This is a genomic window from Leptolyngbya sp. FACHB-60, assembly GCF_014695775.1.
In the GTDB taxonomy this organism is placed as follows: Bacteria; Cyanobacteriota; Cyanobacteriia; order Phormidesmidales; family Phormidesmidaceae; genus Nodosilinea.
This window is the reverse complement of the sequence record NZ_JACJOX010000018.1, coordinates 1-57,671: the sequence shown is the minus strand read 5'-3', so window position 1 is coordinate 57,671 and position 57,671 is coordinate 1. Positions and strand designations below refer to the sequence as shown.

At 54.3% G+C, this 57,671-nt stretch carries 46 protein-coding genes, 1 tRNA gene and 2 pseudogenes (1 of these 49 running past the window's edge); 28 read left to right on the top strand and 21 right to left on the bottom strand.

What is annotated here, in order from left to right; translation table 11 throughout:
* The 4 genes from H6F57_RS06675 to H6F57_RS06660 form a co-directional block, all read left to right on the top strand.
* Positions 1-3,226, top strand: the 3' portion of a protein-coding gene (locus H6F57_RS06675) for an EAL domain-containing protein (RefSeq protein ID WP_190625211.1). Its footprint begins 746 nt before the window's first position; the window shows 3,226 of its 3,972 coding nt (coding positions 747-3,972); its start codon lies off the left edge, out of view; the stop codon is at positions 3,224-3,226.
* Positions 3,227-3,486: 260 nt separating this feature from the next.
* Positions 3,487-3,648 carry a hypothetical protein gene (locus H6F57_RS27130; protein WP_199289525.1) on the top strand — a complete coding sequence of 54 codons (162 nt, stop codon included), beginning with the start codon at positions 3,487-3,489 and terminating at the stop codon, positions 3,646-3,648.
* Between the two features lie 594 nt (positions 3,649-4,242).
* Positions 4,243-4,767 (top strand): Crp/Fnr family transcriptional regulator, encoded by a 525-nt coding sequence (locus H6F57_RS06665; RefSeq protein WP_242024770.1) that lies wholly within the window; start codon positions 4,243-4,245, stop codon positions 4,765-4,767.
* 121 nt (positions 4,768-4,888) lie between these two features.
* Positions 4,889-5,524, top strand: a complete 636-nt coding sequence (locus H6F57_RS06660) for a response regulator (protein ID WP_190625209.1) — start codon at positions 4,889-4,891, stop codon at positions 5,522-5,524.
* Between the two features lie 164 nt (positions 5,525-5,688).
* Here the strand turns inward: H6F57_RS06660 and H6F57_RS06655 are convergent, their stop codons facing one another.
* From H6F57_RS06655 to H6F57_RS06635, 5 genes are all read right to left on the bottom strand, one after another.
* Positions 5,689-6,195 (bottom strand): 2'-5' RNA ligase family protein, encoded by a 507-nt coding sequence (locus tag H6F57_RS06655; RefSeq protein ID WP_190625208.1) that lies wholly within the window; start codon positions 6,193-6,195, stop codon positions 5,689-5,691.
* Positions 6,196-6,328: 133 nt separating this feature from the next.
* Positions 6,329-6,490: a hypothetical protein gene (locus H6F57_RS06650; protein WP_190996087.1), complete on the bottom strand. Its 162-nt coding sequence runs from the start codon at positions 6,488-6,490 to the stop codon at positions 6,329-6,331.
* A gap of 422 nt (positions 6,491-6,912) precedes the next feature.
* Complete coding sequence (locus H6F57_RS06645; protein ID WP_190625206.1) at positions 6,913-7,740, bottom strand: oxidoreductase; 828 nt, start codon at positions 7,738-7,740, stop codon at positions 6,913-6,915.
* Positions 7,741-8,032: 292 nt separating this feature from the next.
* Complete coding sequence (locus tag H6F57_RS06640) at positions 8,033-10,054, bottom strand: FAD-binding protein (RefSeq protein WP_190625205.1); 2,022 nt, start codon at positions 10,052-10,054, stop codon at positions 8,033-8,035.
* A gap of 193 nt (positions 10,055-10,247) precedes the next feature.
* Positions 10,248-10,436, bottom strand: coding sequence for a hypothetical protein (locus H6F57_RS06635; protein ID WP_190625204.1), 189 nt, complete (start codon positions 10,434-10,436; stop codon positions 10,248-10,250).
* 211 nt (positions 10,437-10,647) lie between these two features.
* On the opposite strand from H6F57_RS06635, the gene H6F57_RS06630 reads away from it, so the two are divergent.
* A complete protein-coding gene (locus H6F57_RS06630) occupies positions 10,648-11,568 on the top strand; it encodes an AraC family transcriptional regulator (protein ID WP_190625203.1) in 921 nt (306 codons plus the stop codon).
* A 182-nt stretch (positions 11,569-11,750) separates the two neighbouring features.
* On the opposite strand, the gene H6F57_RS06625 is transcribed toward H6F57_RS06630, so the two are convergent.
* The gene (locus tag H6F57_RS06625) at positions 11,751-12,551 is read right to left on the bottom strand and encodes a tetratricopeptide repeat protein (RefSeq protein ID WP_190794989.1); all 801 of its coding nucleotides are present in this window, start codon (positions 12,549-12,551) and stop codon (positions 11,751-11,753) included.
* 350 nt (positions 12,552-12,901) lie between these two features.
* On the opposite strand from H6F57_RS06625, the gene H6F57_RS06620 reads away from it, so the two are divergent.
* Both H6F57_RS06620 and H6F57_RS06615 read left to right on the top strand, forming a co-directional pair.
* A complete protein-coding gene (locus H6F57_RS06620) occupies positions 12,902-13,231 on the top strand; it encodes a hypothetical protein (protein WP_190625201.1) in 330 nt (109 codons plus the stop codon).
* A gap of 717 nt (positions 13,232-13,948) precedes the next feature.
* Positions 13,949-15,652 (top strand): hypothetical protein, encoded by a 1,704-nt coding sequence (locus H6F57_RS06615; RefSeq protein WP_190625200.1) that lies wholly within the window; start codon positions 13,949-13,951, stop codon positions 15,650-15,652.
* Between the two features lie 234 nt (positions 15,653-15,886).
* Here the strand turns inward: H6F57_RS06615 and H6F57_RS06610 are convergent.
* Positions 15,887-16,081, bottom strand: a pseudogene (locus H6F57_RS06610) (hypothetical protein); the annotation flags it as partial.
* A 408-nt stretch (positions 16,082-16,489) separates the two neighbouring features.
* On the opposite strand from H6F57_RS06610, the gene H6F57_RS06605 reads away from it, so the two are divergent.
* From H6F57_RS06605 to H6F57_RS06580, 6 genes and pseudogenes are all read left to right on the top strand, one after another.
* The gene (locus tag H6F57_RS06605) at positions 16,490-16,867 is read left to right on the top strand and encodes a response regulator (RefSeq protein WP_190625199.1); all 378 of its coding nucleotides are present in this window, start codon (positions 16,490-16,492) and stop codon (positions 16,865-16,867) included.
* 85 nt (positions 16,868-16,952) lie between these two features.
* Positions 16,953-17,195 carry a hypothetical protein gene (locus tag H6F57_RS06600; protein WP_190625198.1) on the top strand — a complete coding sequence of 81 codons (243 nt, stop codon included), beginning with the start codon at positions 16,953-16,955 and terminating at the stop codon, positions 17,193-17,195.
* An 83-nt stretch (positions 17,196-17,278) separates the two neighbouring features.
* Positions 17,279-18,379 carry an EAL domain-containing protein gene (locus H6F57_RS06595; protein ID WP_190625197.1) on the top strand — a complete coding sequence of 367 codons (1,101 nt, stop codon included), beginning with the start codon at positions 17,279-17,281 and terminating at the stop codon, positions 18,377-18,379.
* A 64-nt stretch (positions 18,380-18,443) separates the two neighbouring features.
* Positions 18,444-19,724, top strand: coding sequence for a GGDEF domain-containing protein (locus H6F57_RS06590; protein WP_190625196.1), 1,281 nt, complete (start codon positions 18,444-18,446; stop codon positions 19,722-19,724).
* A gap of 387 nt (positions 19,725-20,111) precedes the next feature.
* A pseudogene (locus tag H6F57_RS06585) lies at positions 20,112-20,318 on the top strand (aldo/keto reductase); the annotation flags it as partial.
* A 100-nt stretch (positions 20,319-20,418) separates the two neighbouring features.
* Positions 20,419-21,474, top strand: a complete 1,056-nt coding sequence (locus tag H6F57_RS06580) for an NAD(P)-dependent alcohol dehydrogenase (RefSeq protein ID WP_190625195.1) — start codon at positions 20,419-20,421, stop codon at positions 21,472-21,474.
* Between the two features lie 390 nt (positions 21,475-21,864).
* On the opposite strand, the gene smc is transcribed toward H6F57_RS06580, so the two are convergent.
* Entirely contained in the window at positions 21,865-25,551 is a 3,687-nt protein-coding gene (gene smc / locus H6F57_RS06575; protein WP_190625194.1) for a chromosome segregation protein SMC, read from the bottom strand.
* A 308-nt stretch (positions 25,552-25,859) separates the two neighbouring features.
* Between smc and H6F57_RS06570 the strand changes: the two genes are divergently transcribed.
* On the top strand, positions 25,860-26,261 hold the full coding sequence (locus H6F57_RS06570) for a Holliday junction resolvase RuvX (RefSeq protein ID WP_073607756.1): 402 nt from the start codon (positions 25,860-25,862) through the stop codon (positions 26,259-26,261).
* Between the two features lie 20 nt (positions 26,262-26,281).
* Here the strand turns inward: H6F57_RS06570 and H6F57_RS06565 are convergent, their stop codons facing one another.
* On the bottom strand, positions 26,282-26,542 hold the full coding sequence (locus H6F57_RS06565; protein ID WP_190521372.1) for a DUF3146 family protein: 261 nt from the start codon (positions 26,540-26,542) through the stop codon (positions 26,282-26,284).
* A 306-nt stretch (positions 26,543-26,848) separates the two neighbouring features.
* On the opposite strand from H6F57_RS06565, the gene H6F57_RS06560 reads away from it, so the two are divergent.
* From H6F57_RS06560 to H6F57_RS06550, 3 genes are all read left to right on the top strand, one after another.
* Positions 26,849-27,766 (top strand): NAD(+) kinase, encoded by a 918-nt coding sequence (locus H6F57_RS06560; protein ID WP_190625193.1) that lies wholly within the window; start codon positions 26,849-26,851, stop codon positions 27,764-27,766.
* A gap of 150 nt (positions 27,767-27,916) precedes the next feature.
* The gene (gene hpsN / locus H6F57_RS06555; protein ID WP_190625192.1) at positions 27,917-28,882 is read left to right on the top strand and encodes a hormogonium polysaccharide biosynthesis glycosyltransferase HpsN; all 966 of its coding nucleotides are present in this window, start codon (positions 27,917-27,919) and stop codon (positions 28,880-28,882) included.
* Positions 28,883-28,970: 88 nt separating this feature from the next.
* Positions 28,971-32,915: a hypothetical protein gene (locus H6F57_RS06550; protein WP_190625191.1), complete on the top strand. Its 3,945-nt coding sequence runs from the start codon at positions 28,971-28,973 to the stop codon at positions 32,913-32,915.
* A gap of 105 nt (positions 32,916-33,020) precedes the next feature.
* Here H6F57_RS06550 and H6F57_RS06545 read toward each other — a convergent pair whose 3' ends face one another.
* From H6F57_RS06545 to H6F57_RS06535, 3 genes are all read right to left on the bottom strand, one after another.
* Positions 33,021-33,899 carry an inositol monophosphatase family protein gene (locus tag H6F57_RS06545; RefSeq protein WP_190625190.1) on the bottom strand — a complete coding sequence of 293 codons (879 nt, stop codon included), beginning with the start codon at positions 33,897-33,899 and terminating at the stop codon, positions 33,021-33,023.
* A gap of 189 nt (positions 33,900-34,088) precedes the next feature.
* Entirely contained in the window at positions 34,089-35,168 is a 1,080-nt protein-coding gene (gene fba, locus H6F57_RS06540) for a class II fructose-bisphosphate aldolase (protein ID WP_190625189.1), read from the bottom strand.
* Positions 35,169-35,415: 247 nt separating this feature from the next.
* Positions 35,416-35,487: transfer RNA gene (locus H6F57_RS06535), tRNA-Lys, on the bottom strand.
* Positions 35,488-35,873: 386 nt separating this feature from the next.
* Between H6F57_RS06535 and hemB the strand changes: the two genes are divergently transcribed.
* Both hemB and surE read left to right on the top strand, forming a co-directional pair.
* Positions 35,874-36,854 carry a porphobilinogen synthase gene (gene hemB / locus H6F57_RS06530; protein WP_190625188.1) on the top strand — a complete coding sequence of 327 codons (981 nt, stop codon included), beginning with the start codon at positions 35,874-35,876 and terminating at the stop codon, positions 36,852-36,854.
* 171 nt (positions 36,855-37,025) lie between these two features.
* The gene (surE, locus tag H6F57_RS06525) at positions 37,026-37,709 is read left to right on the top strand and encodes a 5'/3'-nucleotidase SurE (RefSeq protein ID WP_190625187.1); all 684 of its coding nucleotides are present in this window, start codon (positions 37,026-37,028) and stop codon (positions 37,707-37,709) included.
* A 3-nt stretch (positions 37,710-37,712) separates the two neighbouring features.
* On the opposite strand, the gene H6F57_RS06520 is transcribed toward surE, so the two are convergent.
* The 4 genes from H6F57_RS06520 to H6F57_RS06505 all read right to left on the bottom strand — a co-directional run bounded on the left by H6F57_RS06520 (position 37,713) and on the right by H6F57_RS06505 (position 40,934).
* Positions 37,713-38,450 carry an endonuclease/exonuclease/phosphatase family protein gene (locus tag H6F57_RS06520; protein WP_190625186.1) on the bottom strand — a complete coding sequence of 246 codons (738 nt, stop codon included), beginning with the start codon at positions 38,448-38,450 and terminating at the stop codon, positions 37,713-37,715.
* Between the two features lie 142 nt (positions 38,451-38,592).
* Positions 38,593-39,336 (bottom strand): phosphonate ABC transporter ATP-binding protein, encoded by a 744-nt coding sequence (locus tag H6F57_RS06515; RefSeq protein ID WP_190625185.1) that lies wholly within the window; start codon positions 39,334-39,336, stop codon positions 38,593-38,595.
* A gap of 11 nt (positions 39,337-39,347) precedes the next feature.
* Positions 39,348-40,298, bottom strand: a complete 951-nt coding sequence (locus tag H6F57_RS06510) for a putative selenate ABC transporter substrate-binding protein (protein ID WP_190625184.1) — start codon at positions 40,296-40,298, stop codon at positions 39,348-39,350.
* A gap of 105 nt (positions 40,299-40,403) precedes the next feature.
* Entirely contained in the window at positions 40,404-40,934 is a 531-nt protein-coding gene (locus H6F57_RS06505) for a tetratricopeptide repeat protein (RefSeq protein ID WP_190625183.1), read from the bottom strand.
* 195 nt (positions 40,935-41,129) lie between these two features.
* On the opposite strand from H6F57_RS06505, the gene pruA reads away from it, so the two are divergent.
* Together pruA and H6F57_RS06495 are read left to right on the top strand one after the other, a co-directional pair.
* On the top strand, positions 41,130-44,126 hold the full coding sequence (gene pruA, locus H6F57_RS06500; RefSeq protein ID WP_190625182.1) for an L-glutamate gamma-semialdehyde dehydrogenase: 2,997 nt from the start codon (positions 41,130-41,132) through the stop codon (positions 44,124-44,126).
* Positions 44,127-44,255: 129 nt separating this feature from the next.
* Complete coding sequence (locus H6F57_RS06495) at positions 44,256-44,780, top strand: peptidylprolyl isomerase (RefSeq protein ID WP_190625181.1); 525 nt, start codon at positions 44,256-44,258, stop codon at positions 44,778-44,780.
* 7 nt (positions 44,781-44,787) lie between these two features.
* Here the strand turns inward: H6F57_RS06495 and H6F57_RS06490 are convergent, their stop codons facing one another.
* Positions 44,788-45,597, bottom strand: a complete 810-nt coding sequence (locus H6F57_RS06490) for a hypothetical protein (protein WP_199289521.1) — start codon at positions 45,595-45,597, stop codon at positions 44,788-44,790.
* Between the two features lie 434 nt (positions 45,598-46,031).
* Between H6F57_RS06490 and H6F57_RS06485 the strand changes: the two genes are divergently transcribed.
* Positions 46,032-46,571 (top strand): type IV pilin-like G/H family protein, encoded by a 540-nt coding sequence (locus H6F57_RS06485; RefSeq protein ID WP_190625180.1) that lies wholly within the window; start codon positions 46,032-46,034, stop codon positions 46,569-46,571.
* 408 nt (positions 46,572-46,979) lie between these two features.
* Here H6F57_RS06485 and H6F57_RS06480 read toward each other — a convergent pair whose 3' ends face one another.
* Together H6F57_RS06480 and thrC are read right to left on the bottom strand one after the other, a co-directional pair.
* Positions 46,980-47,255 (bottom strand): MoaD/ThiS family protein, encoded by a 276-nt coding sequence (locus H6F57_RS06480; RefSeq protein WP_073607741.1) that lies wholly within the window; start codon positions 47,253-47,255, stop codon positions 46,980-46,982.
* 118 nt (positions 47,256-47,373) lie between these two features.
* Positions 47,374-48,678: a threonine synthase gene (gene thrC / locus H6F57_RS06475; protein ID WP_190625179.1), complete on the bottom strand. Its 1,305-nt coding sequence runs from the start codon at positions 48,676-48,678 to the stop codon at positions 47,374-47,376.
* 497 nt (positions 48,679-49,175) lie between these two features.
* Here thrC and ntcA point away from each other — a divergent pair, with 497 nt between their 5' ends.
* From ntcA to H6F57_RS06455, 4 genes are all read left to right on the top strand, one after another.
* Positions 49,176-49,847 (top strand): global nitrogen regulator NtcA, encoded by a 672-nt coding sequence (gene ntcA, locus H6F57_RS06470; protein ID WP_073607508.1) that lies wholly within the window; start codon positions 49,176-49,178, stop codon positions 49,845-49,847.
* A 117-nt stretch (positions 49,848-49,964) separates the two neighbouring features.
* Positions 49,965-51,374 carry a DUF3084 domain-containing protein gene (locus H6F57_RS06465; protein ID WP_190625178.1) on the top strand — a complete coding sequence of 470 codons (1,410 nt, stop codon included), beginning with the start codon at positions 49,965-49,967 and terminating at the stop codon, positions 51,372-51,374.
* Positions 51,375-51,611: 237 nt separating this feature from the next.
* On the top strand, positions 51,612-52,001 hold the full coding sequence (locus H6F57_RS06460; RefSeq protein WP_190625177.1) for a PadR family transcriptional regulator: 390 nt from the start codon (positions 51,612-51,614) through the stop codon (positions 51,999-52,001).
* 72 nt (positions 52,002-52,073) lie between these two features.
* Positions 52,074-52,604, top strand: coding sequence for a cofactor assembly of complex C subunit B (locus H6F57_RS06455; RefSeq protein WP_190625176.1), 531 nt, complete (start codon positions 52,074-52,076; stop codon positions 52,602-52,604).
* Positions 52,605-52,703: 99 nt separating this feature from the next.
* Here H6F57_RS06455 and H6F57_RS06450 read toward each other — a convergent pair whose 3' ends face one another.
* On the bottom strand, positions 52,704-53,033 hold the full coding sequence (locus H6F57_RS06450; protein WP_073607504.1) for a DUF3155 domain-containing protein: 330 nt from the start codon (positions 53,031-53,033) through the stop codon (positions 52,704-52,706).
* Positions 53,034-53,276: 243 nt separating this feature from the next.
* Between H6F57_RS06450 and H6F57_RS06445 the strand changes: the two genes are divergently transcribed.
* Together H6F57_RS06445 and H6F57_RS06440 are read left to right on the top strand one after the other, a co-directional pair.
* Positions 53,277-54,812 carry a HAMP domain-containing sensor histidine kinase gene (locus H6F57_RS06445; RefSeq protein WP_190625175.1) on the top strand — a complete coding sequence of 512 codons (1,536 nt, stop codon included), beginning with the start codon at positions 53,277-53,279 and terminating at the stop codon, positions 54,810-54,812.
* Between the two features lie 118 nt (positions 54,813-54,930).
* Complete coding sequence (locus tag H6F57_RS06440) at positions 54,931-56,097, top strand: alanine--glyoxylate aminotransferase family protein (protein WP_190625174.1); 1,167 nt, start codon at positions 54,931-54,933, stop codon at positions 56,095-56,097.
* An 83-nt stretch (positions 56,098-56,180) separates the two neighbouring features.
* Here the strand turns inward: H6F57_RS06440 and glyQ are convergent, their stop codons facing one another.
* Positions 56,181-57,068 (bottom strand): glycine--tRNA ligase subunit alpha, encoded by an 888-nt coding sequence (gene glyQ / locus H6F57_RS06435; protein WP_190625173.1) that lies wholly within the window; start codon positions 57,066-57,068, stop codon positions 56,181-56,183.
* Positions 57,069-57,671: the final 603 nt, after the last annotated feature.

The following is a 57,671-nucleotide window of genomic DNA, read 5'->3' as shown; positions in this document are numbered from 1 at the left end:
CCTCAATTGTGGGCAGGTATGGCGAGGAGAAATCCAAAAACGCGCTCAAGATGGTAGCTCGTATTGGGCTAATACTACTATCGTCCCCTTTCTTGACGGTGATAACACACCCTATCAATACATCGCAATTTGTCACGATGTTACGGCTCAAAAGCAGCTAGAGGCGAAACTGCGGCGACAATCCGCTCAAGAAAGCCTGGTTAGACAAATGGCTGAGCGCATTCATGTTCAAGGTTCGCTAGATCTGACCGCGATTTTGCAAACCACCGTCACCGAAGTGCGTCATCTATTAGAATCTGACCGAGTTTTAATATACCAACTTAACGCTGACCATAGTGGCTCGGTCGTAGTGGAATCGGTGGATGCTCAGTGGCGCACAATTACGGGCACCCAGATTCACGACGGCCATTTTGCCCGACACTACTTACAGCTATATGCACAGGGGCGGGTGCAGGCAATCTCAGATATTGAGACAGCCGATTTGACCCCCTGCCACCGTGACTTGCTAGCCGATTTTCAAGTGCGGGCTAATTTAGTCGTGCCCATTGTCGATGCGGTCAACCTCTGGGGCTTGCTGGTGGTGCAACAATGTTCTGGCACGCGGGTATGGCAAGCGGATGAGATTGATTTGCTCAAGCAACTCACCACCCAAACGGCGATCGCGATTCATCAGTCAGAGCTGTATCAGCAGTCTCAAGCTGAATTGGAGAAACGCCAACAGGCTGAGAATTTGTTGCGGCAGCAATTTGAGCGGGAGCGTTTAATTACGGCGGTAGCGCACCGCATTCGTGAGTCATTAGACCTCAATCAGATTTTGAACACGACGGTGGCTGAGGTCAGGCAACTGTTGCAGGCTGATCGAGTACTGACCTATCGCGTTAATCCTGACGGTACCGGTTCAGTGACGAATGAAGCCGTTGCTCCGGGATGTTTCCCGTTAATGGATCAACCGCTACCAGAGGAGATTTTCCCGGTTGAAAGTCACCGCATTTACCAACAGGGCCGGGTTCGTGCCATTGCTGATATTAGGCAAGACGATATCTCACCCTGTTTGGCAGAAACCCTCCATCAACTTGGTGTGAAGTCAAAGCTAGTGGTCCCAATTCTCCACAATCAAGAACTTTGGGGGCTGTTAATTGCTCACCAGTGCGATCGCTATCGTGAATGGCAATCTTGGGAACTGGACTTTCTCAAAGAACTTTCGACCCATGTCGGCATTGCGATCGCTCAAGCAACCCTGTTAAAACAAGCGTCTCAGCAAGCCCAGGCGGAAGCCACCATCAATCGCCTCACCCGCCTGTTGCATACTCCTGGAGATGCCATCCGAGTAATGCAGCAAGTCATTGATGCTACCGTTACCGGATTTGGTTGCATTGGTGGACAACTCTATATCTCTGCCGATACCGAAGATCAGAGTGACCAGCTTTACCGTTCAGGAGTGCAACCCGCCTTAACCCTGGAGGTTGAACGATATCTTTGGCCTCGTTTGGCCCAGAGCGCGAATGATAGAAGGCCTCAGACAACGAGTAGTGAAGAAGAGCCAACTTACCATCTCTATACCCTGCAAGACTTTAGGCAAGATCCACACCTGCGGACGTTAGGAGCGGCTTTCGAAGCGGTCGCTATTCATTCTGTACTGATTGTGCCCCTGCAATATCAGCAACAGGCCATTGGGTGGTTCAGCCTGTTTCGTCGCGAACTGGATGTGAGCCTGTTTGCGACCGGTGGGTTTCCAAACCGCCAACAGGCTATTGCCGATGCCAATCCATCCTCTCAAGACTTAGTAAATACCCCGTTTGCCTTAGGTTGGAACGCAGAAGACATCAAACTGTCGCAAACCCTTGCCACCCATTTATACATCACCGTGATGCAGCGGCGGATTGAGGCAACGATTCGCCATCAAGCTTGTCATGACCGGCTCACTGGATTGCCCAACCGACTGCTGTTTGAAGAAAAATTGGTCAAGGCATTAGAACAACTTAAACCCATTAATAAAAGACTAGATAGTAGGATGCTAGCGGTCTGCTTTGTGGATCTCGACCATTTCAAGGCGATTAATGACACGCTGGGCCATCCAGTAGGAGATCAGCTATTGCAGCAGGTGGCACAACGAATTTCGGGCTGTCTAAAAGAGGGCGATATTGTGGCGCGGTGGGGTGGGGATGAATTTACCCTGTTGCTCCAAAATATTAAGTCCACCAAAGATGTTACGAAAGTGGCTCAACGGGTTCTTAATAACCTGCGTGAGCCATTTGTGTTCAATCGCCAAGCTTTTCGGATTACGACGAGCATTGGTATTGCTCTTGCCCCCAGTCATGGTCAAGATGCTGAGACCCTGCTAAAAAAGGCGGACACAGCCATGTATGATGCCAAGCATCAGGGGCGCAATAATTACAAACTCTACTCCTCTGTCACGATAGGGAAGTCTCTAGATCAACTGATTTTGACCAATGATCTTCATAAGGCTGTAGATCAAAATGAGTTTGTGCTGCACTATCAGCCCCAGTTAGATTTGCAAACAGGTCGGTTGACTGGCGCTGAGGCTTTAATTCGTTGGCAGCATCCTCACAAAGGGTTGCTGATGCCGGCAGAGTTTATAGAAATAGCCGAAGTGACAGGACAAATAAGCGCGATCGATGAGTGGGTAATTCGTGCCGTCTGTGCTCAGATTCGCTCCTGGCAAAACCTCGGCAACCCACTACTGCGTATTGCTGTTAATCTTTCCGCTCAAACGATTCAGCAAAAAACCTTGCCCAAAAAGATTGCTCAAATCTTGTTAGATCATCGGCTTGATCCCAGCCAGCTAGAGATCGAAATCACGGAAAGAGTGGTGGTGCAGGATATTCCTACCGCAATCTCTACCTTACAAGAACTGAAAGATATGGGGATTTATATCTCAATGGATGATTTTGGCACAGGGCACTCTTCCCTTGCTGCCTTGAAACAATTTCCGCTCCATTCCCTCAAAATTGCCCGCGAGTTTATTCAAGATCTGTCCTTTGAATCGAGGGAGATTGCTGTTGTGCAAGCGGTGATCGCTCTGGGCCACGGCCTAAATCTAGAAACGGTTGCTGAAGGGGTCGAAAAAGTAGAACAGTTGCAGATATTGCGAGCTCTAGGCTGCAGTAGTGTTCAAGGTTACTTACTGAGTAAACCGCTCACGGCCCAGCAATTTCAGCAATTTATTCAGACTCACGATACCCAGAGGAGTTGTGTAATGCTGTGACAAAAATTTAGTGTGCAACCACAATCGTTAAAGAACCAGTCAATCGTACCCAGAGAGGCCTAAAGGCACTGCGTCAATTGGCTTTGTTAATGCTCTAAGTAGCGAAGTCGCGATTTGAGTCCATTTAATTCTAATGAACTGTAGCAGACCTGCAAGAAGCAAACTCGTTCGTACTTGTCTCAAAATAAGTCTCATCCTCAAAAGCTTTGGCTTGGATATAACCTCAATTGAGATTTTGTAGTACGACTGCAAAGCACCCAATGCCGAAGCTTGTCGCAATCACGTCCATGTCGCTCGATGGCTACGTCGCCGACCTCAACGATGGTGGCTCCAACGTTCGATTCGACCACCTCGCTGAGACGCCAGCCGTCCTCGGCAACCCGACGGTGATCCCAGGCGTCGGCTTTACGCACCTGCGCTGACCCTACACCCTGTCTCGTCCGCCGGTGAATTTCGTCTCGGTGAGACATTTATGCGCGAAAGCCGCCCGAGTTTTGCTGTTCCTGAGTTGAGGGCTGCGATCGCGTCTACTGAGGTCAGCTGATGAAAGCAGCTCAAAGCTAAAGAACCTAACAACAGGGCACTACAGCCATCGCCTCCTATTCCAGGTGGAGATGCTGTGCTCAATGCCCTCCCATAACTTTTTCAGGATAGCGTTCCTCGTCATCCACAGTCATCCATTTATTGTTATTGTGCAAATAGGCAGCGCTAAAAGGTTTGCCAGCCTAGATTAATTTCCTTGGACATTGTGAATGGGATTTAAGCCTTTTTCCTAGTGCCAGTAGTTGTTATTCGCAACATGGCTCGTCCCCACGAGAGAGATTATGTCTAACATTGGGAATTTCGCCCCCCCTGAAAATCATTTGCTTGCGGTTTTGCCAGCGGAAGTATATGAACGGCTCGCTCCCCATTTAAAACGGGTCTCACTGACAAACTATCAGTCTATTTATGACGTTGATGAGCCTGTTTCCTACGTTTACTTTCCGCACGACTCACTAATTTCCTTGGTTAACTCAATGGAAGATGGCTCTACCATTGAGGTTAGCCTAGTAGGGCGGGAAGGAATGGCAGGTATTTTGGCCATTTTGGGCGGTACGACCAAATCCCATCGAGCCTATGTGCAGATTCCAGGCCAGGCTATGCGCATGAGTGCCGTAACCTTAAAGGCTGAGTTCGATCGCGGTGGACCGCTACAAAGCATTCTACTTCGCTACTGTCAGGCTCTTTTCAGCCAAGCGGCTCAGGCTATCGCCTGTAATCGATTTCACTCAACTGAGCAGCGACTGGCTCGCTGGCTCTTGCTGGTACGAGACTGTGTGCAAAGCGATACATTTTTGTTGACTCAAGAGTTTATCGGAGAAATGTTAGGCGTTCCCCGTTCGAGTGTCACGGTAGCCGCTGGCAATTTGAGCCAGGCTGGTATAATTCACTACGCTCGTGGTCAGGTCACGATTTTGGACGGTGAGGCTTTAGAAACCTGTTCCTGTGAATGCTATAACGCCATTCGCAGCGAGTTTGCTCATTTGCTGGGTACCCTGTAGGTAGAAAATTCTGTCCTATGTTTAAAATCCGACCGACTTGACCGTTTAGATCGGCTTAGGATAGCTTTGGCTTAGAAAATCTGACTGGCTTGTCTAGGTCAGAGTCTCATCGTGGGTGATTATGCAGCCAGAATATCGTCAATGTGGATACGACGACATAACGAACTGTGCTGACTGGCTAACTCTAGATTATTTGCTGCATTTAGCTAGCCCTCAAGCACTGCAAACGGATTCAGACCATGCCAGTTTGCCAGTAGAAGGGTGTCAAAACAACCACATTAGTTTCGATAGCAATCTATCTTCGCTAAAGGGCCTACGGGTTTTGATCGTTGATGGAGATGTCGATACTATAGACATCTTTAGTTTTGTGCTGCAAAAAGAAGAAGCAGAGGTCTTCGGAACCACTTCGACTGTCGAAGCAATTGATAAGGCAACTACCTGGTATCCAGATGTTTTAATCTGTGATATCAGCCTTCCAGGCCAAGATGGCTATGCCCTGGTTCACGAACTAAGAAGTTTGCAGACCAATCCAGACAAATTTTTGTATGCTATTGCGGTGACAACGCTACTTAGGCAACAAGACTGTCTAAAACTTTCATCACAGAATTTTCGAGCGGATAGTTTTCAGAAGTATCTTTCCAAGCCAACTGATGTTTATGAACTCGTTGCTGTTGTAGCGGAGTTGGCAAGACCACAAACCCAAATCAATGGAGCTAACAATGGGTTAGATCCCAGAACCATACATCCACTAGCCTGAAAATAGAGTCGGTCTTGGCGCGCAACGCTCACCAGTGTAGCTACCGTTCGCACATAGTTCTGAGGCGTCCAAACGGAGTGCATTCTATCGCTTTTGATCGAGCACCGTTTCAGCAGTTGCCGTACTGCAACATCCGCTACGCCTTCTAGAATCTAGGGCATGAGCTATTGAGAAAAGCAAAATTCTCTAGCTAACTCCCACGGTCCTTTTTGGTAGTACCACAGCAACAAGCCTTCTCCCCATCCCGTCGTAGATTGCCATTGCGCTTCCAGTTCTTCATATAGCTGGCGGGCTGTTTTGGAGTCTACTTTGTTTTGAATCGTGATATGCGGGCGGTAGCCCTGGCGATCTTGGGGAATGAGCCATTCGTCCCAGGTCGCTGCCAAGGTTTTGTGTAATTGCATCAGCTCAGGGGCATTGACGTTGATGGCGACACCGTTGCCAAAAAACTGGAGCGAGGGCAAGGAAAAAGGAAAGTGCTTTATCTGAGCGCACAAGGTTTTTAATCTGTCGGAAATAGCCGGCTCTTGCTCCCCCGGTAATTGATGAAACAGAATTACGTGGGCAGGAACGACATTACGCTCCGGGGGAAAGTACCGCTGACGTAACGTGTTTACTCGCTCGAAAGTAGCTTGGTCTAACTTCAGTGTCAAAATCAGGGAAGTACCCATCAGGAAAGGAACTCAGAGAACGATGTATGGAGAAGTGAGGAGTAATGCTCATTAATCGTAGATACATCCTGAGAACTAACCCCCACTGGCACCGTTGGCCCATGGGGGTTTTTGTTTGACCTCTGTGTAGGCATTACTCTACAGTGCATCCCTTAGTTTTTTCTGCATTCACGCGATCGTATTGGGTGATGACTATGCCATCTAGTTCTCTCAGCAACGCTTCAGCCGTACCCGTGTCCCCATCATTTGAAGCCTGGGTATAAGCCTCTAGCAAAATGCGAAATTCGTTGTTCACCACTTGCCACCCCTTTTGGTATTGCGTCAGGTTGATTTCCCTGTTTACGAGTTAACACTCGTAATGATTGAGGAGCTACGACCGAACGGCAGATTTCTTAAGAAGTCCTACTATTTGGTGCGGCCTGATGTAGTGCGATCGCACTACATCAGGCTCAATTGCTGCACCCTGGGTTGCCCCGCTGCATCAGGTATCGCTGGCCTTAGCTCTCCCAGGTAGCCTTTCCAATCAGCCGCAGAATCAGCATCGACGTGGCCGTATTTATAGCCAACCATAGCTCGACCTGATTGGGCTCCTCTCAATCGCTGGAGCTTCAGCTTTCCTGGGCAATAAACACTTCACCGAGATATGCCTCAAGTTCTCGGAGCGTAATGTCGCCACCGAGAACTTGAAAGCATTCATTCGTTATCCTTCTGCGCCTGCTATCTGTAATCAGTAGATTCAGCTAGCGCGCGCCATTGTGCGGTTTCTTGCTCGACGTAAGCGTTCTTCTTAGCAATAGCTTGAAGGGTGTCTGTACCGAGCGGTAACCGTAGCGGTGGCGTATCAGCATTGGCGAGCTGAAGCATCGCTTGGGCCAGCTTGGTGGGGTCTCCCGGCTGTTGATAGCTCAGTTCAGAGGCGAGTTTACGAACTTTGCCGACCGTCTCCGCGTAATCCGAAATCTCTGCTGTGTGCTGGAGTGAGCTACCATCGAGAAAACCGGTCCGGAAGTATCCCGGTTCAACCACAGTCGCATGGATGCCTAGAGGTGCTAATTCATCATGCAGCGCTTCGGTAATGCCCTCAACGGCAAACTTGGTTGAGGAATAGACGCCCCACCCTGGAGTCGAGCGATAGCCTCCAATCGACGAGAGGTTAATGATGTGCCCAGAGCGACGCTGACGCATGCTGGGTAATACGGCACGGGTCATATTCAACAGGCCGAAGACATTGGTGCGATAGACCCGCTCAACCTCTTCTGCACTGGTTTCCTCAATGCCGCCTAGTATGCCAAATCCAGCATTGTTGACTAACACATCAATCTGCCCAAAGCGTTCCAGTCCTGCTGCCACGGCTGCCTGTACTTGAGCCTCATCGGTAATATCTAGGCTGAGCGTCAAGGCATTGGGGTGCGACTCGAATTGATCTAGGTCAGACTTTTTGCGAGCGGTTGCAATTAGTTGGTCTCCTGCGGCCAAAACGGCTTTCGCGATTTCGGCCCCAATTCCACGGGAAGCACCGGTAATGAACCATGTTTTTTGAGTCATCGGTCTATCTCCTTTATTGCCTTATTCTTTCATTGCCTTTTGGGCATGGGTTCATAGTAGGGTTTGGGCAAAAGGTTCTAAATACACAGACCTTGCAGATCATTGCCTAATTTTCTCAAGCAGGAAAACGGCGCTCAGAAGAATCTTTCCAAATAGGCGCGGCAAGACGATGAGAGTTATCTCTCATCGTCTTGCCGCGTCGCTAAACGTCTACAAAGACCCAGGATGGCAAATGAGTTCTCAAAGCACATCCTGCTCAATCACGTTATTCAAGTGTTCGATTTGTCATGGCTCAGCGCAGGTCAGCAGCAGCGTTGGCAGCTGGAGCTTGAACAGATAGGGGCGCTCCAACGATCCAAGTGTCGTGTTGGCGGGCAAGATCTGTCCAACCTTCGGGCAGCGTTTGACCGATTAGGGGGAAGAATTCATCGATGCCACCGGGGACAAAAGTGCCGAGCAACCGAGCCCTTCCAGGTCCAAGATTCACCCATCCATGCACAGTGTTACGGGGCACAACAACCGAGGTTCCGGGGCCGGCCTCAAACTCTTCGCCCGCGCAGTGAAAGCGAAATCTGCCTTCAAGGACTTCAAAGATCTCTTCCCTATCTTCGTGATAGTGGAGCGGAGGACCTGAGAACGGTGGAACATCCACTTCAATAATGGTGAAAGCCCCGTTAACGTCTTTGCTGTGTACGCGGATAGCCATCTGCTCGCCGGCCATTGTATCGAACCAATCGAGGTTCTCACTTTGTCCGACAATTGCAACGTTGCTTTGATTAGATTGAATACTCATTGTGTTTTGGGGGTAAAGGTTAGGGCTATGAACTTGCTGAATCAGCAAATCTGCTGGGGCAACAGTGGGTTTGATGTTCTGATTACGATGAAACAGATTGGCCGGGTCATATTGGTTCTTGAGCGCTACGAGTCGTGCATAGGTAGCAGGCGGGTAGACCTCACGAATCCGCTGCTCTCCCTCGTCTGCCAGGAAACCCACATAAGCCCCGTTAGCGTAAGGTAAGAGCGCCCGAAAGACTCGTTGGGTGCGGGCATCGAGACTGGCAGCATCAGCCGATAGCGGTGCGAAATGACTGACTAGAACCATGCCCTGTTTGTCACGGTGAGCAAAGGCTGTTGCATCGGGTGCGACCCGACTCATAGCGCCACCTAGCACCCGCAGGGAAATCAACGTTTCGGGAGACACAACTGACTGGGATGCTGCGACTAAGGTGTGGATCATCTCGTCGGAGAAGGTCTCGAAGAATTGCGATCGCGAATGATGCTGAAAGCCAGGGATCTCACCAACCGCCGTGAGCGCAAAAATAGCCGAATAGGGCATGGGCGCAATCAGGTCGGCGATCGGGGTGGCAAGCTGACGTAGGGGAGCCACAACCCCCTCACCCTCGCTGATGTCCCCGGTGTAGCAGACCATAATCCCGACGACTGGGGTTCCCTGTTTGTCAGGGGGAATGAAGGGGGCAGGGGGTGCCAGCATGAACAAAACTTCGGTGGAAAGTTCATCGGGTGCGGCGGCGGCTAGGCGGGTATATTCCCGCAGAATGCGCTCTGCCTCGGTTGCCTCATAAAATACGGCACCGCCCAGGATAGTTCCACCTGGATGCAGGTTTACTTCGAAAGCGGTCGCAACGCCGAAGTTACCACCGCCACCGCGCAGTCCCCAAAACAGTTCGGGATTTTCGTCAGCACTGGCACGCAGCAGTTGTCCGTCCGCTGTAACTAGTTCCACTGCTTGCAGGCGATCGATGGTTAGACCATAGGCGCGGACCATCCAACCGATGCCGCCGCCGAGCAGCAAGCCACCCACACCCACAGAGGCAACATCGCCTGCTGTCAATGCCAATCCAAAGGGCTGGAGCTTTTCGGCAACTTCACCCCAGGTCAGACCAGGTTCCAGACGGGCCGTGTGGCCTACCGGGTCAATCGTCATCGTCTTCATCTGGGAAAGATCGATCACTAGGCCACCGGTATTAGTGCCATGCCCGGCTGCGCTATGTCCGCCACTACGCACAGAGAGCGTCATCGCATGCTCACGGGCAACATTGACGGCAGTTCTGACATCTTCCGCATTCATGCAGCGCACGATCGCAGCAGGATAGCCATCAGCAAGACCGTTCCAGACCTTTCGTTCTGCTTCATAAGCAGGGTTGCCAGGAAGGATCAGTTCACCTCGGATCTTTGATGCAAGTATCTCGATCGCTTCTTTGTAGTCATGCTGTCTCTCTCGTGGAGAGATTGTTTGAACACCAGTTTGTCCATCTTGCTCGTATTGAGCAGTTTCTTGATATTGTTCTGACATTAGTTAATTCCTTGCATTTTTTATAGATAGTACGAACACTCCTGTTAATCAATCAGCTGTGTGATGAACAGCCATTGATTCACACCAGAAAACCCGCTATTCACCATCCGTTTTGATGGTGTGGCTAACTCGCTATCAATAGCGATTGACTGCTCAAAAAAACTAGAAGTGCCGAAAAAATCCGCAGTGCCGCTTACAGCTGAGCCTTAATGGTGATATCCAGGCTAAGCATCGGTACGTTGAGGTTTGACTCAAATCGATGCAGATTATTCTGTTCGTAGGCAGTCGCCGTTAACCAATTCGCTACTGCTAAAATGGCGGTTATGATTCCGGCTTCAATTCCACGAGGAGCACCTCTAATGAACCCTGTTTCCTGAGCCATCGGTCGCCCTCCTTTATTGCCTTATCCTTGCATTGCCTCTCTGGCATGAATTCATCATAGGCCTCGAGAAAAAGGTTCTGAGTACACAAACTTTGCAGATCATTGCCTAATTTTCTCAAGCAGGAGAGTGCTGCTCAAAAGAATTCTCTATAATAGGCTCAGCAAAGCGATGGGAGGAATGTCCGATATGCTGCTAAGCAGAGAGCCCGGTATGGTAGATGAATCCTTAAATCGCGCGGCCACAATTGAGGCTTGTCAAGAGCTGGCGCAGTTAGTGGCCCGCCACACGGATGGCAGGGAGAATGGCATCCATCCGACGGCGATCGCTCAGCTAGAATTGATGCGGGAATCTGCAGCTCCTACAACACTCTGCTCTGTCTATGAGCCGACGCTGTGCATTATTCTTCAGGGTAAAAAAGAAACCTTGCTGGGTAAGGAAACCTACCACTATGGTGCGGCTCAATACATTGTGGTCACAGTCGATCTGCCACTTAGTGGAACTATTGTCGAAGCGGCACCGGGCAAGCCGTATCTATGCTTTAAGCTCAGCTTGGACGCGACTCAGCTTTGGGATATTATCGATCAGATTCAGCGCAGTTCGGATAAACAAGAAAGTTCGGTGAGGGGCTTGTTCGTCAGCCATGCAAGTGCCCCATTGATTGATTGTGCTACCCGGCTTACCCGGCTTTTAGATACGCCTGAGGATATTCCATTCTTGGCCCCGATGATGATTCGCGAAATTTATTACCGTCTTCTAATGGGCGACCAGAGCGAAGCGGTTTGGCAGATTGCGACCTCCGGTAGCCACATGCAGCGCATTGCAGCGGTGATTAAACAGATTAAGGCTGAGTTTACAAAGTCATTGCGCGTTGATGAGTTGGCCGAGCAAGCGAGTATGTCTTCTGCATCATTTCATCGGCACTTCAAGGCCGTGACCTCAATGAGTCCATTGCAATATCAAAAGCAGTTGAGGTTATTGGAAGCCCGGCGTTTGATGCTGGCTGAAGATGCGGATGCAACCTACGCGGCGTATCAGGTGGGTTATGAGAGCCCTTCTCAGTTCAGTCGCGAATATTCCCGCATGTTTGGTACCCCGCCGAAGAAGGATATTGAGCGTTTACGAGTGGCTTGAGTATTACTGGTTCAGCGATCGCTGGAGTTTAACTACAGTGATGACTCTAAAACTATCCCTCGGTGAAATCCTAGCTGCGCGGGCAGCTAACCTATCTGCTATTGCCGGAACTAGTCAACGAGAGAATGCGGGCTCCCCTTACACACTTAAGGTAATGTCATCAAACTCGATCGCGGCTATCTTTATTCCACTTCCCTGATCAAATCAAGCACCTGTTGCGCTTCTTGAGGGCGATTTTGCTGTCTTAGCCGCTCGGCGTAACGGTGGTAAGGCTCTTTGAGTAACTTAAAATCAGAAGGTATGTATACATCCTGAGCTATCTGTTCAGCACGAATTGCCGCAAACACTTCAACAGACTGCCCAAAATAGTCAATTGCCAAGTCAGTTTGATTCTGTGTAATCAGCGCCTCCGCAATCAATACAAGCGACATCATCTCCCTGTAGCGATCGTCCGTTTCTCGGTAAAGTGGTAGGGCTTGCTGGTAGTATTCAATAGCTTGCTGAGGCTGATTTATGAAGGCATAAACAGTGCCAAGATTGTTCAGTGCAGCCGCTTCTAGATCAAGAGCACTAATTGCTTGCCCGATTGACAGTGCTTGCTGATGGTGCTCAATGGCTTGCTGAGGCTGACCCATAGAACCGTAAACAACGCCAAGAATGTTTAGTGCAGCCGCTTCGTAGTAGCGATCGCCATTCTGACGAAAACGTTCTAAAGCCGCTTGAAACGATTGCAAGGCTTCCTGATATTGATCGGCATCGAACTGATCCATGCCCTGATCTAGGAGGCGATTAGCTTCTTCATTGAGCTGAATGCTGGTCGGGGCAATTTCTATCGGGGGTTCTTGCGCTTGTGTAAGCGGCACAGCAGCAGGCATCAAAAGAGTTAGCGGTAGGGCGATCGACAACAGTAACGGTTGTTTGAAGCGCAGAGAGGGTAGAAGCATTTGCTTTCCAAGGGTGAGAGGGAGAAGATTATCGCTCACGTTTCAACCGTACTGTAGGGTTACCCAGGAAAACAAGGCTAGAAAAGGCACTTTAAGTAAACAAGTTGATCGGGCACTGGTTCATTAAGAGCGGTTGAGCCATTACTACAACGTGGAGCTATATGTGAGATCAAGACGACCACTTTGAATGGGTGGAATAACACTGCTCTTGTTTATATGAATGATTCTGATTACTAAGTTATCTAAGGAGCGGTATTGGTAGACTGCCTTAAGGCAGGATATGAATTCAATTATGAAAATTTGATATGAGCTTATCTGTAGAGGAACAATGCCTTTCACGGCTTGTCTACAGTATCGGTAGTCTATAGGCTTGGAGGAGAATATTGTTTATGCAAACTACTCTTCGGCTTCGAAAATTAGGCTTAATGACTGTGCTTACATCGTTTGCACTCGTAGCTTACGTCCTTGTAGTTAGCGTTGCTCCACAACCCACGGTTAACAATACTGATGTAGTTTCTGATCGAGTAAGTAACGTTATGGGTGGCGGTGTCAATGATGTAGTTATCACTCTCGAAGGTGATGACCGTATCTACTACATCAACCGTGGACAAGAGCGTGGTGTCACTCTTAATCGCCTTGCTCAGCAGCTTGAAGGAGAGCAAATCGAGTTACATGTGGCACGGGTCATGTGGTCTCTCTCAACCCCTCCCGCCGTGTAGTACCCATTGGGCGTGTGACACTTGGGCAAAAGGTTTTGTTTACAGACTTTTAGGGAGTGTCCGCGTAGGGTAGCAACCCCAACACAGCGGTGCAGCAGAAACTCATAAGCTTCTAGGTTTGAGCTTAGAGGTTTGGCGGCAAGTGCATTATGGCAGGGAGAAGCGGTTAGAGTTCCTAGAGAGGGGAAATGGGAACTGATGCATGCCGCTGTCGTCAATGTTTCTATCCCTTGCTCGGCAAAACTTCTTGAATTAATCATCCAAAATAAAAACTCATCCAGAGTTGAGGTTAAATCAGGTTTGCTTAGGTTTCGTAGCTCTAAGCTATCTATATCGGGATCGCATCCTCAGTCAGTTCCTAATAACAAGCAGTAACCCTTTAGCTGCTTATTGTGAAACACTTTGCATGGATGCTCAATCCTGCCAAATTGGACAGTGCATGTTTGGTCAGCAAAGAGCAGGCTTTCCCCTGCCCTTTGTTCAAGATGCGGAAGCTAACTCCTCCACAGCTGGGCGCGGTAAGGTCGGACCGGAGGATTATTTCTATGGGAGTCTTAGGGCATTCGGCCTTAATGTTGTCTTTTGCAGTCTCATCCTAGGGCTGCTTTAAAGGTTGCTTAGATGGCTTTTTTCTGCGTTTCAAGCCTAATTTCGAATCAGGGTTGCATTGCTGGATAATACTTCCTTACTCAAATTTCCTGTCTTTATAGAGTCACTATGAAATCCAACGTGCTTTGTGCCAAATTTCTCCTCCTAGCAACCCTGCCCGTTCTTGGGCTGCTGACCCCGAAACAAGCGATCGCCATATCTGTTCCCGAGGTGCAAGCCAGATTGCTGTCAGACATCGCCTTTCAATATGCAAAGCTGGGTGATTCGCGGCAGGCCGTCGCTATTTCCGAGCAGGCCCTGGAGGCAACAGCGGAAACAGAACCCTGCTTCAAAGCCGATACTCTAGCAAGGGTAGCGGGTAGCTATTGGCTAATTGGGCAGGAGGCAGAGGGCCAGCGACGAGTTACAGAGGCGATTGAAACCGCCGAGGCTCAAGCGGCAACCGGATGTAGCAGCAGCACGTCCTCTCCGACCGAATCGTTGATGTATCGGGCTAGGGAATTTGCCGATGAGGGACAGTTTGAGTTAGCGATCGCGCTAGCTAGTGGGATGGGAGACCCACTTGCCCTGTCGGAAATTGCAGCTGATTTGTTGAACGTAGGACAATTCCAGCGAGCCGATCAGTTACTAGAAGAAGCGATCGCCCAGGCGCAAAAGATTGACGATGCCTACTACCAAACGTATACGTTGAACAGCATGGGCATGAATCTGACTTTAGCGGGGCACCCTGAACCGGCAAAGGCGGTACTAGAACAGGCGATTCTGAGCGCGGCAGCTTTGGATACCGAAGACCCCGAAAGGGATTCATTGCAGGGAAGTGCTCTCCTCTGGACGGCACGACAGTTTACGGAGTTAGGCGCAAATGACCGGGCGATCGCGCTTCTCGATCAAACCGTTCCCAAAATTCGCAATCGTTCCACAGAGCCGCTCTCCCTCGACAAAGTGTTTCAATTGGTCGATGCAGCCCTCCTCTACCAGCAGGTCGGTTTGGACGACAAAGCCGTGGCGACCTTGGCAGAAGCCTACCAGGTTGGTAACGCCATCGTCCCCGATGCCAACCATAGTCAAGCCGATGCGGATGCGCTGGGTCGAGTAGCCGTTGGCTATGCCAAAATTGGCGACTTCGAGCGGGCCATGCAGATTGTCGAGGAAGTTCAACCAGCTAGCTATCGGCAGGGGGCACTGGGAGATATTGCGATCGCCTATGCCGCGGCAGGCAATTTAGAAGCGGCAGTCGAGCTAGCTCAGTCCAACCCCAACCGTGACGGTGCGATGATCGGCATCGTCAGACACTACTTGCAAGAAAAGCAGCCGGATCAGGCGTGGCAGGTTGTCCAGGCACAGCAGGTCAAAGGCATTTTGTCGGAGGTAGCAGTCGGGTATCTCGACGTAGAGCAACCGGAGCAGGCATTGCAACTCGCTCAAACCGGCAAGCTAGAGGGATTTACGCCAGGTATCGTGCAGAGCTACGCTGCGTCTGGGCAACCGGAGCAGGCAATGGAGCGGGCTCAAAGTGAGGAATTCCTTTGGCTTCTGCCCGCAGTAGTGCAAGGATTTGCTCAGCAAGGGCAGTTTGATGCCGCTTTGCAAACGGCGCAGTCGATTGCCGATCCGGTCGACCGCGCACAGGCATTCCTTACGATCGCCCTTGCTTATACTGAGCCACAGGCTGAGGCACAAGGAATACGGCGGTTCGTGACTCGGACGCAGGATAGGATTGTTGGGCTGTTTGGCACCTCCGATCGTGAACGAGCAGATGAGGTGTTGGTGCAAGCTCTACAAGCGACCCAGTCTATCTCCTCAGTGGAATAAGAGTTACAGAACGCAATCAACATTTTGCGTTCTAAAACCGTTGTATCACTGTTGTATGTTATCGGAGGCATTGTCGATAACGTGCAACAGTGATGAATCTTGTACAGGGACGCATTAATTGTCAGCAGGCACACAATGATGTCGTCAGAGTCATATTGCTGTCATCGGGCTGCAATCGTGCCATCAAACTGATCAGTGACACATTTTTGTCGTCTCAGATTGGTTACCCTCCTACTGGCCGCGATCGAGGTTGAAATTAGAGAAGTTGGACAGCACTCGCTGCATAAACTGGGGTTTGGGAATGTGATCGGCATCTAGAGTGAGCACACAGTTGCCCTGGGTTTCGCCAGAAAACAGCGCGTAATTGATGTTGCCGGCTTTGGTATGATGGGGGTGACCCTTGGGCTTTTCGCGGGCAATGTAGCTCCTTATTCGAGAATTGGTATTACCTCCACTCGTCGCCACCCCACCATCGGTTATTGAATCTCCTATTTACACAAAAGCTATATGCATAAAAAAATAATTACACAGTTAAATAATTGTGTAATGAGCTTGACTACATTTTGAGCTTTTGCATTTGGCTATAGATTTGGCGTAGTTTGCCCGCTGCTTTACGTTCAGCCAGCCTTTCTGAAGCTTCAGAGACAACCCGAGCTTGCAGTTTTATGAAACCTTATAGGCGCTAAACTTTCGAAAATATATTCATCCTAAGAATCAATAATGCCTCAGTTCTACTGCACGCTTGTTCAACGGCTTCAATCAATACACCTCTTTTCTTATGCTTAAAGTGATAAAAGAGGGGTATTTTGTAACCGGCATGCACCGGCATCTATAATTATGGCCGCTAAACGCATTTTGATTATTGATGACGAAGCCGACGTACGCGAGATCGCCAAGGTTAGCCTAGAAATCACCAAAAACTGGGAGGTCACAACCGCTGCCTCAGGGGAGGAGGGAGCGGCTTTGGCAGCTACCTACCATCCCGATGCCATTTTGCTCGATGTAATCATGCCTAAGGTTGACGGTCTCGCCACCCTGCGCAAACTCAATGAGAATATTGAGACCCGGCATATTCCGGTGATTTTACTGACGGCCACCCTGCGGTTGGCTACGCAGCAGTCCTTTGTGGCGGCGGGGGCGAGGGCAGTACTAATCAAGCCCTTTGACCCGGGCTTACTGGGCGGTCAAATTGAGTCTGTTCTGGGCTGGCAGTAGATCCACAGGAATAAATCTGGGGTGTTCACATAGCTGTCACTTTTGTTTCCTATTCTAAAGAGGACGTCTTGCCAGCAGCCCCGCTATGCTCCCCATGATTGTGGTCGAGGAGTTTATCTCGTCCTTTAAATTTTGGAATCAGGGCATCCACGACGGTATGCTCTACCGGAATGACTTTTACATTAGCTTGCAGCAGTTTCCCCTAGCTGACCGGCTCCAGGCCTATCGCCAAGCTACTCAAGAAAGTAATAAAGGCTTTAAGGTATGCATCACCGTGTCAAAAACCCATTACACGATCTGGGTTGAGATGCGATCGCGGCTTGCCTAACCCCTGCCCCGTCCTGTTTGCTCTACCGACCCCGCCCCCAATGCCCCATCCCACTAACCTTTCTAAAGCGTTAAGCATCTTCCATGGCGTACTCCAATTCGGCCCGGCCCAGTGAGGATTTGTGTTCGATTGCCGACTGCTCAACCCACCCCTTTGACGACATTTCGCTGCTAATTTGTCACGAGCTGCGCACTCCCCTCGCCTCAATTCAGGGGGCGCTCAAGCTCTTGGGATATCAGCAGTCGGGGTCGCTCTCCGACGATGGGCAACGGCTGCTGGCGATCGCCATCAACAACGCCGACCGCCTCAACCGGTTAGCCAACGCTCTGGAAAACCAGCCCACCCCTCTGCTGACGCTGCTCTCCAGTGCCCAACTAGAGCTGCTTCAGCTCGAAAACGACCTGCACCAGGCGGTGGAGCAGCAGGCTATTCACCTGGCCTATCAGCCAATTGTGTCAATTGAGCATAACCAGATCATTGGCTTTGAGGCTCTGGCTCGCTGGCAGCACAGCCAGCGGGGCATCATCTCGCCAGAGGTCTTCATTCCCCTGGCCGAAAAGGCTGGACTGATCGACACCCTAGGGTTATTTTTGCTCGACCAGGCCTGCTGCCAGCTGCGCCAGTGGCAGATCCAGTTTCCAGCGGTAACGCCCCTCAGCGTCAGTGTCAATCTCTCGGCGGTGCAGCTGCGCCATCCCCAGCTGGTGGAAAACATTCGCCAAATCATCGAGCGCCACCACATTGCCCCCCACAGCCTCAAGCTCGAAGTCACCGAGAGCGCGCTGATTGAGAATAAAGACCTGGCCCTCAAGGCCCTAGTTGAACTGCATCAGCTAGGCATACAGCTCTACATCGACGATTTTGGCACTGGCTATTCGTCCTTGGGGCGGCTGCAAGACCTGCCTTTCGACACCCTCAAGATCGATCGATCGTTTATTCGTAACAAAAACTGGGCCATGAGCGAGGCCATCTTTATGCTGGCCGAGCGGCTGCGGCTCGATGTGATTGTCGAAGGGGTTGAGACCCTCGACGACCTGATAGTGCTCAAAGAGCTGGGCTACAAAAAAATGCAAGGCTACTACTTCTCAGAGCCGCTCGACAGCGCGGGGGTTGCCTGCCTGCTGATGCGCCAGATGCTAGACGGCCAGCTGTTGTTTACCCCGGAGCTATCGTCGGTGGCCTAGAGCCAGCCAGATCTCCTCAACTCAACCGGCCGGGAAACGCAGTCTATCACTGGTGCCCTAATTCATGATGACCTATACCCATGAGCCTCAATGCCAGGGGCGGGAGACGGATTCTCCTCACCTGGCCCTGTTAATTCAAGACGGTAAGCGCCGACAGATCATGCCACTGGGCAAGCCGTTTTATTCAATTGGCCGCGATCGCACCAAAGATATTCGCCTGGTATCTGAGGGCGTCTCTGGCCACCACGCCAGCCTGGTGTGGCTCGACCACGGCTACATCATTCACAGCGACGACGCTACCGACGGCCCCAGCTGTCAGCAGTTGACGATTAACGGCACCCCGGTGCAAGATAGCCCCCTCCGCCCCGGCGACGCCATTGGCTTTTGCCAGGGGGTACGCGCCCGACTCATCACCGTGCGATCGGTTGCTGGGGCGGATCCGTCCCGCTGTCTGCTACCGCCAGCCCTAGCGCTTACTCCTGGCATCAGTCTGCTGAAGCACTTCCCCGATCTCATGCTTCAATTTGACGCCGATGGCTCTATTCTCGATGTCAAGCCCTCTGTGGATACTGACTTGAGCCAGCTGTCCATTGGTGCAGCGGGTCAGTCGATTGTGGACTGCTTTGGGTCAAGCTTTGCTGCCAAGCTGTTTAGCTACGGCCAGATGGCCAGCCGCACCCAGTCGCTGCAATGCTTCGAGGCTGAGTTAACCGCGGGGCAGCGGCAGATTTTTTGCGAAGCTCGGCTGCTGCCCGCTGAGCAAGGTCACTCGATCGCCATTATTCGCAACGTCACTGAGCGCAAGCAGCTGGAGTTGGAGCTGCGATCGGGGGCGATTCACGATCCTCTGACCAGCCTGCCCAACCGCCGCTTTTTTATGGAGAAGGCGGCCCAGGCGATCGCTCTCAAACGCACCAGCGTTGCCTATAGTTTTGCGGTGCTATTCATTGACCTAGACGACTTTAAGGTGGTCAACGACAGCCTGGGCCACCAGGTGGGGGACCAGCTGTTGGTGGAAATTGCCCTCCAGCTCAAAGACTGCCTGCGCCCCCAAGACACCGTGGCCCGTTTGGGGGGCGACGAATTTGCCATTTTGCTGCACGAGATGGCGTCGGTTGAAGCTGCCGTTGCAGTGGCCAACCGAATTCAGCAAGCCCTAGCTCTGCCGCTGCTGCCCGGCCACCCCGAGATGTGTTCGAGCGCCAGCATTGGCATCACTCTGGGTACTGAGGGCGATGACAGCGTAGAGACTCTGCTCAATCACGCCGATAGGGCGATGTATCGAGCCAAATCTCTGGGCGGGTCGCGGTACACGGTGTTTGAGCCGGCCGTTGATCCTGCTTGACAGCGGCCAGTCGCAGCCTTAGCAAAAGAAAGAAAATAAGAAGAGCGAAAAACGAAAAAATGCCCGGTAGGCTTGAATCGTGGCAGTTTAGGCTGTCCTAACCCGGTCTCTGTCAACATGAGACGTCTGGGGCAGATTAGACCGAACGAGCCATCTCTTGAACCCCCCTGCGCAACCGCTCCACACTGCACATGGGGGTCCTAAAAGAGCCGCTTACGCCGCATCAAAGTTCGCGGCTGAGAGCCTTTTGCTGGCGATCGCACCCAAGGTTGAGTGCTTTAGCGTCAAGCCCACCCTTGTCAAACCGGGATTTTTCCGCACAGAACTGCTAGACGCTCAAAACGCCTATGAGGTGCTGTCTAAGTCTACGGATGGCTCGTTCTAGCGATCGCGATCGCCCGACTGCTGGCCCAGAAGCCCTAGATTGTGCTGATTTTAGGCACCACGAAGCTGCATCGCTTAGACGAAAATATTGGGGCCACCGCCGTTGAACTCACGCCTGACAATCTACGAATCATTGACACTGCCGCTGCCAAGATCACGGTGCAAGGGGCTCAGTATCTCGAAAAAACAGAGCAAATGACCGGTCGCTAAACGGCAAAAATGGTTCCTTAGATGCTTTTTTGAAACCCGCTAATGCCGTATTAAAAATAAAGAAACCTCATCGACACACAAGCAACAGTAGAGACAAAACATGACCACAAACGTACTTGGCTATGCCGCAAAGTCTGCTACAGATGATCTGGTTCCCTATCACTTTACCCGTCGCGAGCCTCGCGCAGACGATGTAGAGATCGAAATTCTCTACTGTGGGGTCTGTCACTCAGATTTGCATACGGCCCGCAATGACTGGGGGGGGACGACATACCCAGTCGTGCCTGGTCATGAAATTATCGGTCGCGTGGTCGGTGTGGGCGCAGAGGTGACGCGCTTCAAAACTGGTGATCAGGTGGGTGTTGGCTGTATGGTCGATTCTTGCCAGCACTGCGCGCCTTGCGAACAGGGCTCAGAACAATACTGCGAAGGACCCGCAACCTTTACCTACAACGACAGCGATCGCCAGGATCACACGCCGACTTTTGGCGGTTATTCCGAAAAAATTGTCGTGTCAGATAAGTTTGTGCTAAAAATTCCTGACGGGTTAGACCTTAAAGGGGCCGCGCCGCTGCTGTGCGCCGGGATCACCACTTGGTCGCCCCTGCGTCACTGGCAGGTGGGTCAGGGCAGTTATGTAGCCGTTGTCGGTCTCGGCGGTTTGGGGCATATGGCGCTAAAACTGGCCAAGGGGTTGGGTGCCAACGTCACGCTGTTTACCCGTTCCCCTGGCAAGGAGGAGGATGCCCGGCGTCTCGGCGCAGACAACATCGTGATCTCTACCGACAACGCGCAAATGGAAGCCGTGAAGGGACAGTTTGACTTGATCATCGATACTGTACCCATCGAGCACGATCTCAACCCCTATCTGCCCACGCTGTTGCTGGACGGCACGTTGGTGCTGGTCGGGTTCCTCGGGAATCTGATGCCCACGCTGAATACGGTGCCGCTGATTATGGGGCGTAAATTGGTGGCGGGGTCGCTGATTGGCGGCATTGCCGAAACCCAAGAGATGCTCGATTTTTGTAATGAACAGGGCATCACGTCAGATGTTGAGGTGATCAACATTCAGAATATCAATGAAGCCTATGAACGCATGCAAAAAAGCGATGTGAAATACCGCTTTGTGATCGATATGGCTTCGCTGAAGGACTGATAGCGCCGCCGGTCAATCTAGATTGGATTGCCGTAGTTTATCCCTCGCTAGCCTAGCCCCCAGCCAAAAACCACCTGCCATACTTCCTAAAAATAAAGACATGATATTAACGGCAGCCACCGGATTGAATTGGGGCTTGCGTTTGGCAATTAAGGTGCGTGAGGGATGCTCTGGGTCGTACCAAACGGTGACGGTTTGACCTCGCCAGAAGGTAGAGTTTAGCTCATTTTATTTCTGCGGCGATCGCTCAGGTGGAAGCCATGTACCTGACTAGTTTGGACTTTCATTTTACTGATCACCTGCTGCCGAGCTTGGCCACGGGCAAGGGCGATGTGGTGCTGGCCGATAGAGTTGCTTATACCGATTCTCTAAATTTCAGCTACGCACCTCCTACAGCGTGGCGCTCTGGGTCTCTAGGTCGATGCCGAGCACCTGGGTATAGGCTCCGCGAGCCTGGGTGACGCCGATGGTGCGCTGGGCGGCTTCGATCATGGGGCGACGCAGGCTGACCACAATGAACTGGGCCTGCTCGGTCTGGTGCTTGATCATGCGCGACAGCCGCTCCACATTGGCCCCGTCGAGGAACATGTCAACCTCGTCGAAGGCGTAGAAGGGGGAGGGGCGGTAGCGCTGGAGGGCAAAGATAAAGCTCAGGGCCGTGAGGGATTTTTCGCCCCCGGACATGGAGGCCAAGCGGCGCACGGGCTTGCCCTTGGGGTGAGCGACTAGGTTAAGGCCACCGTTGAAGGGGTCTGCGGGGTCTTCGAGCTGGAGGTGGCCGTCGCCGTCGGAGAGTTCGGCAAAAATCGATTGAAAGTTGAGGTTGACGGCGTCGTAGGCTTCGGTGAAGGCTTGGCGGCGTAGGGTGGTGAAGGTCTCGATACGCAGTAGCAACTCGGTGCGTTCTTCTTCAAGGGTGGTGAGTTTGTGGGTTAGCTCAGTGAGACGCTCTTCGGTGCGGTTGTATTCTTCGAGGGCCAGCATGTTGACCGGCTCCATAGCCTCCATACGGCGCTGGAGCGATCGCAGCTCTTTCCTTAGTTCCTCCAAATCCGTTTCGGCAGGAATCTCAGGCAGTGGGTCGGGTAGCTCTGCCGCCTGAGCTGCGAGCAATTCCTGGGCTTCTGCCAGCTGCTGACGGCGCTCCTGCTGGGTTTCGAGCAGCTTTTGGCGCTCCCACTCCTGCTGCTGGGTCTGGGTACGCCGGGTGCGCAGCCGTCCCTCTAGTTCGTCGCGGACGGCTTTTTCGGCGGCTAGGGTTTGGTCGAGGGCGGCCATCTGCTGGCGCAGCTGGGCGATTTCACCATTTAGCCCGGCCTGCTGCTGCTGGAGCTGAGTGAGCTGCTGGTCGCGCTCAGCCTGCTGCTGGGCCTGGGTAGTGAGAGTTTGCTGGGCTTGGGTAAGGGCCAGCTCAAGCTGCTGGCGTTGGTTGTGCAGCGCTTGCAGTTGGCGCTCAGCCTCTTGGACAGCCCGCTGGCGATCGCTCAACTGACTCTCCAGTTGCCCCACGGCTGCCTGAGCTGTCTGCCACTCGCTGTGGGCCTGGGACTGCTCTATCTCACTGAGAGCCTGCTGCTGCCGGACAATTTCGGCTTCCTGGGTGGGCAGGGAGGCTGAAAGTTCTTGCAGGCGAGCCTGGGTGCTAGTCAATTCTTGCTGGTGCTGACTGAGCTGGGCTTCGAGCTGGGCTTGCTGTTGGGCCTGCTGCTGCTGCTGGTTCTGCTGCTGTTCGCTCGCCAGCTGAAGTTCGCGGTATTGCTGGCGCTGGGCAATTAAGTTTTGGGAGAGGGTTTGCAGGGTTTCTGAGGTGGTGTTGAGATCGCGATCGCAGCGTTCTAGCATCACCTCAATATCTCCCAGCCGCTGGCGTAGAGCCTGGGCTTCGGTCGATTCTGCTGGTTCTACGGTGCCAAAGTGCAGGCCGCCAGAGCGCGATGACACGTTACCCCCGGTCATTGCCCCACTGGTTTCGAGAATTTCCCCTTCCAGCGTGACGATGCGGTAGTCGCCCAGATACTGCCGAGCCGAAGTGAGGCTGTCGAAGACCACGGTGCTGCCGAAGGTGTAGCCAAAAATATCGCGGTAGCGGGGGTCGCAATCGATCAGGTTGACGGCGTAGTCGAGGAATCCATCGGGGCGCTTCCAGTCGGGTACGGGGGTGAATCGAGGCGCACGAATTTTGTTGAGGGGCAAAAAGGTGGCCCGTCCGGCCCGGCGCTGCTTGAGAAATTCGATCCCCTTGGCAGCCACCTGGTCGCTCTCCACCACCAAGTAGCCGAGGCGGGCCCCGGCAGCGATTTCTAGGGCCAGCTGATATTTGGGGTCTACTTTGCCTAGCTGAGCGACCAGCCCACTGATGCCTGCCAGACCGCTGTCGAGCAGCAGTTTGGTGGCGTGGGTGCCCTGGCTCTCTTGCAGAGCTTGGGTTTGGGCTTCGAGCTTGTCAAGTTCGCGCTGCTTGTCGCGCTGTTCTTTGAGCAAACGGGTTTGGGTGTCGCGCTGAACAGAGAGTTCTGCCTCAGCGGCGGCAATCTTGGCGGCGATCGCCTGAATCTCTTTTTCCGATGCCGCCAACCGCTGGGCGAACCCGGCATCGGCATCAGGCTCTGCTGGCGCAGGCCCTAGGGTGTTGCGCTGCTCGGTCAACGTCTCGATCTGCTGTTCGAGTTGGCGCAGGCGCTCTTGCAGACGAATCTGCTCGGCCCGCTGGGGCTCGACATCGCTCCGCAGAGTTTCGATCGCCTGACGCAGCTGGGTCTGCTGCTGAATGCTGGCTTGGGACTCAGAGGCGATCGCCAACGTCGCCTGACGGCGTTCTTCTAGAGCCTGCTGCACCTGGTTTTTGGCCTCGGTAAGGGCAACGAGCTCTCCCGTGGTTAATGACTCAATGGATTGCCCCACCTGCTCTAAATCGCGCTGCTGCTGCTGGCGGGCGATCTCAGTGTCGCGGCGCAGGGCAGCGCCCTGGTTGGTGGCGTTGCGGTTTTCCTGTTCCTGGCGCTGGAGCTGGCGTAGCTCAGCCTCATGGGTGGCTACCTGGGATTGCAGGGCCAGGTGCTCGTCTTCGCCCATGGCCCGAATGTGGGCATTGAGGGTGGCGAGTTCGGCTTCGAGGGCGGCGATCGCCCCCTGCCCCTGGGCGATCGCCGCGGCTAGCTGGGTAGATTTGACCTCGCCCTGCTCTAAGGTTTGCTGTAGGGCTGCGATCGTCCGCTGTTGGCTTTGCCACAGCAGCACGGCCTCCCACTGGCTTTTGGTCTGGAAGGTTTCCTTGAGACGCTGGTACTTCTCGGCCTTTTGTCGGTCTTGGGCCAGGCGCTCTAGCTGAGCCTGCAGCTCACGCTCGACAATGCGAAAGCGTTCTTCGTGGTCGCGCACGGCCTCTAGCTTGCCCCTGGCCTGGTCAATTTTGCGATCGAAGGCGGCGACCCCGGCCAGCTCGTCAATAATTTCCCGGCGCTCGCGGGAGTTCATTGAAATAATACTGGTGACATCCCCCTGAAGCACCACGTTGTAGCCTTCGGGATAAACATGAAACCGCTGCAGCTGCTCATGGAGCTGGTTGAGGGTGCAGGGTTCGCCGTTGATGTAGTAATTAGAGGTGTAGGTGCCCTGACTCGTGACCCGCAGTCGCCGGGTCACACTCCACTCGCGGCCCATGGGTAGTGTGACCACATTGGCGGTGTCTGGCTGAGAAATTTCGAGGGTGGGAGAATTGCCGTTGTGGCCGTTGGTGCTGGCGATCGCACCATTCCCATTGACATTGTTTCCCTGCACTTCCCCGTCGCCATCGATCATCAGGTCGGCGGCCACGTCGCTGAGGTCAAAGGTCACAGTGACGCTGGCTTCGGAGGTGGCGCGACGGCTCATCTGGTTTTGGTTTACCAGGTCGGGCAGGCGATCGGCCCGCATGCCCTTAGAGCTGGCCAACCCCAATCCAAACAGCAGCGCGTCTAAAATATTCGATTTACCTGAGCCGTTAGGCCCAGATATGACAGTAAACCCAGGCAACAATGGAACCTGGGTCGTACCCCCAAACGATTTAAAGTGGGACAGCTCAACACGCTTGATGTGCACTGGCCAGCGTTACCTCAGACTTGAAACAAGTGTACTAGAGAGCAGGGATTTTGGCTAACCCGACTTGAGCGGCTAGGATCCATACCTCTAGCTAGGCTGATGCCGCCTAAGTTTAGTGCAAAGAAAAGGATTTGTACGCTAGATAGCGGAGAAGTTATCCACATTCTGGGCAAGCCACCTCGCAGTTCTTGGCTTTGCAGCAAGAACTGCACCTTCCCAAGAAATCCAATCCAGGATGGCACAATGGAGGGGAAAATCTACCCCCAGCCCCCGTGAGCCAGCCCACTCCCCCACCTCTGTCTCAGCCGATGATTTTAGGCTTTGACCCCGGACGGCAAAAATGCGGCTTGGCCGTCATGGGGCTAGACCGACTGCTGTGCTATCAACAGGTGGTTGCCGCCGATGCGGTGATCAATGAGATTGCTACCCTACGCCAGCGATTTCCAATTTCGACCATTGTGCTGGGCGATCAAACCGCATCGAGGAACTGGAAAGACACCCTCAGTCAGCTCCCCGACCCACCCCGGATCATGCTGGTGGATGAACGATATACCACGCTGGAAGCGCGCGATCGCTACTGGCAAATGTATCCCCCATCGGGACTGGCAGGGATAATTCCCCAATCGCTGCGCAAAATTTCTCGCCCCATAGACGACATCGTGGCCATTCTGCTGATCGAGCGCTATTTGAATCGCCTGACCGGCGAGTAGGGCATGGTCTTTCTTTTTGCCTATAGCTTTGCCCGAATGGTAAACGAGTAGTCACCGCCGGGTTCAAGCTGATAGTCAAAGCGTTCGAGAAAGCGGCTGAGGGGTTCGCAGATCAGCGCTCGCCCCAGGGATGGCTCGACCCGGAGGTTACCCTGACGAAAGCGCCACTGAAATTGCCATTCGTAGGTGCTGGCCCGCACTTCGCCTTCGATGCGGCCCTGGCTCCACGACTGGTGGGTAATGCGAACGTAGGCGGTGGTTTCAGAGGGGCGACGGGTCACGGCGGCAAAAGCAACGCGATACAAAACAATCGTGATCGAGGTCAGGGCTAGGCAAAACCCCCAGAGGTAAGATAACCGTAGCGTAGGCTGTGGTCTACCCCGACGTTGTGGGCAACGATACGACTCAGCACCTCAAATGGGTAGGGTTGCTAGGCGATTCGGTAGTGGGCTGTTTTACCCTAGACGAAAAAACGGTAGCCTAGGAAGAAATAAACTATGATCCCCACCAGCGTGTTCGGCATCTTAGCGGGTGTAGAGCACGTTTTGCTTGCCTCATTTCACCGATTGTAAGGTTGGACCCTGCCTGTGCCCAAGGTTGGCATTATCTACAACGACGTTAAGCCTGTGGCTTGCCAGGCCGCTCTCGAATGGGAGGAAAAACTGACTCGCCGAGGCTACACCGTCAGCCTAGCCACCGGCATGGGCGGCATTTTGGGCTATTCTCAGCCTGAGCGCCCCGTTTGCCACACTCCCCTTGACAGTCTGGTGCCGCCCAATTTCGATGCCGATATGAGTTTCGCGGTGGTGCTGGGGGGTGATGGCACGGTGCTGTCAGCCTTTCGGCAGCTGGCCCCCATTGGGGTGCCTCTGCTGACGATAAATACAGGCCACATGGGCTTTTTGACTGAGGCTTATCTGAACCAGTTGCCCCAGGCTATCGACCAGGTACTGGCAGGTGACTACGAAGTCGAAGAGCGGGGCATGCTAGCGGTGCGCCTTTTCCACGAGTCTAGCCTCGTATGGGAAGCTCTCTGTCTAAACGAGATGGTGCTGCACCGTGAGCCCCTGACCAGCATGTGTCATTTTGAAGTGGCGATCGGCTCTCACTCCCCAGTCGATATTGCGGCTGACGGCATTATCGTATCGACCCCCACAGGGTCTACGGCCTATTCGCTCTCGGCCGGTGGGCCGGTGATCACCCCTGGGGTGTCCGTTACTCAGCTCATCCCCATTTGCCCGCACTCGCTGGCGTCCCGAGGGCTGGTGTTTCCTGACCACGAGCAGGTGGTAATTCGCTCGGCCAACCCCGACCCTCTGGTGCTGATTGTGGACGGCAACGCGGGCTGCTACGTCATGACTAAAGACGAGGTGAGTACCTGCCGCGCCCCTTACTCAGCGCGGTTCATTCGGCTAAAACCGCCAGAATTTTTTACCGTGCTCCGCGAAAAGCTGGGCTGGGGACTGCCTCATATTGCTAAGCCAACGTCGGTGGAGTTGCCATAAGGAGTGGGTCGGCCAATCGTGAGCAAAGCTCGTTTGTCCTGGCGGGCAGGCTTACCCAGGCGGAGTGCTCCCAAGGGCGAAGGAGTGGCCTCGGCTAAGTCGTAGTGGATCGGTGGGAATACTGATCTGAGCCCTACATTCCCTGTTGCTATGGATTGGCCCACCATTGCTGTCATCGTTCCTACCTACCAGCGGGAGACAGTGTTGTGCGACACGCTGCGCAGCGTGCTGGCTCAAGACTATCCGGCCTACCAGGTGGTGGTGGTAGACCAAACTCAAGCCCCCCAGGCGGAAACTCAGCAGCAGCTTCAGGCTTGGCAGAATGCGGGGGAGATCACCTGGTACTCGGTACCCTGGGCGAGCTTGCCGGCGGCTCGAAATTTGGGCATAGAGCGATCGCATTCCGATCTAGTCCTCTTTATCGACGACGATGTGGTGCTGCCCCCAGGCTATCTCTACGCCCACGCCCGCACCTTTCTGGAACGGCCGGATGTCGGGGCGGTGGCAGGGCGCGTGTTTGACCGCATGAAGCTCGCGGAGCAAACGGATCTAGAAATCGACTACCTGCCTCCGCAGGCGATGGATCCAGGAATTGCCTGGTACCACATCGACCTGGTACACACCACGCAACCCCAGCGGGTGCTGACGGCCCGGGGGTGCAACATGTCATTTCGGCGAGAACTGTTTGACAAGCACGGACTACGCTTTGATGAGCGTTTCTATGGCAGTGCCGTGCGGGAAGAGTCTGACTTTTGCCTCCACATTCGTTCCACCGGCTACATCATTTGGTACAACCCAACGGCGCACCTGGTGCACCTGGGAGAAGAAACGGGCGGCTGCCACGACATTACGACGCGATCGCTCAGCTACCAGATGAATTTTTACCACAACCATTTTCTGCTGGCGCTGAAAAACCTTACCCTGGGGCAAAACCTACGCCTCTACGGCCGCCTGTTCGACTGTCATGTGCTGGGGCACCCCCCCTGCAATAAAAGCGGCCATCCGCTGAAGATTCTGAGCCGAGGGGTGTTTTTTGGGTTGGGCTGGTTCTACACGGTTTACACACTGGCCACTACTCTGGGCAAGCATGGGCGACTTCATGCCGATATGGAGTAAACCCGACCTGAGGTTAAGAATCTCAGGCTTGAGAATCTACCTGCTGTGGCAACGCCCATAATTCTAAAACCGTTCCTCAAGGCAGAGCATGGCTGACGATCGAGACCCCATCATTCGATTACAGCTAGACCTGTCGCCCGACCAGCCGGGGCTGTTAGAAGGGCTGGATACTTGGCTGCGGCTGGGCCTGATCACTGACCAGCAGGTGCGTGACCTGGGGCGGGCCAATCTTAGTTGTGACTGGCTGCCAGCGACCGTTCCAAAATTAGATTTGGCCGATGCGGTCAATCCTTTTCTGGAGCCTGAAGGTGCTCCAGCGGCAGGCGAAATGCCCACCACTGATGCCGTCCCCGCTGGAGACGCGCCAATTACGGATTTTGTCCCCGTTGAACCGGCTGTTCGCCCTAGACGTCAGCGATCGCCCCGTTTCCGAAACATCCGTCCATCTACCCCGAGACAAACTCGGGGCACTGCTCAGCCATCCGCTCCAACAAACCTCTGGCTCGGCCGCTTGATGAGCGAACTGAGCGTGGTGTGGCTGCTGGGGCTGGGGGTGTTTTTAGTCGTGCTGTCGTCGGCGGTGCTGGCGGCGACCCAATGGGCTAGGTTTAACGCGGTGGGCCAGTACCTGGTGCTACTGGCCTACACCCTGGTGTTTTGGGCAGCGGGGCTGTGGTGCCATCGCCGCCCAAATTTGCAGCTGACGGCTAAGACCCTGCAAATGATTACCCTACTGCTGGTGCCGCTGAATTTTTGGGCGCTGGATGGGCTGGGAGTGTGGCGTGGGGGCGGGGTGTTGGTGGGAGCGATCGCCGCCATTCTGCTAACCTTCGCGGCTCTGCAAGTGCTACGCCAGCAAAACAGCACCCCCCTAGAGCAGGCCAATGCTTTGGGCTTAGCCTATCTCCATACCGGCTGGGGCCTTAGCGGCGAGTGGGGCGGGGTGCCTCTGCTGGCGGTCTATGCCGGGGTTTTGGGCACTGCCGCGGCCACGGTCTACGGCCAGCGGCAACAGCCCGCCGCGCTTGGCCTGCGCTGGCCTACAGTGGTGATTACCGCTGCCCTCGGTCTTTTGTTAGCGCGGGGACTATCTCCAGGGGAGTCGATTCAGGCGGGGCAGTTTGGCCTGGCCTTTGGCCTCTACGGAGCCACCTTGGTGTGGCTGGGTCAGCGACGGCTGGCGCTCAAACCCGAGGTCGAGCCTACTGCAGAAGCCAATTCACAACTGGGAATTGCCACAGACCGGCCCTTTCGCGGCGGAATTGCGCTGGGGCGGGGGCTGCTGTGGTGGGGTTGGCTGCTGGCGATCGCCGATTGGCTCATCCAGGCGTTAGGCATCGGGCTGCTCGGGCTGGCGCTGCGTATTCAGGCGTTAGGCAAATTGGGCAAGCGGCGGGATTTGCTGATCGCCTACGCGATCGCCGTCCAGCTCGGCTTCGTCGGCTGGGAGATGCTGCCCCTATCGTTGCGGCAGCCCCTGCTTGTCCCCCTGGCTAAGTTGGATGAATTTGCGGCTGGCACCTGGCCACTGCTAGGAATTTCGCTATTTCCCTACGTGGTGGGGATGGTGGCCCTAGCCGACTGGTACCGGCGGCGAGACAAGCTGAAGCTGAGCCACTTTAGTGATGGCATTGCCCTGGGCAGCAATCTTGTATTGACGTTGATCAGCCTGGCCAGCGGCCCGGTGCTGGTGGTGAATTTGATCGCCTCTACGATCACGGCGCTGGTGGTAACGCTGCGGCGCTTTTCCCCCGCTCAGTGGCGCATTGTCGTCACCTACGGCTTGGCCTTGGGGAGTATTGTGGTAGCCATTGGCGATCGCTGGCCAAACCTGCCATTGGCCCACTGGGTCGTGGTTATGGTGGCTCTGGCTACGGTGGCTCTGGTGCTGAGCAAGGGTCTTCGTGACCTTTGGGGCCGTACGGCCTGGCTCTATGGGATCGGTCTGTCTACTCTCAGCTACGCGCTGCTGTGGGCAGACCTGGTCGATAGCGGCTGGCGTGCCAGCACAAGCTGGGTGGGTCTGGTAATACCGCTGGTGTTGATGCTGATCGGTCGTCACCGCGCTAGCGTGCTGACTACAGGCATTGCGCTGCCCTTTACCCTGGGCTTACCTTGGACACGGCTGGTGGGCCTGGGTTCGACAACGGCCCTGACGGGGGTGAATAGCACTTTCTACCGGCGACCGGGGGTAGCATTTCTGGCGGTGGGCTTTGCCACGGGCTGGGTCTATAGCAGTCTGGCAGACTGGATTACGGGCTTTCCTCGCCATTTGGCCGACTGGGGACTGGTGACAGTGGGGCTGACGGCAGCCCTATGGCTTGCCTGGCGATTGCTGCCCATGCACCAAGATGCTGAAACGCCGTCGCTGTCAGGGTTGTATCGGGTGGCTTGCGATCGCTGGGGTCACATCCTGGCCATTGGCTTACTGACCCTGTCTACTTTTGCAGTTTCCTTCTACTACCTCGGCTGGCGTGAACCTCGCCCCTTGATCATTGCTGTTCTGGCTGCATTCTTGGCGTCTCTGGTCCTCCGCTATTGGGGAACTGTGAGGCCTCTCACTATTTACCTGGCAGGTTGGGGGATAGAACTGCTGGTAGCCGGGATCGTAATTGAGCGCTATCCCGCAGTGGTTTCTTTGGCGGTGCCGACTTTGGGGCTGGGGGCGATCGCCCTAGCTTTGGCAGCTATTGTCGGACGTTCTCGCCCGGCCTTGGTCCCCCCCTTGCAAACCCTGACGCTGCTCTATGCCGGGTTAGCCTTAGCTCTACGCGCCTATACGGCCACGGCCTGGACGGGCTGGCTCGTCGTAGTCGCGGCCCTGCTGGTGCTAGAAGTGGGGCGACGTTCCCAAACCGCCTTGGCTCGCTGGCTCGCCTTGGGGCTGCTGTCGGTAGGGTGGTATGAGCTGGTGATTTACCAGATGCTGCAAGGTTCTGGTGGCGAAGCGGCCGATGCTCTGCTGGTGCTAGCGGGAGTTGCAGCGCTGATCATGACCTTGTATCGACTGGCGGCAGGGCAGCTCGATCGCACCCTGGGAATTCCCCAGGTAGAACTGGTTTGGGCGGCTCACCTACATTGGTTTATCGGCAGTCTGCTGATGCTGGGGGGCGGCATTGGCTTCGAGTTTGTCGAGGCTACCTTGTGGTGGTTGGGGTTAGCGATCGCCACTGCCCTAGTGCTCTACGCCCTCAGCCAGGGACGGCTGGGAGCTTCTAGCGCAGTCAAGACTGCCTGGGTCTACGCTGGCTTAGGTGAGCTGGTGGGCTGGTTTGCCCTGGGGCGATCGCTGTTCCCAACGCTAGGATTCCTCGATAACTGGTGGGGCGTAGTGGCCTGTGCCGTGGCCGTGCCCGTGTATTGGCTACCCTGGGCTACCTGGGGCTGGCCCCAGCGTCCCTGGCGGGTGATGGCCGTAGTTCTCCCGCTGTTGATTACTCTGCTCACGGGAGGGTTTGATCACATTCCCACCCTGTGGGTGCTGACCGGGTTCTATGGCTGGCTGGCCTGGCACAGCGGCAAGATTCGCCTGTCTTACCTCTCAGTCCTCTGTGCGGCCTGGGCGATCTGGGTCTGGCTTGAGACTCGATCCATTGACGACAGCCTTGCCTGGGTACTGCCCCTGGGGCTGGCCCTGCTCTACATCGCTCAGGTCGACCCAGCGCTGAAACGGCCTGGGGGTAAAGAACAACGCCACTGGCTGCGGCTGATTGCCCTGGCGATGATTTTGCTCACGGCGCTTTTAACCGAACGCTGGGCGGGGCTGCCGGTGGGGGCGATGGCTTTAGGGGCGATCGCTGCCGGGCTCCTGCTGCGCATTCGCGCCCTGCTCTACGCGGGCACCGTTGTTTTTGCCCTCAACGCCCTCAATCAGCTGGTGGTGCTTAACGCCGCCTTTCCCTTCATCAAGTGGGTAGTCGGCATTTTAGTCGGCGTTGCCCTGATCTGGATTGCCGCCGATGTGGAGCGCCGCCGCGGTCAGTGGCTCCAGCTCACTCAAAGCTGGGGCCAAGACTTAGATGCCTGGCAGTAGGGGAGGGGAGAAGTTTTGAATGTTGAATTTTAAGTTTGAATTGATTGGTCAACTCAAAACTCAAAACTGAGAACTCAAAACTCTCTGCTCTAAGCTGCTGAATTTTTAGGATCCAACTACTCTGGCAGCGGTGACAGCGGCCAATAGATCGCTATGTACGGCTTTAGAGCTGCCGATCACCATGCCCGGTCTCAGGTAGTTGCTACAGGTGTGCAGCGGCGGCGGCGGGTCGCCTGTGAATGTGGTGACAATAAACCCCATTTCTTGGGCCATAAAGGCTAGCACGGCTCCGTCAAGAAACTGCCCTTTGGCCAGCACAGCCCCGGCCAAATCGCCGCTGAGCAGACCGTTAAAGTTGGGAATCTGGGTCTCTTTGGAGTAGTCGGTTTTGGTGTGGTAAACCCGGTAGCGATCGCTCACATAGGGCACCAGATCTCCCATTTGCCACCCCAAACAGATGGCTGGAGTAGGGCTTTGAACTTTGATCTGGGTGCAGTCATCGAGAGACTGAGCCAGGCTCCCCATAAATGTGCCCTCGCCCCGTAGGGTGTAGTAATAGAGGTCTTGACTAGGGGTTATGGCGAGCGCCGCTTCGTACTCATCCGCATTAAGAACTCCCAGAATAATCTGGTAGTTCGAGTGGCCATCTAGGTAAAACTGGGTGCCGTCGATGGGGTCGAGGGTGAGCAAATAGTCGCCCTGTGGCCCTAGATCAATGGCGCGAAAGTACTTAGTGTTGTAGGTTTGTTCATGCTCTTCGCCGTAGAAGCGCACCGAGGGAAACAGCCCCAGCAGCACCACCTCCATCATGGTTTGAATGGACAGATCTGCATCGCTGAGGGCTGAGGCAAAAAAATTGTCGCCCTTGCCGTCTTTGTCGGGCTGGGCTGCAATCTGAGCCTGAACCTGCTGGGCATAGGCTCCAGCAGTCTTGAGGTAAGGCAGCAGCGCCGCCAGAATTTCTCGGGGAGTAGTAAGGGGCATAGCAGATACCAGCGCAGGAATAGCAAAATGTAGCGTTGGCCAGATAGTTTAGAACACAGAAAGCTGACAAAGCCAAAAACTAGGCTGCTATCTGGCTATAGTCCCAAAAAACAGGGCTCCCTCAAACGAAGAAGCCCTGTGTTGGTTCAGGTAACGTCAGCCCCTTCACGGAACTGACCTATGGCTTGACTAGACCGCAGCGGTAGTGGAAACCTTAGCGTCAAGCTCGCCCTTGGCGTACTTAGCAGCGTAAACTTCCACGGGCTCTTGCTTGATCTTGCTGGCCTGACCGGCAGTGCCAAAGGCGTCGTAGCGCTCAGCACAGACTTCGGTCATGTACGTCATCGAGGGCTTCATAAAGTGGCGAGGATCAAAGTTAGACGGATCCTTGAAGGCCGCTTCGCGGATAGCAGCGGTGATGGCCAGACGGTTATCGGTGTCAATATTCACCTTGCGCACGCCGCTCTTGATGCCCTTTTGAATTTCTTCGATGGGCACGCCGTAGGTCTCAGGAATTTGACCACCGTACTCGTTGATCATATCGAGCCACTTCTGGGGCACAGAGGAAGATCCGTGCATAACCAGGTGGGTGTTAGGCAGGCGGCGGTGAATTTCTTCGATGCGGCTGATGGCCAAGATCTCGCCAGTGGGCTTGCGGGTGAACTTGTACGCGCCGTGGCTGGTGCCGATGGCAACGGCCAGAGCATCTACCTGGGTAGCTTCCACAAACTGCACGGCTTCATCGGGGTCGGTCAGCAGCTGATCGTGGCTGAGGGTGCCCTCAAAGCCGTGGCCGTCTTCTGCTTCGCCGGCGCCGGTTTCGAGGGAGCCGAGGCAGCCCAGTTCGCCTTCCACGCTGCAACCGATGGCGTGGGCTACTTTCACCACTTCACCCGTAACGGCGGCGTTGTAGTCAAAGCTGGCGGGGGTTTTGGCGTCAGCTTCTAGAGAGCCGTCCATCATGACGCTGGTAAAGCCGTTGCGCAGCGCCGAATAGCAAGTGGCGGGCGAGTTGCCGTGGTCTTGGTGCATCACCACAGGAATGTGGGGGTAGGTTTCAACCGCAGCGAGCACCAGGTGACGCAGGAAGTTTTCGCCAGCGTAGGAGCGAGCACCGCGAGAGGCCTGCAAAATCACGGGGCTGTCGGTGTCATCCGCCGCCTTCATGATCGCCAGGATTTGCTCCAGGTTGTTTACGTTGTAGGCCGGAATGCCGTAGCCATTCTCAGCCGCGTGATCGAGCAGTAGCCTCAGTGAGACAAGCGCCATAAAAATCCTCCTAGTGTGTTCTTGCCGTTAGGCCTTCAGACGTTTCAGTAGGTAGCCTTACTCATCAATCTTAGGATAGATCGATGGATATATAACGAAATGTTTGGACAAGCTAAAGTCAAGCTTAAAAGAACTCCCCACCCAGCTGGGGTGTGTTTGCCCTGCTGTTTGACCCATCATAAAACACTGGGGGACAGGAACCGTGAACTTTGCTACCGGAAGGCAGACTAAGACCAAACTATAACTATGGGTCGCCTGGGATTCGAACCCAGGACCAATCGGTTAAAAGCCGAGTGCTCTACCGCTGAGCTAGCGACCCCCTTGCGGGGCGTGTGCAGTTGTTTACCGGACACGGCTTATAAACATAGCACACTGTCCTGGGGATTTTGCAACACGACCCAAAAAAATCTTGGCTGCCTTGGGTAAATGGGTTGGGAGGTTGGGTTTGGGCTGTTTGGCGGGGGAGGAGGATGCGGGGCGATCGCCGTTGTCCTGGTTCACTAAGCTAAGCCCGTCTAGTTTGGGCCAGGCCCCCCAAAAAAGTAGACTCCATCCACCCCCTACGCCTACGCCGCGTGACAGGTGAACTCTGGACTGGCCTAAACTTAGTTACGGAACGTAACCAAGCGCTTGTTTTAGGCCCTAAATAGAGCTTTAGTTTAATGAAGCTTCATTTTTAGATAAATCCTCATCACACTACAGGCTATGTTTCCGACCCATCGCCCTCGCCGTCTGCGCCAGCACCCGCAACTTCGCCGCATGGTGCAAGAGACTTTGGTGACCCAGGCCGATCTGATTTATCCCCTGTTTGCTGTGCCGGGCGACCAGGTGGCGAAGGAAGTCTCGTCGATGCCGGGAGTCTACCAACTTTCCATCGACAAAATTGTAGAAGAAGCTAAGGAAGTCTACGATCTGGGCATTCCTGCCATCATTCTGTTTGGCATTCCCGACGAAAAAGACATCGACGCTACCGGGGCTTGGCACGACTGCGGCATTGTGCAAAAGGCCACCACCGCCGTCAAAGAAGCGGTGCCTGACCTAATGGTGATTGTTGACACTTGCCTGTGCGAGTACACCTCCCACGGCCACTGTGGCTATCTGGAGGTGGGCGACCTCAGCGGCCGCGTACTCAACGACCCCACCCTAGAACTGCTGAAGAAAACCGCCGTGGCTCAGGCCAACGCCGGGGCCGATATCATTGCGCCATCGGGGATGATGGATGGCTTCGTGCAGGCGATTCGCGCTGGGCTTGATGAGAGCGGCTTTGAAGATATGCCCATTCTCTCCTACGCGGCGAAATACGCTTCGGCCTACTACGGGCCGTTTAGGGATGCCGCCGAGAGTGCGCCTCAGTTTGGCGATCGCCGCACCTACCAGATGGACCCCGCCAACGGCACCGAAGCCCTCAAAGAAATTGAGCTGGACATTGCCGAGGGGGCCGATATGCTGATGGTGAAGCCCGCTTTGGCCTACATGGATATCATCTGGCGGGTGAAGCAGGCCACCAACCTGCCCGTAGCAGCCTACAACGTGTCGGGCGAATACGCCATGGTGAAAGCTGCCGCCCTCAACGGCTGGATTGACGAGCAAAAAGTGGTGATGGAAACCATGACCAGCTTCAAACGCTCCGGGGCCGACCTGATTTTGACCTACCACGCCAAAGACGTGGCCCGCTGGCTGGGCTAAGCTCCTGCGGTAGGCGGTAGGGTGGGCACTGCCCACCGCCATGTGAAAGCTCCTGTCAAACAGGTCTGTTCAGTCAGGTTCCGCCACCGGTTAGAAATTCCTAGAGCGTAGCCCTATGATAGGCAGGGCTACGCTCTAGTTTTTTGGCAGAGAATTTCTGCTACTGCACCCATGACCTTTGTGCTCACCAACGACGACGGCATTGATGCGCCGGGCATTCAGGCGTTACGCAATGCCTTGGCCAACTACTCCACCTGGGTTGTGGCCCCTGACCAGCATCTTTCGGGCTGTAGCCACCAGATGAACCGGGGCGGCCCGATCGCCATCGACCAGCGCAGCGATCGCGCTTTTGCCATTGGCGGTACCCCCGCCGACTGCACCCGCGTTGCACTTAGCCACCTGTGCCCAGAGGCCACTTGGGTGCTCTCGGGCATTAACGTTGGGGGTAACATGGGGGCCGATATTCACCTGTCGGGTACTGTGGCTGCCGTGCGAGAAGCGGCGCTGCTGCGTGTGCCGGGGGTGGCAATTTCCCACTACATTGAGAATCGCCGCCCGGTGGACTGGGGGTTGGCGACTCGCCTAGCGACCCAGGTGATCGATGTGCTAATGGCTGAGACGCTGCTGCCGGGGTGCTTTTGGAACGTGAATTTGCCCCACCTACAGCCGGGCGATGCCGAGCCTGAAATTGTCTTTTGCACCCTCTGTACCCAGCCCCTGCCCACCGAGTTTAAGGTTGACCAGGGCCAGTTTTATTACATGGGCAAGTATGGCGATCGCCGCCACGACCCTGACTCAGACGTAGCCGTCTGTTTTGGCGGCAACATTGCTGTGACCAAAATTTGCCTGTGGTAGCGCCTAGACGTGAATGTCTACGCCGACGCCAAAATGATCGGATAGACCGCGTAAATCCTCAAGGCGGGGCGGCCAGGCAAAGGAACTTTGGAACTGCCCTGGTAGAGCTTGGGATAGACAGATGTGGTCAATGTTGGAGTGTTGCCCACAAATCAATTGATGCACCGGGTCATTTTCTCCGGCGGTGAGGCAGTCTAACCCCACATCGGCCAAGGCCTGCCGCAGGGCCTGCTTGTTTTGGCGCGACCCGTAGTAATGCAGAGTGTTCAGATCTTGGTTGAAGTCGCCGGCGACTACTAAAGCTGCCTTTGGGTAGCTCGCCCGCAGCTTTCGCCAGTCGGCCTGCTGTGCAGCCAAGGCGGTGGCAAAGGCTTGGCCTTGGGAGGCAGGGTGCGATCGCCAACCACTTTCTAACCATGGCAGCACGGTGCCGTACAGCACCCATTGCTGGCCGTCGGGTAGCGTTAGCAGGGCGGCGGCGGTGCGGGCCTCGTCAGAGGTTTCTAACGGGGTTAGCACCCCGGCCTTGACCCAGATTTGCACCCAGCGCTCGCCGTCGGCTCCGGAGCGAGCGGGCAGGCCGCTGGCCACAGAGTAATAATCTGCCCCTGGGCTAATGCCCAGGTGAGTTTCGGTCAAAATCCAAATGTCGGCATCGATGCGGCTGAGCCATTGTCGCTGGCGCTCAGCCCGCCCCGACTCAGGGAGCGCACGCTCAAGGTTCCAGGTGGCGATTTTCATTCAGGGTCAGTAGACAGGCGTAACAGAGAAACTCTGTAGCAACCACTACTTAATCTTGGAAGTCTGCCTTTTGCATATATTCTTTAATACAAAAATGCCTGGCGGCTACCCTTGATAACGCTTTTGGCGGGGGGATGCCGATCTAAAGTTGGTAGAGGTCAGTCATCATGGCGGCGCTGACTTCTGTGGCTGGAGCATCAAAGAGAATCTGGCCCTGACGCAGGCCAACGATACGATCGCAGTATTTCACCGCAAACTCCACCTCGTGCAGACTGATCACGAGGGTTTTGCCTGTGGTCTCGCTGAGCTGACGCAGCAAATCCATCATTGCCCGCGATCGCTCTGGATCCACACTTGAAATTGGTTCATCCGCCAGAATAGCGGCGGGGTCTTGCACTAGCACTCGCGCCAGAGCTACCCGCTGCTGCTGGCCGCCCGAGAGACGATCGGTGCGGGCGTAGAGCTTGTCGGCAATGCCCACCTGGGCAAGTGCCTGGGCTGCGGTCGGCATCTGCTGGGGCCATACCAGCGACCACAGCGCCCTCGGCAGCGACCATCGCCCTAGGTGACCGGCATTGACATTGTGAATCACGGCCAGGTTGCCCACTAGGTGGTGCTGCTGATAGACCGTGCCCACCAACCGCTGAATCCGCCGTCGCTTTTTGGGGCTGAGGCGATTGACCTCCTGCCCCAGAATCACCACTCGCCCGGCGGTGGGTGCCTGGCTACCGTTGAGCAGGCTGAGCAGCGTGCTTTTGCCCGCGCCACTGGGGCCAATCAGCGCCACTCGTTCGCCGGGAGCGATCGCCAGACTGCAATCGGTCAGAGCCGCCACCGCCCCAAACTGGCAGCTCACCCCCTCTAGCTGAAAAATTGGCCCCGCCATTCCCGCAGGCACTACTGAATCTTGCCGATTTTGCGGCCCACTGCTTCGATCTCGGCGTAGTTGTCGTTGCTGGTGGCAATGAAGCGCTCGGCCCCAAACAGGTCGAGAATTTCTTTGTGTTCGGGCACGGTGGGGTCGAGGGCCATCAACGCAGCCTGCACCTTCTCGGCGAAACCGTCGCCGTAGCGCTCGTCAACTTCAGGGCTGATTACCCAGTGGTAGTCGTAGTAGGGCGGAGTGCGCCAGATGACGGCGACTTTGGTGGTGTCAACCGCTCCTTCAGCGACGCGATCGAGCCATACCTGCTCATTCAGCGCTCCCACCTCGTAGGTGCCCGCCTCCACCAGCTTGATGGTGGTGTCGTGATTGCCCGAAAAGCCCACTTCTCCTTTGAAATCTTGGGTGGTGTCGAGGCCCGCCTCTTCCATAAAGTGTTGGGGCATCAGTCGTCCCGAGGTGGAAGACTCACTGCCAAAGGTAAAGGTGCGGCCCTTGATTTGGGTTAGGTCTTGTGTGTCCGAAAATTCCTTCAGGCCAGTGGCAGTGTTGACGATAAACACGCTGTGGAACTGTTCATCGATGTCGCGCTGGGCGATCGCCTCAGCCCCCGGCACCTGCAACCGCGCCTGCACTCCAGTCAACCCACCAAACCAGACCAAATCTAAGTCACCCACCTTAAAGGCCGTAACGGCAGCGGCATAGTCAGTTACGGGTTTGTACTCTACTGGAACGCCCAGTTCGGCTTCTAGGTAGTCGGCCAGCTTGGTGTAGAGCCGCTGAAGCACCTCGGGGTCTTGGTCCGGAATAGCCCCGGCAGTTAGGGGAATGGTGCTCTGCTCCGTCGCTGTGCCACCCTCCCCAGTGGCCTCTTGCCCCGGCTCAGAGGGCGCACAGGCCCCCAAAGGCAGCAGCAACAGCAGGCTCGATACCCCTGCAATCCACGAACGACGAATGCTCACCATGACTCGAATAGGGCCTTAAACAGCAGCACTAAATCATACGGGTCGGATCCCCCCCAAGGCAATGCTCTAGCTGTAATGTCTAATGAGGATAAAAGCCGCTAGGTTCTAGCTCAGCCAGAGTAGCCCGCCTAACACTAGGGCAACCCCCACCAGAGCCGCCCACAAAAATCCGTTGTCTTTGGTATTGATCTGGCTCGGGTCAAGAGGTGTTGGCTCAGGCTTAGGACGCGATCGCGGTGCCGCCTTGGCTGCTGTTGAATAACCCGAACCGCCCGAACTCTGGGAGCCATCCTGAGACAAATTGTCTAGAGCCGGAATTTCAGTCATCCAGTTCGTCGGCCGCTGAAGCTGGGGCGCTTGCAGAATATAGAGCAGATTTTTGCCCTGCTTGCGGGTCTCTAGGTCGGGGTGGCGGGCTAGAACTTGGCAGAGGGCGATCGCATCGTTCTGCCGACCTACAGCACTGTAGGCATTCACCAGCCAGGTTTGAATTTCGCCCCCCAACGGTGTGGTGGCCTTAGCGAGCTTGACGGCCTCTTCAAAAAACTCTACCGCCTCGCGGTAGCTACCCCGCTCAAAGGCGGCTTGGCCGTAGGCGTACTGGGTTTGGGCGCGATCGCGTGGGTCTTCGGTCATGGTTCAAGATAACTATCTACAGCCGGTTAACTACTGCCGCACCTTCATTTTGCCGGAATGGACGATGGGCTACCAGATTAAGTTCATATAGCCATCTGCAAAGCGATTCCCCCGTCTCCCATAGAATCTTGACACAGTGGCTTAACCCGACTTTTTTCGCTCAAGATGGAGTAAGGGAATAAGGAGACAAACACCGTGGTAGCCCCAGCAATTAAGCCTCAGACCGACTCACTTCACTATGAGGCTAAGACCCTCGCGATCGCCACCGCCCTGCTCGGCGCCACCCGCGAGAAGAAAAACCTCTTCGCCCAAATGCGCGACCAAATGCGTTGGGACGACAAAATTATGGACTTCGCCATGGGCAACCCTGGGCTGAAGGTGCAGCTGTTTCGCTTCATCGACGCGCTGCCTGCTCTGCGCAGTAAGCCCGAGATTGCTCGCCACCTACAAGAGTACCTATCGGCGGAAGAGGTGGAACTGCCCAACGCGCTGAAGGGATTGCTGAACTTCACCAATCCCGATTCGGTGCCCGGTCAACTCGCCGCTACCACCGTAGCCCCGGCGGTGGAAACTCTGGCCTATCGATATATTTCAGGCGAAACCATCGAGAAGGCGATCAGGGCGATCGAGCGCATGCGGAAGGACAAGCTCACCTTCACTATGGATTTGCTCGGCGAAGCGGTGATTACCGAGGAGGAAGCCCAAGCCTACCTTCAGCGCTACCTGGATTTGATGGCGCAACTGTCTGAAGCCGCGAAGAACTGGAAGACGGTAGATGCCATTGATATAGCGGACGGTAAAGAACTGGCCAAGGTTCAGGTTTCCGTTAAGCTCACCGCCTTCTACTCCCAGTTTGACCCGCTTGATGCGGAGGGCAGCCGCGCCAAAGTGAGCGAGCACATTCGCACTCTGCTGCGCCGTGCCCAGGAACTGGGCGTCGCCGTCCACTTTGACATGGAGCAGTATCGCTATAAGGCGCTCACCCTGGCGATTCTCAAAGACATTTTGATGGAGGTTGAGTTCCGCCAGCGCGACGACCTGGGCGTCACCCTTCAGGCTTACCTCCAAGACAGCTACAACGACCTCAAAGATCTGGTGATTTGGGCAAAAAATCGCGGCACCCCCGTCACCGTGCGCCTAGTGAAGGGGGCTTACTGGGATCAAGAGACCATCACCGCGCGGCAAAACGGTTGGCGCAGCCCGGTCTACAACCAAAAGGTTTCCACCGACGCCAACTTCGAGCGCATGACCCGGCTGCTGCTGGAGAACCATCAATATCTATATGCCGCCATTGGCAGCCACAACGTGCGATCGCAGGCCTACGCCATGGCGATCGCCGAAGAACTCAACATCCCTCGCCGCAATATCGAACTACAGGTGCTCTACGGCATGGCCGATAAACTGGCCAAAACCCTGGCCGACAAAGGCTACCGGGTGCGCGTTTACGCTCCCTTTGGCGAGCTGATTCCGGGGATGTCGTACCTGATTCGCCGCCTGTTGGAGAACACTGCTAACAGCTCCTTCCTGCGGCAAAACCAGGAAGACGTGCCCGTAGAGACTCTGCTGGCGGCACCAGAGTTTGCTGTGGAAGATCTAGAGGGGGGAGAGGCTGACCACCATGTTCCTTTCCCCAATGCCGCAGATATCGACTTTGCTGTGACCACTAAGCGCTCCCAGGCGGCAGAAGCCCTCAAGACCGTCCACGCCCAGCTCGGTCGGCGCTATAACCCAATTATTAACGGTGAAGTGGTTGACACAGAGGCTACGGCGGATTCGGTGAACCCCTCGAAGCCAGCAGAACTGGTCGGCAAGCTGGGATTGGCCAGTCAAGAGCAGGCGGATGCGGCGATCGCCGCCGCCAAAGCCGCCTTCCCCGCCTGGGCCGCCACTTCTGCTAAAGAACGGGGAGCCATCCTCCGCCGCGCCGCTGACTTGATGGAAGAGCGCCGCCACGAACTCAATGCCTGGATGGTGTACGAAGTCGGTAAACCTCTGGGCCAGGCCGACCCGGAAGTCTCTGAAGCCATCGACTTCTGCCGCTATTACGCCGACGAGATGGAGCGGCTTGACGCTGGGTATGCCTACGACTACCCTGGTGAAACCAATCGCTATCGCTATTTCCCGCGCGGCATTGCGGTAGTGATTTCGCCATGGAACTTTCCCCTGGCGATCGCTACCGGCATGACCGTCGCTGCCCTGGTCACAGGCAACTGCACCATCCTCAAACCCGCTGAGAATTCCGCCGTGATCGCCGCCAAGATCGCCGAAATTTTAATCGAAGCGGGGATGCCCCCCGGCGTGTTTCAATACCTGCCCGCCCGAGGTTCTACCGTCGGTGCGCACTTAGTTAACCACCCCGACGTGCACCTGATTGCCTTCACCGGCTCTCGCGAGGTGGGCTGCCGCATCTACGCCGATGCGGCACAGTGGCGACCCGGCCAGCGCCACCTCAAGCGCGTGATTGCCGAAATGGGCGGCAAAAACGGCATCATCATCGACGAAAGCGCAGATTTGGATCAGGCGGTGCAGGGGGTGGTCTACTCCGCCTTTGGCTACAGCGGCCAGAAATGCTCAGCCTGCTCCCGCGCGATCGTGGTGGCCTCGGTGTACGACACCTTTATCCATCGCCTGGTCGAAGCCACCCGCTCCCTCAATGTGGGTGAAGCGGTGAAACTCAGCACCAAGGTCGGCCCCGTGATCGACGCCAACGCCCAGGCCAAAATCAAAGAGTACATCGAGAAAGGCAAGGCCGAAGCCAAGCTGGCCCTAGAGATGCCGACCCCCGCTGACGGCTATTTCGTTGGCCCTACGGTGTTTACCGATGTGAAACCCGACGCGGCGATCGCCCAGGAAGAAATCTTTGGCCCGGTGCTCGCCGTGATCAAAGCCCAAGACTTCGACGATGCCCTGCGCATCGCCAACGATACCGACTACGGGTTAACGGGCGGCCTCTACTCGCGCACCCCCTCCCACATTGAGCGGGTGCAAAACGAGTTTGCCGTCGGCAATCTCTACGTCAACCGGGGGATTACGGGGGCGATCGTTTCCCGCCAGCCCTTCGGCGGTTTCAAGATGTCGGGGGTGGGCTCCAAAGCCGGTGGCCCCGACTACCTGCTGCAATTCTTGGAACCCCGCCACGTCAGCGAAAACGTTCAGCGCCAGGGCTTTGCCCCGATTGAGGGCGTAGATTAATCTAGGCAAGAAACTGGGTTTCTATGAGAAATCCGGTTTCTCCTCACCCGCCAGGGATATATTCACCAGGCCTAAACTGTGGGTTAATGGCAGAGGTTAACCCTGCGTTTTGCACTTTAAGAACTAGCTATGACAGAAGCAACCAATCCCAGAGTATTTTTTGACATCACCATTGGTGGCACTCCCGCAGGCCGCATTGTCATGGAGCTACGGGCCGACGTCACCCCCAAAACCGCCGAGAACTTCCGCGCCCTGTGCACCGGCGAAAAAGGCATGGGTACCTCTGGTAAACCCCTGCACTTCAAAGGCTCTAGCTTTCACCGTATCATCCCCGAGTTCATGTGCCAGGGGGGCGACTTTACTCGCGGCAACGGCACCGGTGGCGAGTCGATTTACGGCATGAAGTTTGCCGACGAAAACTTTACCCTCAAGCACACCACCCCAGGATTGTTGAGCATGGCCAATGCTGGCCCCAACACTAACGGGTCACAGTTTTTCTTAACTACTGTGGCCACCCCCTGGCTTGACGGCAAGCACGTTGTCTTTGGCAGCGTGGTTGAGGGTATGGATGTGGTTAGCACCATGGAGCAGGTAGGCAGCCGCAGCGGCCAAACCTCTGAGCCCGTGGTAATTGCCGACTGCGGCCAATTGTAAATAGCCGCTAATCGTCGGGCGGAAACTGAAGCATCAGCTCGCCGGTTTCACTAATGATGACGCTGCCGCCGAGGGCTTCAATGCGATCGATGGCTTTTTGGCGAGTTGCATCGTCAAAAGCATTGGCCAAAACACTGGCCCAAGCATTGACCTGGGCCAGTTTGCTGAGGGGGTTATTGGCTAAGAAATCCGCCGTACGCTGAGAATTTTCCGCAATGATCGGAGCCTCTTCTGCGGGCGACTGTCGTCCCCAATCAGCGGCAGATTGAAAGGATTGTTGGGCCGCCTTCCCTTCGCCCAAATAGAGCAACTCATCTACACCGCGATAGCGCCAGATATAAAACCCGTCGGATGGCACAGTCGGGGTCAACCGCTCTAGCCCCTGAGCCGTAATAGCAACGCTTTGCTCAGGCTGGGCGGCGAAATTGCTGGTACTGCCCGACAAAAATAAATAAAACATTCGGTAATACGGGTCTTTAGGGATCACAACCCGAAAAAACTCTGGGCTGAGGTCATAACCCGTTTTTGCTCTAGCCTCATCGTCGCCAAAGTACTGCAAAAACCGTAGAAAAAACCAGTCGGACACCAAATTGTCGAACCCAAAGGTAGGCATTTTCTGTGCCAGCGCTAGGGTCGCAGCCGTTGCTTGGTCTTGCTGGTCAAGATTTTGATCGGTGACGCTGCGGTCTTGTAGGTTGGCCAGGCGCTGCTGCTGCAGGGGCACCAAGGCCAGCAGCAAGGCAACAGGCAGTACCCAAATTGCCAGTTGTTTAGCCCAGAGCAGGGACGGGTGGTGTTTGCTTGAAGAGAGCGGCATGGTGGGGGCGCAAGGGTAAGAAACCCATAGAGCAGGTTTCATGTTTTAGGGTGGTTCTAGAATAAGTTTACCCACCGTGGTTGCGATTGCAATTTCAATATAGAGCGCCCAAGCGACCTTTCCGCCCAGCTTGCTCGTGAAACCTTGGTTATCTCCCCTATAGCTTGGCTAGCGGTGTTAATGCGACTGCGCTGTAGAATCTCGCCTTCAGACGAGGCGCAGCCTGCTAGGAATCATCTATCCGCAGAAGTGACTCAATATGGGTAGTTCAACTTGTCTAGCACCTAAACCACAGCTTTGAGATTTTTACCCTACCTCCACTGTCCGAAAACTTTTTTGGTTGAGTGTGATCGCTCGGTCGAGGCACGTGGGTAAGTTAGACCTAGGCGCAAACAACACCTCTACCGCCGCCTAACCCAAGGAGACATACACCTATGAAAACCTCTCTAAAAGCCAATCTGCTGAAGCACTTCATCGCTAAAAAAGAAGAAGGCGGCTTTACCTTAATTGAACTGCTGGTGGTTATCATCATCATCGGTATTCTGGCTGCTATTGCGCTGCCTTCTTTCCTCAACCAGGCCAACAAAGCTCGTCAGTCTGAAGCTAAGACCTACATTGGTTCTATGAACCGTGGTCAGCAAGCCTATCGTCTAGAAAACCGTACCTTTGCCCCCGAATTTGTAGACTTGGCCATTGGTATTCCTACCGCGACTAACTATTACACCTACACTATTGGTACTGATGGCGTCTTTGGTGCAAGTGCCTTGGCTACGGTTGTTGACCCAGCCCTCAAGGCCTATGTTGGCGGCGTTCAGTTGTCTTCGGGTAGCGCAACCGTAGAAGCTACTACCATTGCAACCCTCTGCGAATCTACGGCTGCTGGTGCCGCTGCGGCAGATGCTGCTATGACCGGCTTTAACGCTACTGCTAGCTCTAACACTCTGGGCTGTGCAGCTAACTGGAAGAAGCTATAAGTGTCATTGGCTAACGCTTGACCTATAGATTCTAACGACAACTTGGGAGCAGCTACATCACATGAAGTAGCTGCTCCCAAGTTTTTTGGTTGGCCAATACAATCTGCTTTAAATCTGCATGAGTTCTACACGCTACGACTTTTTTGTCCTTCTCCCCTGAACGGAGATTTCGCGAACGGGGGCTTACGTACAGCAATGAATTCCCTTAAGAAAAGAGAGTTCATCTCTCAACACGATGTTATTGAATAATTTCAAGTCCAAAAAAGATATCAAAAGGTAAGCGGTGTTTGTCCCCGGTGCTGTAGATCGCTAACCAGAATCTGTATGAAATAACTATCAAATAGAAAAGGCCGGACCAAGCTTGGTCCGGCCTTTTCTATTTGAGTAGCTTAATTGGGGCTATTAGCGTCAGCCGCCGGCTACCGCAGGGACAATGCTGACTTCATCACCGTCATTCAGGGCGGTTTCTTTACCATCCAGAAAGCGAATGTCTTCGCTGTTGACGTAGAAGTTGACAAAGCGGCGCAGCTCACCAGAGTCGTCACAGAGCCTAGCTTTAATGCCGGGGCAGTTGCTCTCCAGATCATTCAGGAGATCTACAATATTGCCACCACTGCATTCAAGAGCAGCCTGGTTGTTGGTGAATTTCTGTAGGGGAGTAGGAATCAGTACTTTGACAGCCATGGTGTAAGTAAATGAATCGGGAAAATAAGATCGATCTGTCAGCATGGGTATAGAAACCAGGGTTCAAGGTTTAAGCTGAATATTAATCGTTTAATCTTGAACCTTAGTCCCTTAAACCTTATACCAATACCTGCTGCCATTCCAGTCGGTCGAGGGTACGGGAGCGCTCTAGGGCACGCTCGAAGCTGTCGAGCTTAGGCTCAATGGTAAAGGGCTCACCAATGTAACCCTGTACAGCTTCTTGGGTCTTCAGGCCGTTGCCAGTGATGTAGACAACTGTAGACTCGTCGGGGTCAATTTTACCGGCTTCTACCAGCTTTTTGAGCACTGCAATGGTGGTGCCGCCAGCGGTCTCGGTGAAAATACCCTCGGTTTCGGCCAGTAGCTTCATACCTTCAATAACTTCAGCATCGGTCACTGACTCAATGTTGCCGTTGGTCTTACGAGCTATATCAAGAGCATAGATGCCGTCGGCGGGGTTGCCAATGGCAATGGACTTGGCAATTGTGTTGGGCTTGACCGGAGTGACAAAGTCGCGGCCCTCTTTAAAGGCTTGAGCAATGGGGGAGCAACCCTCAGCCTGGGCACCGCTAAAGCGAACGGGCTTATCGTCAACGAGGCCGACCTTAACAAATTCCTGGAAGCCCTTGTAGATTTTGGTAAATAGTGACCCGGACGCCAAAGGCGCTACGATGTGGTCGGGCAAGCGCCAACCCAACTGTTCAGCTACCTCATAGCCCAACGTTTTAGACCCTTCAGAGTAGTAGGGGCGCAGGTTGATATTGACAAAACCCCAGCCCTGGGTATTTGCCACTTCAGAGCACAGACGGTTGACTTGGTCGTAGTTGCCCTGCACTGCCATTACCGTAGGGTTGTAGATTAGGGTGCCTAGGATCTTGCCGGCTTCTAGGTCGGCGGGAATAAACACGCAGCAGTCAAGGCCAGCATGGGCTGCGATCGCAGCAGTAGAGTTTGCCAAGTTGCCTGTGCTAGCACAAGATACCGTAGTAAAACCCAGCTCCCGGGCTCGAGTTAACGCTACCGACACCACTCGATCCTTAAAGCTAAGGGTGGGCATGTTGACGGCGTCATTCTTTATATAGAGTTCTTTTAGCCCTAGCTGCCGCGCTAGCCGGTTAGCCCGCACTAAAGGAGTCATGCCAGTCCCCACATCAATGGGATTGTCGGTGCTGACGGGTAAAAATTCTTTGTAGCGCCAGATTGACAGCGGCCCTGCCTGAATGGTGCTGCGGGTTACCCGCCGACGAATCTCATCGTAGTCGTAGGCGACTTCTAGGGGACCAAAGCACACGTCTTCGCATACATGCTTGGCGCCTAGGTCGTAGGTTTCACCACATTCTCGGCATTTCAACGCTGAAAAGGTGGGCTTGGTGGCGATCGCTTGCTCGATAGACTGCGTCATGACGTTTTCTCTGAGGTTTTCTGAGGAGCGGTTATTAACTTCGCTAAGTTAGTCAGAACGTAACACTGAAGACAATACTTGGTCAAATATACCCGACTTTTTTGGTCGGGTATTGGCGATTCCTTTGACTATCAGTGTTTTGCGTCAATAGATGCTAATTCCTGATTGAGACCGGCTGGTCGGGTTCTTCTGAGTTTTGACTGCCGTATGCTGATCTGCGGTTGCTTAAACTCTTAACAACTTCGCTAGAACCCTTGAAATGCTTCTAAAGTTAGCTTTGAGAGCAATAAAGTAACTTGCTATACAAACGCTTGCCCGGCAGTTGAGGTTAAGTGATCTAAAGTCATGGAATGTTTGCATTGGTCGATGTGCCAGACCAGTCAGACTGCTTTATGCTTTATGCCCAAGGTGGTCTGTACTGCGGGCTTGGCTGTCATGATGACGGCAAAATGTAAATTTAGTGCAGATGCTCTCTGTGATGCTCTTAGCAGAACGTTATGGTAGTGACCCAAGATAAGCCTCTTGCCAATGTTTTTCGTCAGCTATCCGGAGGAGCGTTTCCCCCCGTAGTCGAATCCTATGAGCGGGGGAAAACGATTTTCTTCCCAGGAGACCCAGCTGAACGGGTGTACTTTTTGCTGAAAGGGGCAGTTAAGCTGTCGCGGGTGTACGAGGCTGGTGAAGAAATCACGGTTGCCCTGCTGCGCGAAAATAGTGTGTTTGGAGTCCTGTCGCTAATTACCGGCAATCGTTCTGATCGCTTCTATCACTCTGTGGCGTTTACTCCAGTAGAGCTGTTGTCGGTGCCGATTGAGCAGGTTGAGCAGGCGCTGGAAGAAAATCCTGAACTGGCCTTACTGATGTTGAGGGGACTCTCCTCTCGCATTTTGCAAACTGAAATGATGATTGAAACCTTGGCCCATCGAGACATGGGCTCGCGGCTGGTCAGTTTCTTACTCATTCTCTGCCGCGATTTTGGGGTGCCGAGTCAGGATGGCATCACCATCGACTTGAAGCTATCTCATCAGGCTATTGCTGAGGCTATTGGCTCCACTCGGGTGACTGTGACTCGCCTGCTCGGAGATTTGCGCCAGGAAGGCATGATCTCTATCTATAAAAAGAAGATTACTGTGCATGATCCGGTCAATCTGAGTCAGCAGTTTACTTAGTTTGGACTTGGCTAGGTGGGGTGGTTTTGATGGCCAAACCAGCTATTGATAATATTGGAGCGTACGAGCCTTCAACCCATGCAGTAGAGTAAGTGCAAACTCCCCTGTGGTTGGTGCATGGCTTCGGGTTACGTATTGATTTTGGCGGTGTTAATTTTGGGGGGCTTTATTGCTACCCTTGGCGATCGCGTTGGCACGCGGGTAGGCAAAGCACGGCTGAGCTTGTTCAATCTGCGCCCCCGACAAACAGCTACTTTAGTCAGCATTGCCACTGGCAGCGTCATCTCAGCCTCTACGCTGGCCCTGCTGTTTGGAGTGAGCAGCCAGTTGCGCACTGGGGTGTTTGAGCTGGGTAAAATTCAGGATGATCTAGCCAGCGCCGAGGCTGATCTAGCCCAGGCTCAATCTACCCAAGAGAGTGTAGAGGCTGATCTAGAGTCGGCTACTGATGAACGGCAGCGGGCGCTAGCTCGGCTACAGGAAATTAACCAATCGCTCAACCAGGCAGTGGCTCAGCAGGAAGCGACTGAGGGGCAACTACGTCAAACTCTGGGCCAGCTAGATGCGGTATCGCAGCAGGCTGCCACACTGCGACAGTCGACGGATGCTCTGAGGGTGCAGCGCGATAACCTGCTGACGCAGCAGGCCACGATTGGCAAACAGATTGCGGACCGCGATCGGGCGATCGCCGCCTTAGATGAACAGATTGCCGATCGCGATCAGGCGATCGCCCAGCGAGAACAACGCCTCACTAGCCTAGAAGCCGAGCAAGAGTTCTTAGAGCAGCAGGTAGCTGTGCTGCAAACGCAATATCAAGGGCTATTTCGCGGCAACATTGCGCTCAACCGCAACCAGGAGATTCTAGTCGGCCAAGGGCGCGCTGAAAACCGAGAACAGGCAGAGGAGTTTGTCACAGGCTTTTTACTTGAGGCCAACCGTTTGGTGTCTCGAGCAATTGCCCCTGGGGCTTTGATCGACCAGCAAATTTTATTGATTGGCAATCGCGAGGTCGAGGCGCTCATTGATCGCCTGTCCACGGGTGAAGACTACGTGGTGCGCTTGCTGTCTGCGGCCAACTACATTACAGGAGAACCCTGCGTGGTGCAGCAGGGAGAACCCTGCGTGCAGGTCTTTATCGATGCCACCCCGAACCAGCAGGTTTATGCTCTGGGCGAACGATTGGCGACGGTTACGCTAGACCCCCCTCCCCTAGGCGATCGCCAGCTAGTTGAACGGCTTAATCTTTTACTGGCAGCAGCCCAATTTCGGGCCCGACAGGACGGCGTTGTCAGCGACACGCTACAAGTAGCCGATAACCGGCCTGAAACGGTGCTCAATTTCTTAGAGACTGTTCAGCAATCGGGGCAGGCTGTTGACCTCCAGGCTATTGCTGCCACTGATATTTTCACGGCAGGGCCGGTTCAAATTCATCTGGCAGCAGTGCGCGACGGGCGTATTCTATTTCAAACGAATGGATCCAATAACCCTTTGAACGACAGCCTTAATCTGCCAAGCGAAGAGCTTTAAAGCACTTCATTCTAGAAAAACTCAAGTGAGTAGGATCCAAGTCAAATTATCTTTGGTGGCGAATATTTAATAATGTCTAAAAAAATTTGCAGATAGTTACCATCTGCCCCTACTTCGATACTGTGGGGATCACCTGTGCTTAGAATTAACCTACAAATCTGTCGGCTGCTAATAGGTTGCTTTTAACTCTGGCTTGTCCTAGGGCAGGCAAACTTTAAATACACCTGGAGCGATCCCATGAAATTTGAGGATATTTATCAGTTCTTCGAGGATCCACCGCCAATTTATCTCAATAAAGAGCTTGCCGTTTGCTACGTGCTATCGGTATTGCTCCAGCAAGATTCCTATGGCACCGAATTGATCCAGCGGTTGACCCACCAGTACCCCCACTATCGTCTGTCAGATACCGTGCTCTATGGGGCACTTAAGTTTTTGGAAGACGAAAACGCCATTGACGGTTATTGGAAAAAGGTAGAAGGCAGGGGTCGTCCTCGCCGCATGTACCGTCTTAATCCTGACTGGCGACTTCAGGCCGAGGAACTGGCCGAATTTTGGAAAACCTACATGGGTGACCCAATTCGTCCCGCCTGCGCCCAAAGCCCAGCTTACTTGGCACCCCATCGGTGAATCAGTAGCGCACGGCCTACCTGAATGATCCAACATTCCGTACCCTAGAGAGGTAGCTTTGCATGGCCCGGCGTGACTGACACTGTTCTCTATTCGACTCTGTTTCTAACCCTGCTAATGATAGTGGGGTTAGTTTTTTTTATTCGTGCCTCTACTAAAGACCGTATCGAAACCCTGACGCTAACGCGTCCCGTCGAGCCTCTAACATTATTGCAAGATCTGACGACCTACTTTGAGTCGCGGGCCTATGCCGTCATCGCGGCCGAAGAAGAGTCTCAGCGCATTACCCTACAGGGGAGAGTACGTCCGAGTCTATTTCTGGCCGGATTCTTGACGCTGCTCGCCGCTGTGGGTGCTCTCTGTTTTGCCTTGGTACTGGCTAATCTATGGCCTGCCTATAGCGCTACCTTTTTGGGTCTGCTAGTGCTAAGCCCGCTAGCAGGCTGGTTCTACTGGCGTGGCGCCGATCGCGATGAGAAAATTTGCTTAGAAATCCAGCCCGACGCTACGGTCAATGACCTATCAGAGGGGGCGCTTGCTAAGGTTACGGTTACAGCTCACCGCGATGAACTGATTGCCCTAGAGCAAGGTTTTGACCGCTGAAGCAAAAAAAAGCTAGCCTTTAGGCTAGCTTTTTCTATGTGTAAGGTGACTTTGACAGCGGCATCGTTAGAGCAGACGTCCGCTATCAAAACCCATACCTTAGTGAGTCAAGGTCTCTAAAACTGAAGCATTCTCTTCATCATCTTCTTCGCCGAGCAGCACCCGCAGACTGGGGAAAAGAAAATGATTCTCTTCTACATACTGGGCGCCAAATAGGCCTTTTTCAGCCCAAAAGTATCGGTCGGTGGTGTGCTCGTTCCGCTTAACCAGCAGCAGGGCTGGGGGGGCAATGCCCTCGGAATGAATAAAATTCCGAGCTGCGGTTACGGGTTTTTCGTTGCCGCTCTCAATACTATACTGAGGAACAGCTTCTAAAATGCGACGGCCTTCTAAGCGACGACGACTCTTACGCTTGCGTCTCCTTGCCAAGTTGCCTACCTCCCTCTCAGTGGATATTTGGATGTAGTTTCGGTTACAAAATTTGTTAACCAGGCCAAGTATATAGGCTCAAAATAAGAATTTCAACTTCTCTTAAAAATTGGCCTAAAACCCCTGAACATCAATAGCTATAAAGGATACAAGGGTGTTTGAGGAGCCTGGGCCTGAACAGAATTGTTAAAAAATTGACAAAACTTTAATTTTTCTTCCGTCAAACTCTTATGTTGCGCTGCCATGATTGGCTCTCCCAGCTCTGAATTCATCACTCTGTGTCAGTCCCAGGTACTCCTGCTGACCCAGGCATTAGGGGCTGCTTCCACGGTGGTGTACCTGGTCGAAGCTACCGTTGAGACAATAAATCCCACTCTGATACCGCTGGTGGCTTATCCAGAAACCGCTAACCTGTGGCACGATTTGCGGGAGGGGCTAGCGGCAGTATTCAACCCAGCCGACGAAGTTGACGGCAGCAAGCAATTCCCAACTGCCCAATCGGAGCAGTGGCTTCAGCAATCTGCTGACTCAGAGCGGGATTCAGGTGGGCTACCATCTAGAACCCGTGTTTCTTCAGAAAAGGGCTTTCTCTCGATGCCGTTTGGGGTAGAACCGGCAACCCAGCGGCAGGGTGTGGAGACCGATTTGACCGCTTATCCTTTGGTGCTGCCGTTAGCCCATGATGGAGTGGTGCTGGGCATGATAGTCAGTACTCGCGAAGCACTGCCATGGACAGCGGACGATTATCGACGGGCTGAGCAGGTTGCCAGCACGTTGGCGATCGCATACGTGCTAGATCAGCGTAGCCAATGGCTTCAGCGTCAACTCAACCAGCGTCAGCTGACCCAAGCCGATCAGTCCGAAACCTTTCACGATCTGCTGCATCAGTTTCGCAATCCGCTCACAGCTCTACAGACCTTTGGCAAGTTGATGGTCAAACGGTTACCCCCTGAGGACACCAATCGGCCAATTGTTGAAGGCATTGTGCGTGAGAGCCGACGATTGCAAGATCTGGCTCAGCACTTTGATGCCGCCGTTGCCGAAGGGGATGAGACCTTGGAGCAGACTACTACCCCACCAGCGGGTAGGTTGCTGCTACCGGGCTCACCTAGTGAATGGAGCGATCGCCCTAGGGTGGTTATCGACAGCGACAACACTTTAAACAGCAGGTTGGCAACGGCTCAGGGGCAGCCTCTCGAAGCCTTGGCCTCAACGACAGGGCATGGTCTGGGACGATCGCTAAGGGTACAACCCGGTGCGATCGCTGAGATCGCCCTTCCACTGGTGCAGTCCCTTGCACCCCTGGCCCATGAGCGGGGATTGCACCTAGTGCACCATATCCCCACCCCTTTACCCAGGGTTTGGCTTGATGCAGCCGCTCTAGGAGAAGTGCTCCATAACCTACTCGATAACGCCTTAAAGTATGCGCCTGCCGGGTCTCTAATCTGGGTTACCGCAGGACTAGTGCAGCGGATTGGCCGGCAAATGTTTCAAGGAATTGCCGTAGGCGATACCGGTGCAGGCATTCCCTTGGGCGATCAGCCCCAGTTGTTTACCCGTCACTTTCGCGGTGTGCGGGCCCAGGGTGATATTCCCGGTACGGGGCTAGGTCTTGCTATTGTGCAAGACCTAGTGCAGGGCATGGGAGGGCGTATCGATCTAGTTAGCCCCGTTCAAGGCACGCCATGGTTACCGCCAGAGGCTGTTGCTTATCCCCAAAACCCTGGCGTTGTATTTGTGGTTTGGCTCAAAGCCTTAGATAGTGAGGTGCAGGCCTAGTAAGGTCGGTGGGACAAGGTGCTACCGTTGTGCCTCGTACTACAGAATGCCGCATCCATAGGAGAATGGGTTCAGCCTGCTCATTAGGTTCAGCAACCCATCGTCTTCGGTGTTACCCATGGCAACCACCCTATCCCCCAATTCCTCTGCCCGACTGGCGCCGCCAGCCTCCCTATCTCCCCTAACGGTACCCGAACGGTTGTTGTTAGGCCCGGGACCGAGTAATGCTGACCCCCGTGTCATTGCCGCTATGAATCAGCAGCCCATTGGCCACCTCGATGCTGCCTACTTAGCGATGATGGATGAGGTTCAGGAACTGCTGCGCTATACCTGGCAGACTACTAATCCTCTCACCTATGCCGTGGCCGGTACCGGGTCTGCCGCGATGGAAGCGACGATTGCAAATGCGGTTGAACCAGGCGATCGCGTCCTGGTTGCCGTCAAAGGCTATTTTGGCCATCGCCTGGTCGATATGGCCCAGCGCTACGGAGCCGACGTTGTCACCATTCACCGACCTTGGGGCGAAGCCTTTACGTTAGAAGAACTGACCGCTGCCCTAGATGAGCATCGGCCCGCAGTGCTGGCGATCGTCCACGCCGAAACCTCTACCGGAGTTCGCCAGCCCCTCGAAGGGTTAGGAACGGCTTGTGCCGAGCACGACTGTTTGCTGCTGGTTGATACCGTCACCAGCCTGGGCGGCGTGCCAATTTTTCTCGATGAATGGCAAGTTGATCTAGCTTACAGCTGTAGCCAAAAAGGACTCAGCTGCGCCCCCGGTATTTCCCCCTTCACCATGAGCCCTCGAGCTGTCGCCAAGCTAGAGCGCCGTCGCCAACCCGTCGCCAATTGGTACCTTGATGCAGCCCTACTGCGGAAATACTGGGGACCAGAGCGTGTTTATCACCATACCGCACCGGTCAACCTCACCTATGCCCTGCGCGAAGCTCTGCGTCTGCTAGCTGAAGAAAGCCTAGAAACTCGTTGGCAACGCCATCAACAAACCGCCACCTACTTCTGGAAAGGTTTAGCGGATCTCGGCCTCACCTGTCACGTTGAAGAGTCCTTTCGCCTACCTACCCTAACTACCGTACGGGTGCCCGACGGCGTTGATGCCAAAGCCGTTGGTCGTCAACTCATGACCGACTACAACATTGAAGTCGGTGGTGGGCTTGGAGAACTTGGGGGCAAGGTTTGGCGGATTGGCCTCATGGGCTATAACAGCCAGCCAGAGCATGTCAATACCCTGCTACACGCTCTGGGGACGGTACTGCATCAATTTGCTTAACGCGTCAAGTCGCTGACTATCTGCAGCCAACGAAGAAGGCATCTCAGTACCTGTGGAGATGTCTTCTTCGTTAGAGCAGTTTTCTAGGCCACACGCCGCTGCTCACTTGCCAACAGGGGAAATCCTAGCTTTTCCCGTTGTTCCAGGTAAAGCTGCGCCACTCGCCTGGCTAATCCCCGTACCTGGCGAATGTATCGAGTGCGCTCGGTTACCGAAATTACGCCTCGCGCATCCAGCAGATTAAACGTGTGTGAGCACTTCAACACATAGTCATAACTCGGCAGCACTAGCCCTCGATCCATTAACTGCTCTGCCTCCTGCTGGTATAAATCAAACAGCGTGAACAGAAGTTCTGGATTTGAGGCCTCAAAGTTGTAGGTCGAGTTCTCAACCTCCGCCTGCATATAGATATCACCATAGGTGAGCTGATCATTCCATCGAATCTTGGCGATCGCATCCACCTCCTGCAAATACATCGTCAACCGCTCTAACCCATAGGTGAGCTCAATCGACACCGGGCGACAGTCAATCCCCCCACACTGCTGGAAATAGGTGAACTGGGTAATCTCCATCCCGTCCAGCCACACTTCCCAACCCACGCCCCAGGCACCTACCGCCGCATCTTCCCAGTTATCTTCCACAAACCGAATGTCGTGGTCTTCCGGTTTGATTCCCAACGCCCGCAGCGACTCTATATAAGTCTCCTGAATATTCTCAGGTGATGGCTTAATCAACACCTGATATTGAAAATAATGCTGATAGCGGTTCGGGTTTTCCCCATAGCGCCCATCTGCCGGTCTCCGACAGGGTTCTACGTAGGCCACCGACCAAGGCTCCGGTCCCAGCGCCCGCAAAAATGTGTGTGGGCTCTTCGTCCCTGCTCCCTTCTCCGTGTCATAGGGCTGCATAATCACGCAGCCCTGTTTAGCCCAAAAATCATTCAGCGTTGCAATCACAGACTGAAAATGCACAATTCCCCCTGGTTACTAACCCAGACCCATACTCACTGGCTCTAATAGTATTCAACAAACTTGCCCCTACCGTTGAGAGCGATCCTCTACTTGGCCTTGAGAAGTCATTTTTAGTTTGTTGCCAGCGGCCAATGCAGACCCAGGGAAGATTGCTGAGGACTGTCTGTCTGTGTATAAGCGCTAGAGCCTGCCCTTTAACATCTTTTTAAGCCCTTAATCTTGACGCGCCGGTAGTCTTGGCACGCTAGGGGTGCTGTGGTGGTTCCAGTGGTTGCCGCCAGATACGGTGTTTTCTGCGAGGTTTTTTGTGAAAGAATTTTGAAAAGGAGCCAGGTAGCGACCCTATATAAACGCCAAACCCCTTGTCATGCAAGGGGTTTAGGTCACGAGAACAAAATAGTCTCAGGGTGTTGACACTGTTAAGGATTCAGCTTATATTGATAAAGCGCCTGAGGGAAGCGGCTCAAACGAACCGCCTACCGAAGGAAGCAGCGAACCTCGACAACTACATAGTCTAGAAACAAAGCCAAGGTTCCTGTCAAGGATTAAATTGGTTCAACGATAGCATTAGTGCTGTGGTTGAGTCAAGTAAGAAGACAGAAT

Coding starts and splice junctions, on each gene's coding strand:
- H6F57_RS27130 (WP_199289525.1), top strand. CDS start 3,487: ATGCCGAAGCTTGTCGCAATCACGTCCATGTCGCTCGATGGCTACGTC.
- H6F57_RS06665 (WP_242024770.1), top strand. CDS start 4,243: ATGGAAGATGGCTCTACCATTGAGGTTAGCCTAGTAGGGCGGGAAGGA.
- H6F57_RS06660 (WP_190625209.1), top strand. CDS start 4,889: ATGCAGCCAGAATATCGTCAATGTGGATACGACGACATAACGAACTGT.
- H6F57_RS06655 (WP_190625208.1), bottom strand. CDS start 6,195: ATGGGTACTTCCCTGATTTTGACACTGAAGTTAGACCAAGCTACTTTC.
- H6F57_RS06645 (WP_190625206.1), bottom strand. CDS start 7,740: ATGACTCAAAAAACATGGTTCATTACCGGTGCTTCCCGTGGAATTGGG.
- H6F57_RS06640 (WP_190625205.1), bottom strand. CDS start 10,054: ATGTCAGAACAATATCAAGAAACTGCTCAATACGAGCAAGATGGACAA.
- H6F57_RS06635 (WP_190625204.1), bottom strand. CDS start 10,436: ATGGCTCAGGAAACAGGGTTCATTAGAGGTGCTCCTCGTGGAATTGAA.
- H6F57_RS06630 (WP_190625203.1), top strand. CDS start 10,648: ATGGTAGATGAATCCTTAAATCGCGCGGCCACAATTGAGGCTTGTCAA.
- H6F57_RS06620 (WP_190625201.1), top strand. CDS start 12,902: ATGCAAACTACTCTTCGGCTTCGAAAATTAGGCTTAATGACTGTGCTT.
- H6F57_RS06615 (WP_190625200.1), top strand. CDS start 13,949: ATGAAATCCAACGTGCTTTGTGCCAAATTTCTCCTCCTAGCAACCCTG.
- H6F57_RS06605 (WP_190625199.1), top strand. CDS start 16,490: ATGGCCGCTAAACGCATTTTGATTATTGATGACGAAGCCGACGTACGC.
- H6F57_RS06600 (WP_190625198.1), top strand. CDS start 16,953: ATGCTCCCCATGATTGTGGTCGAGGAGTTTATCTCGTCCTTTAAATTT.
- H6F57_RS06595 (WP_190625197.1), top strand. CDS start 17,279: ATGGCGTACTCCAATTCGGCCCGGCCCAGTGAGGATTTGTGTTCGATT.
- H6F57_RS06590 (WP_190625196.1), top strand. CDS start 18,444: ATGATGACCTATACCCATGAGCCTCAATGCCAGGGGCGGGAGACGGAT.
- H6F57_RS06580 (WP_190625195.1), top strand. CDS start 20,419: ATGACCACAAACGTACTTGGCTATGCCGCAAAGTCTGCTACAGATGAT.
- H6F57_RS06570 (WP_073607756.1), top strand. CDS start 25,860: ATGATTTTAGGCTTTGACCCCGGACGGCAAAAATGCGGCTTGGCCGTC.
- hpsN (WP_190625192.1), top strand. CDS start 27,917: ATGGATTGGCCCACCATTGCTGTCATCGTTCCTACCTACCAGCGGGAG.
- H6F57_RS06550 (WP_190625191.1), top strand. CDS start 28,971: ATGGCTGACGATCGAGACCCCATCATTCGATTACAGCTAGACCTGTCG.
- H6F57_RS06545 (WP_190625190.1), bottom strand. CDS start 33,899: ATGCCCCTTACTACTCCCCGAGAAATTCTGGCGGCGCTGCTGCCTTAC.
- fba (WP_190625189.1), bottom strand. CDS start 35,168: ATGGCGCTTGTCTCACTGAGGCTACTGCTCGATCACGCGGCTGAGAAT.
- hemB (WP_190625188.1), top strand. CDS start 35,874: ATGTTTCCGACCCATCGCCCTCGCCGTCTGCGCCAGCACCCGCAACTT.
- surE (WP_190625187.1), top strand. CDS start 37,026: ATGACCTTTGTGCTCACCAACGACGACGGCATTGATGCGCCGGGCATT.
- H6F57_RS06520 (WP_190625186.1), bottom strand. CDS start 38,450: ATGAAAATCGCCACCTGGAACCTTGAGCGTGCGCTCCCTGAGTCGGGG.
- H6F57_RS06515 (WP_190625185.1), bottom strand. CDS start 39,336: ATGGCGGGGCCAATTTTTCAGCTAGAGGGGGTGAGCTGCCAGTTTGGG.
- H6F57_RS06510 (WP_190625184.1), bottom strand. CDS start 40,298: ATGGTGAGCATTCGTCGTTCGTGGATTGCAGGGGTATCGAGCCTGCTG.
- H6F57_RS06505 (WP_190625183.1), bottom strand. CDS start 40,934: ATGACCGAAGACCCACGCGATCGCGCCCAAACCCAGTACGCCTACGGC.
- H6F57_RS06495 (WP_190625181.1), top strand. CDS start 44,256: ATGACAGAAGCAACCAATCCCAGAGTATTTTTTGACATCACCATTGGT.
- H6F57_RS06490 (WP_199289521.1), bottom strand. CDS start 45,597: ATGCCGCTCTCTTCAAGCAAACACCACCCGTCCCTGCTCTGGGCTAAA.
- H6F57_RS06485 (WP_190625180.1), top strand. CDS start 46,032: ATGAAAACCTCTCTAAAAGCCAATCTGCTGAAGCACTTCATCGCTAAA.
- H6F57_RS06480 (WP_073607741.1), bottom strand. CDS start 47,255: ATGGCTGTCAAAGTACTGATTCCTACTCCCCTACAGAAATTCACCAAC.
- thrC (WP_190625179.1), bottom strand. CDS start 48,678: ATGACGCAGTCTATCGAGCAAGCGATCGCCACCAAGCCCACCTTTTCA.
- ntcA (WP_073607508.1), top strand. CDS start 49,176: ATGGTAGTGACCCAAGATAAGCCTCTTGCCAATGTTTTTCGTCAGCTA.
- H6F57_RS06465 (WP_190625178.1), top strand. CDS start 49,965: ATGGCTTCGGGTTACGTATTGATTTTGGCGGTGTTAATTTTGGGGGGC.
- H6F57_RS06460 (WP_190625177.1), top strand. CDS start 51,612: ATGAAATTTGAGGATATTTATCAGTTCTTCGAGGATCCACCGCCAATT.
- H6F57_RS06445 (WP_190625175.1), top strand. CDS start 53,277: ATGATTGGCTCTCCCAGCTCTGAATTCATCACTCTGTGTCAGTCCCAG.
- H6F57_RS06440 (WP_190625174.1), top strand. CDS start 54,931: ATGGCAACCACCCTATCCCCCAATTCCTCTGCCCGACTGGCGCCGCCA.